47 protein-coding genes (1 of these 47 only partly in view) are annotated in these 57671 nt (G+C 37.1%); 15 read left to right on the top strand and 32 right to left on the bottom strand.

What is annotated here, in order from left to right:
- Positions 1-54: 54 nt before the first annotated feature.
- On the bottom strand, positions 55-573 hold the full coding sequence (locus ABN236_RS11330) for an Hcp family type VI secretion system effector (protein ID WP_036939804.1): 519 nt from the start codon (positions 571-573) through the stop codon (positions 55-57).
- Positions 574-1546: 973 nt separating this feature from the next.
- Between ABN236_RS11330 and ABN236_RS11325 the strand changes: the two genes are divergently transcribed.
- The 3 genes from ABN236_RS11325 (at position 1547) to ABN236_RS11315 (ending at position 4576) form a co-directional block, all read left to right on the top strand.
- Entirely contained in the window at positions 1547-2962 is a 1416-nt protein-coding gene (locus ABN236_RS11325) for an NAD(P)/FAD-dependent oxidoreductase (RefSeq protein WP_088494837.1), read from the top strand.
- A gap of 272 nt (positions 2963-3234) precedes the next feature.
- Positions 3235-3762, top strand: a complete 528-nt coding sequence (locus ABN236_RS11320) for a hypothetical protein (protein ID WP_270754808.1) — start codon at positions 3235-3237, stop codon at positions 3760-3762.
- A gap of 520 nt (positions 3763-4282) precedes the next feature.
- Positions 4283-4576 carry a helix-turn-helix domain-containing protein gene (locus ABN236_RS11315; protein ID WP_349474005.1) on the top strand — a complete coding sequence of 98 codons (294 nt, stop codon included), beginning with the start codon at positions 4283-4285 and terminating at the stop codon, positions 4574-4576.
- Between the two features lie 147 nt (positions 4577-4723).
- Here ABN236_RS11315 and ABN236_RS11310 read toward each other — a convergent pair whose 3' ends face one another.
- The 23 genes from ABN236_RS11310 to tssB form a co-directional block, all read right to left on the bottom strand.
- Positions 4724-5461, bottom strand: a complete 738-nt coding sequence (locus ABN236_RS11310) for an ankyrin repeat domain-containing protein (protein WP_194951016.1) — start codon at positions 5459-5461, stop codon at positions 4724-4726.
- A gap of 577 nt (positions 5462-6038) precedes the next feature.
- Complete coding sequence (locus ABN236_RS11305) at positions 6039-7424, bottom strand: VasL domain-containing protein (protein WP_349474004.1); 1386 nt, start codon at positions 7422-7424, stop codon at positions 6039-6041.
- Positions 7425-7506: 82 nt separating this feature from the next.
- On the bottom strand, positions 7507-7935 hold the full coding sequence (gene tssE / locus ABN236_RS11300) for a type VI secretion system baseplate subunit TssE (protein WP_088494841.1): 429 nt from the start codon (positions 7933-7935) through the stop codon (positions 7507-7509).
- 2 nt (positions 7936-7937) lie between these two features.
- Complete coding sequence (tssJ, locus tag ABN236_RS11295; protein WP_349474003.1) at positions 7938-8495, bottom strand: type VI secretion system lipoprotein TssJ; 558 nt, start codon at positions 8493-8495, stop codon at positions 7938-7940.
- Entirely contained in the window at positions 8476-9570 is a 1095-nt protein-coding gene (tssG, locus tag ABN236_RS11290; RefSeq protein ID WP_349474002.1) for a type VI secretion system baseplate subunit TssG, read from the bottom strand. Before tssG ends, tssJ begins: the two co-directional genes overlap by 20 nt.
- Positions 9534-11297 (bottom strand): type VI secretion system baseplate subunit TssF, encoded by a 1764-nt coding sequence (gene tssF, locus ABN236_RS11285; protein ID WP_349474001.1) that lies wholly within the window; start codon positions 11295-11297, stop codon positions 9534-9536. Before tssF ends, tssG begins: the two co-directional genes overlap by 37 nt.
- Positions 11298-11329: 32 nt before the next feature.
- The gene (tssA, locus tag ABN236_RS11280; RefSeq protein ID WP_349474000.1) at positions 11330-12952 is read right to left on the bottom strand and encodes a type VI secretion system protein TssA; all 1623 of its coding nucleotides are present in this window, start codon (positions 12950-12952) and stop codon (positions 11330-11332) included.
- Between the two features lie 45 nt (positions 12953-12997).
- The gene (locus tag ABN236_RS11275; RefSeq protein ID WP_349473999.1) at positions 12998-16321 is read right to left on the bottom strand and encodes an ImcF-related family protein; all 3324 of its coding nucleotides are present in this window, start codon (positions 16319-16321) and stop codon (positions 12998-13000) included.
- A complete protein-coding gene (locus ABN236_RS11270; RefSeq protein WP_349473998.1) occupies positions 16321-17718 on the bottom strand; it encodes a hypothetical protein in 1398 nt (465 codons plus the stop codon). The genes ABN236_RS11275 and ABN236_RS11270 overlap by 1 nt, the downstream gene beginning before the upstream one ends.
- Complete coding sequence (locus tag ABN236_RS11265) at positions 17719-17973, bottom strand: PAAR domain-containing protein (RefSeq protein WP_075674106.1); 255 nt, start codon at positions 17971-17973, stop codon at positions 17719-17721.
- A gap of 22 nt (positions 17974-17995) precedes the next feature.
- Positions 17996-20146 (bottom strand): T6SS effector phospholipase Tle3 domain-containing protein, encoded by a 2151-nt coding sequence (locus ABN236_RS11260; protein ID WP_349473997.1) that lies wholly within the window; start codon positions 20144-20146, stop codon positions 17996-17998.
- An 11-nt stretch (positions 20147-20157) separates the two neighbouring features.
- The gene (locus ABN236_RS11255) at positions 20158-20895 is read right to left on the bottom strand and encodes a T6SS immunity protein Tli3 family protein (protein WP_349473996.1); all 738 of its coding nucleotides are present in this window, start codon (positions 20893-20895) and stop codon (positions 20158-20160) included.
- A gap of 53 nt (positions 20896-20948) precedes the next feature.
- A complete protein-coding gene (locus ABN236_RS11250) occupies positions 20949-23132 on the bottom strand; it encodes a T6SS effector phospholipase Tle3 domain-containing protein (RefSeq protein WP_349473995.1) in 2184 nt (727 codons plus the stop codon).
- Between the two features lie 49 nt (positions 23133-23181).
- Positions 23182-23952, bottom strand: coding sequence for a T6SS immunity protein Tli3 family protein (locus tag ABN236_RS11245; RefSeq protein ID WP_349473994.1), 771 nt, complete (start codon positions 23950-23952; stop codon positions 23182-23184).
- 159 nt (positions 23953-24111) lie between these two features.
- On the bottom strand, positions 24112-24879 hold the full coding sequence (locus tag ABN236_RS11240) for a T6SS immunity protein Tli3 family protein (protein ID WP_349473993.1): 768 nt from the start codon (positions 24877-24879) through the stop codon (positions 24112-24114).
- Entirely contained in the window at positions 24879-27407 is a 2529-nt protein-coding gene (locus ABN236_RS11235) for a type VI secretion system Vgr family protein (protein WP_349473992.1), read from the bottom strand. The genes ABN236_RS11240 and ABN236_RS11235 overlap by 1 nt, the downstream gene beginning before the upstream one ends.
- Positions 27404-30115 carry a type VI secretion system ATPase TssH gene (tssH, locus tag ABN236_RS11230; protein ID WP_349473991.1) on the bottom strand — a complete coding sequence of 904 codons (2712 nt, stop codon included), beginning with the start codon at positions 30113-30115 and terminating at the stop codon, positions 27404-27406. The genes ABN236_RS11235 and tssH overlap by 4 nt, the downstream gene beginning before the upstream one ends.
- 218 nt (positions 30116-30333) lie before the next feature.
- Positions 30334-30825, bottom strand: a complete 492-nt coding sequence (locus ABN236_RS11225; RefSeq protein ID WP_023583757.1) for an Hcp family type VI secretion system effector — start codon at positions 30823-30825, stop codon at positions 30334-30336.
- Positions 30826-30847: 22 nt separating this feature from the next.
- Positions 30848-32566, bottom strand: a complete 1719-nt coding sequence (locus ABN236_RS11220) for an OmpA family protein (RefSeq protein WP_349473990.1) — start codon at positions 32564-32566, stop codon at positions 30848-30850.
- Positions 32566-33234 (bottom strand): type VI secretion system protein TssL, short form, encoded by a 669-nt coding sequence (tssL, locus tag ABN236_RS11215; protein WP_088494858.1) that lies wholly within the window; start codon positions 33232-33234, stop codon positions 32566-32568. The genes ABN236_RS11220 and tssL overlap by 1 nt, the downstream gene beginning before the upstream one ends.
- Positions 33231-34568 carry a type VI secretion system baseplate subunit TssK gene (gene tssK, locus ABN236_RS11210; protein WP_088494859.1) on the bottom strand — a complete coding sequence of 446 codons (1338 nt, stop codon included), beginning with the start codon at positions 34566-34568 and terminating at the stop codon, positions 33231-33233. The genes tssL and tssK overlap by 4 nt, the downstream gene beginning before the upstream one ends.
- Positions 34569-34580: 12 nt before the next feature.
- Positions 34581-36128: a type VI secretion system contractile sheath large subunit gene (tssC, locus tag ABN236_RS11205; protein ID WP_088494860.1), complete on the bottom strand. Its 1548-nt coding sequence runs from the start codon at positions 36126-36128 to the stop codon at positions 34581-34583.
- A gap of 23 nt (positions 36129-36151) precedes the next feature.
- Entirely contained in the window at positions 36152-36649 is a 498-nt protein-coding gene (tssB, locus tag ABN236_RS11200; protein WP_349473989.1) for a type VI secretion system contractile sheath small subunit, read from the bottom strand.
- Between the two features lie 974 nt (positions 36650-37623).
- Here tssB and ABN236_RS11195 point away from each other — a divergent pair.
- Positions 37624-37896, top strand: a complete 273-nt coding sequence (locus tag ABN236_RS11195) for a hypothetical protein (RefSeq protein ID WP_349473988.1) — start codon at positions 37624-37626, stop codon at positions 37894-37896.
- Between the two features lie 70 nt (positions 37897-37966).
- Here the strand turns inward: ABN236_RS11195 and ABN236_RS11190 are convergent, their stop codons facing one another.
- A complete protein-coding gene (locus ABN236_RS11190) occupies positions 37967-38599 on the bottom strand; it encodes a LexA family protein (RefSeq protein ID WP_349473987.1) in 633 nt (210 codons plus the stop codon).
- A 454-nt stretch (positions 38600-39053) separates the two neighbouring features.
- Here ABN236_RS11190 and ABN236_RS11185 point away from each other — a divergent pair, with 454 nt between their 5' ends.
- Positions 39054-40760: a phospholipase D-like domain-containing protein gene (locus tag ABN236_RS11185; RefSeq protein WP_349473986.1), complete on the top strand. Its 1707-nt coding sequence runs from the start codon at positions 39054-39056 to the stop codon at positions 40758-40760.
- Between the two features lie 86 nt (positions 40761-40846).
- Here the strand turns inward: ABN236_RS11185 and ABN236_RS11180 are convergent, their stop codons facing one another.
- From ABN236_RS11180 to ABN236_RS11150, 7 genes are all read right to left on the bottom strand, one after another.
- Complete coding sequence (locus ABN236_RS11180) at positions 40847-41428, bottom strand: DJ-1/PfpI family protein (RefSeq protein ID WP_088494865.1); 582 nt, start codon at positions 41426-41428, stop codon at positions 40847-40849.
- Positions 41429-41433: 5 nt separating this feature from the next.
- Positions 41434-42075, bottom strand: a complete 642-nt coding sequence (locus ABN236_RS11175) for a bifunctional 4-hydroxy-2-oxoglutarate aldolase/2-dehydro-3-deoxy-phosphogluconate aldolase (protein WP_349473985.1) — start codon at positions 42073-42075, stop codon at positions 41434-41436.
- Positions 42056-43027 carry a sugar kinase gene (locus tag ABN236_RS11170; RefSeq protein WP_349473984.1) on the bottom strand — a complete coding sequence of 324 codons (972 nt, stop codon included), beginning with the start codon at positions 43025-43027 and terminating at the stop codon, positions 42056-42058. The genes ABN236_RS11175 and ABN236_RS11170 overlap by 20 nt, the downstream gene beginning before the upstream one ends.
- Positions 43024-43878 carry a tagatose bisphosphate family class II aldolase gene (locus ABN236_RS11165; protein WP_088494868.1) on the bottom strand — a complete coding sequence of 285 codons (855 nt, stop codon included), beginning with the start codon at positions 43876-43878 and terminating at the stop codon, positions 43024-43026. The genes ABN236_RS11170 and ABN236_RS11165 overlap by 4 nt, the downstream gene beginning before the upstream one ends.
- Before the next feature lie 114 nt (positions 43879-43992).
- Positions 43993-45468, bottom strand: coding sequence for a DUF2264 domain-containing protein (locus ABN236_RS11160; RefSeq protein ID WP_349473983.1), 1476 nt, complete (start codon positions 45466-45468; stop codon positions 43993-43995).
- Between the two features lie 54 nt (positions 45469-45522).
- The gene (locus ABN236_RS11155) at positions 45523-47133 is read right to left on the bottom strand and encodes a sulfatase family protein (protein ID WP_349473982.1); all 1611 of its coding nucleotides are present in this window, start codon (positions 47131-47133) and stop codon (positions 45523-45525) included.
- A 40-nt stretch (positions 47134-47173) separates the two neighbouring features.
- Positions 47174-48409, bottom strand: a complete 1236-nt coding sequence (locus ABN236_RS11150) for an anaerobic sulfatase maturase (protein WP_349473981.1) — start codon at positions 48407-48409, stop codon at positions 47174-47176.
- A gap of 535 nt (positions 48410-48944) precedes the next feature.
- On the opposite strand from ABN236_RS11150, the gene agaR reads away from it, so the two are divergent.
- From agaR to kduD, 10 genes are all read left to right on the top strand, one after another.
- Positions 48945-49724, top strand: a complete 780-nt coding sequence (agaR, locus tag ABN236_RS11145; RefSeq protein WP_349473980.1) for a transcriptional repressor AgaR — start codon at positions 48945-48947, stop codon at positions 49722-49724.
- Between the two features lie 53 nt (positions 49725-49777).
- Positions 49778-51058 (top strand): tagatose-bisphosphate aldolase subunit KbaZ, encoded by a 1281-nt coding sequence (kbaZ, locus tag ABN236_RS11140; RefSeq protein ID WP_194950984.1) that lies wholly within the window; start codon positions 49778-49780, stop codon positions 51056-51058.
- Positions 51059-51070: 12 nt separating this feature from the next.
- Positions 51071-52261, top strand: a complete 1191-nt coding sequence (locus ABN236_RS11135) for an SIS domain-containing protein (protein WP_194950983.1) — start codon at positions 51071-51073, stop codon at positions 52259-52261.
- Positions 52262-52285: 24 nt separating this feature from the next.
- Complete coding sequence (gene agaV, locus ABN236_RS11130) at positions 52286-52780, top strand: PTS N-acetylgalactosamine transporter subunit IIB (protein WP_023581440.1); 495 nt, start codon at positions 52286-52288, stop codon at positions 52778-52780.
- A 47-nt stretch (positions 52781-52827) separates the two neighbouring features.
- Positions 52828-53595: a PTS N-acetylgalactosamine transporter subunit IIC gene (agaW, locus tag ABN236_RS11125; protein WP_088494875.1), complete on the top strand. Its 768-nt coding sequence runs from the start codon at positions 52828-52830 to the stop codon at positions 53593-53595.
- On the top strand, positions 53585-54475 hold the full coding sequence (locus ABN236_RS11120; protein WP_088494876.1) for a PTS system mannose/fructose/sorbose family transporter subunit IID: 891 nt from the start codon (positions 53585-53587) through the stop codon (positions 54473-54475). The genes agaW and ABN236_RS11120 overlap by 11 nt, the downstream gene beginning before the upstream one ends.
- 98 nt (positions 54476-54573) lie before the next feature.
- Positions 54574-55008 carry a PTS galactosamine/N-acetylgalactosamine transporter subunit IIA gene (gene agaF, locus ABN236_RS11115; protein WP_349473979.1) on the top strand — a complete coding sequence of 145 codons (435 nt, stop codon included), beginning with the start codon at positions 54574-54576 and terminating at the stop codon, positions 55006-55008.
- Positions 55005-56174, top strand: a complete 1170-nt coding sequence (gene nagA, locus ABN236_RS11110; RefSeq protein ID WP_088494878.1) for an N-acetylglucosamine-6-phosphate deacetylase — start codon at positions 55005-55007, stop codon at positions 56172-56174. The genes agaF and nagA overlap by 4 nt, the downstream gene beginning before the upstream one ends.
- Positions 56175-56217: 43 nt before the next feature.
- Positions 56218-57048, top strand: a complete 831-nt coding sequence (gene kduI / locus ABN236_RS11105) for a 5-dehydro-4-deoxy-D-glucuronate isomerase (RefSeq protein ID WP_098942140.1) — start codon at positions 56218-56220, stop codon at positions 57046-57048.
- Positions 57049-57127: 79 nt separating this feature from the next.
- Positions 57128-57671, top strand: partial view of a 2-dehydro-3-deoxy-D-gluconate 5-dehydrogenase KduD gene (gene kduD, locus ABN236_RS11100; RefSeq protein WP_098942141.1) — the 5' portion only. 212 nt of this gene lie beyond the right edge of the window; the window shows 544 of its 756 coding nt (coding positions 1-544); it begins with the start codon at positions 57128-57130; its stop codon lies beyond the right edge, outside the window.

Here is a 57671-nt window from a genome sequence, read left to right as displayed (position 1 = left end):
TAAGAAAATACAAAGAAACACCCACACACCTTGGTGTGCAGGTGAAAAGAAGGATTAACCTTCGAGAGGAGCGCGCCAGTCGTCAGAGCCAGACGTGCCTGCAACCGTGTGTTCCCAATCAATTTTGCGATAAGACAGGGAGACTTCGATCAGTTGTGTGAAGTCTGATTTTGCCGGATCTTGGCAGTGTGGCATTTGGCAATCGATGTTGACGATAGTCGCATCGGTTAATGTGGTGGTGAAGAAATGCTCTTGTTTCCCTTCAACCGAAGTGCGATACCATTTTAAGGTGGTTTTTGGCAGCATTTCGCCCGACGCTAATGCGTTATACAGCAGGGGAACGGCTTTGTTTAACGCCACCGTAAAACGGAATGGTTTATGGGCACGTTGACCTGAAGGCTGACCTGATTGTGGATCAGTCGGCACGGTGACTACGTGAGAAAATGCTTGCACCAGCATTTCGTCTTCGTGACCTTGAACATAAATATTACCGACGGATTCCGCGGTAAATGCGCCCGCAGTGATGTTACCTTGAGTTTTCCCTTCGATAGAGATATAGCATGGAGTTGGCATGGCAAGTCCTTAATTTACAGTGAGTAATCGTTTCTCAACAAAATCATTTTGTTGAAGTCCTTTCGATAAAAATCAGCCAGTGCGCACTGCGATTTGATAAGAGTAGCTTAAGTAATTTTGAAGGGAAGTAAAGAAAGGGGAGGAGAGAAAGGGCGTTGTATCCTCGTAGGATAAGTGACTTAGCGTAAAATAATTGTTCACACGATATTTACTGCTTTCGTTTATTATAATAAGCGTATTTACTTATACGATTCACTTTCGTAAATGTCCGAAATCTCGCTAAAGCCAGTCTGTTCTAATGTACATGGATTTTTAATATGTAACAAAATGTGTATTTTGTTTCAAATTGTAACAGCATTGATTTTAAAGGAAAAAATAGACTTGTTTTGTAAGAATAATCTAAAAAAGATTTATTTTGCTATTGGTTTAAAAATGAACACTTAAAATTTGGTTATGTATAGAGATAAATATAATCTTAAGTATGGTCATTTTAACTACCGCCTTATTTTCCTCTGAATCACCATCAAATAACCAGTCCATTGTTATGTTTCTTATTCTTATCTCCTTCTTATGTGCTCAATTTATTGTTTTAGTAACATTAGTGATTTTGTGGATTATTTGTTAATCAATTTATTTATCCCACTTGTTTATTTGTAACTTGAAGGCGTAATAACGTGATATTTAACAAGAGGGTTGTCGCGCTTTAATAGTGGAAAATTTTATATATTGATTAAAAAACCAAGAAAACAACTAGTTTGATATGCTTTCATTTTACTTAATGTGCTTAAATAATCGATAAAAAACAAAATGATAATTAATTCCCTTCTTTGTATAAGTAAATTAAATAGTACGGATTTTTAAGAAAAAAATAGATGAAAAGATTTACAAATACTTTACTAATAGTTTACAAATGAAATAAGATATCGTTATTGTTTTAATGCTAATAATTCATTGAGTAAAAGGAACGTGTAAAATGGCGATATCTAGAAGAAAATTTATCATTGGTGGAACAGTAGTGGCTGTCGCTGCTGGTGCTGGCATTTTGACACCAATGTTAACTCGCGAAGGGCGCTTTGTTCCGGGTACGCCAAGACATGGCTTTGTTGAAGGTACTGAAGGTGCTTTACCAAAACAAGCGGATGTTGTTGTTATTGGTGCGGGTATTCTTGGTATTATGACAGCGATTAACCTTGTAGAACGTGGTTTATCTGTTGTGATTGTTGAGAAAGGTAATATCGCTGGTGAGCAATCTTCAAGATTCTATGGTCAGGCGATTAGCTATAAAATGCCTGATGAAACGTTCTTATTACACCATTTGGGCAAACATCGCTGGCGTGAAATGAACGCAAAAGTAGGCGTTGACACTACTTATCGTACACAAGGTCGCGTTGAAGTTCCTCTTGATGAAGAAGATTTAGTTAACGTAAGAAAATGGATTGATGAAAGAAGTAAGAATGTTGGCTCAGATATTCCATTTAGAACCAAAATTATTGAAGGTGCTGAATTAAATCAACGTCTTCGTGGTGCGACAACAGATTGGAAAATTGCTGGCTTTGAAGAAGATTCTGGTAGCTTCGATCCTGAAGTAGCAACCTTCGTTATGGCTGAATACGCTAAAAAAATGGGCGTTCGAATTTACACTCAATGTGCGGCTCGTGGCTTAGAAACACAAGCAGGAGTGATTTCTGATGTTGTAACAGAGAAAGGTGCAATTAAAACTTCTCAAGTTGTTGTTGCTGGTGGTGTTTGGTCACGCCTATTTATGCAAAATCTCAATGTTGATGTACCAACACTGCCTGCATATCAGTCTCAACAGTTAATCAGTGGTTCACCAACAGCACCGGGTGGCAACGTTGCTTTACCGGGCGGTATTTTCTTCCGTGAACAAGCTGATGGTACTTACGCAACTTCTCCTCGTGTTATTGTGGCTCCAGTAGTGAAAGAATCTTTCACTTATGGTTATAAATATCTGCCATTATTAGCTCTACCTGATTTCCCTGTGCATATTTCTTTAAATGAACAATTAATCAATTCATTTATGCAATCAACACATTGGAACTTAGATGAAGTTTCTCCGTTTGAACAGTTTAGAAATATGACTGCACTGCCAGATTTACCTGAGTTAAATGCTTCATTAGAAAAATTAAAAGCAGAATTCCCTGCCTTTAAAGAATCAAAATTAATTGATCAATGGAGTGGTGCAATGGCTATCGCACCAGATGAGAATCCAATTATTTCAGAAGTTAAAGAGTACCCAGGTTTAGTGATTAATACAGCAACAGGTTGGGGTATGACAGAAAGCCCAGTATCAGCAGAATTAACAGCTGATTTATTACTTGGTAAAAAACCTGTTTTAGATCCAAAACCATTTAGTCTTTACAGATTCTAATCAATCTAGTTTAGAAAAAGCCTTCAAATTTGAAGGGCCGCCATAAAGTTGGGGTCGTTTATTAAGTAGCTAACAATGCCTGATTTCGATATTTAATCGGAATCAGGTTTTTTATTTTTATTAAATTATTATTTAAATAAAAGGTGTATTTTTGTACTTAGGATATATCTAATTCACGATTATGATTTATTTCTATTACATTAGTTGATAGAAAGAAAAATAAATTTATATTTATTTTTATAAGTAAGTCCTAATTTGATAGGTGAGAAATAATGAGAAAAACACATTTAGTAGGCATAATATTACTTTTTTCATCAACTGCATTTGCGACAGAAACCCAAGAAACAAGTGCAATAAAAGAGGGAGTAAAAGCCTTCACGTCTAATTTAACTATTGTAAGTAAAGATGCCTTATCTGGATTAAAGGATGGAATTGACGAAGGACGCCAATCTGGTAGCAGTGTAGACGGTGCAGTCATTATTTATGATAAAGATAATCTGAAAAAATACACAACAATTAGAACACTTTCTGTTGAGTCTACAGGTGAGAATAATTATTTAGTAACTCTTGCTGTTAAAAATAACTCTGATTCTCTTATCCGTTTAACAAACTTAAATGAAAAGAAAAATATTTATGCTATAGATGCTGATGATTTTGTAGCATATTTAGGTGATATTCAGGAAGATGTAAATATTCCAAGTAAGACAGCGACAAAATTGCGCTTAAATTTTAAAGATGCAGATGGTGAACCTGTAAAATTACGTTTTTATGATGAAGAAATTGAATTAAAGAAAAAATAAAATATTTGCGGTTTTATTTTAAACCGCAGATAGATGTCAGTATTAAATTTTATTTTTATAAAAAATTAAAGAGTAAAAGCATTATAAATGTTAAATTTACTTTATCTAATTAATAATCAATATATTCTTGTAACATTTATTATTTATTCATTAATAATAAATATGCCCGCATAAAAATCATTGATTATATCTATGGTTTTTAGAGTAAACTTCTCTTTTTCTATAAAATGACAACTAAAAACTAGCTAACTTATTGATATTTATTGATTGCATATTCGATATTTAATACTATGGTGTTATTCTAAATCTGACGTATATTAAAATTACATATAGAAATGTAAATTATTTTAAATTTAAAATATCGGAATAACCTTATTAACAGAGTTCGTGAAAGTAAGTACTGTTACTAGTGTTCAATAACAAATGGTTAAGTATTTTCAGTTTATGATTTGATCGTTTTTAAACTGTAATTCGGTGTTTTATCGATGTGATCATCTAATAAAAGAAGGAGAACAATGGGATGATTAACACCAAGGTTGGAAATAGGATAAAAATGATAAGAAGACAATTGAAAATAACAGAAAATGAGATGTCTGAAAAATTGGGAATAAGTCTGTTACATTATGCTCAATTAGAGGATGGACATTTAAAAATAGCTGTAGATCAACTAATTACTATTTCTTATATACTTGGTGTTACACCTCAAAGCCTTATCTTAGAGGCTAAAAAAACAGATTTTATGGTTTTTGAGGACAAGCAATCGATAACGCAGCCAAGTGAGATAGTTATATTTAGAAAAAAGAAAATCGTTTAAATGTCGTGTTGGAATATCATTTGTTGATATTGAGTTCTGATAAATATATTGAGTTATTTTTTAGTTGCTTTAATTAAAATTCTATTTCTCAAAACTCAATGACTAATAGCACAAAAGCCATCTTATTATAGGATGGCTTTTGTGTATTTAATGGCAGGATGTTGTACCTGTTATATGATTTATAGCCCCGTTTCTGATCAACAGTCTCTGCATATCTTTAAGATTGTTTTGGCAAGCATAGCTCAATGCACTGTGATTATAAGAGAATAATGATTTATCTTGTGTTGTAGTAACAAGATTAACATCTGCACCTTTAGAAATAAGGTATTTTACGGTTTCAAGACGATTATTGCTGGCTGCAATCATAATTAATGTTTCACCATCGCTTTCTACTCTTTGGTTATTGAGCTCGATATCGCTTCTCATTAGGTCGTGAATTTTTTTTACCACATTGACGTTATTTCCTAAGACTGCTGATTTAAAGACATTATAAACATCACCTCTATCCGTCGCCCAAAGGCTTGCACCTTGAGAGATGAGGTAATCTACCATCTCTTCATCACCAATAAACGCAGCCCATCCTAGTGCTGTTTGCTCTAAGCTTCCCGTGTCTTTTGCTTCAATATTTTGACCATTGGCGAGCATCTTTTTGACTTCATTTAAATCACCATGTTTTACAGCATCAAACCATAGTGCATTTCTGCCTGTACTTGGTGAAGTATAGAATACCCGATGTGGTAAACGTGATTTATTAGCCAACTCAATCATATCAGAATAATTTGATTTAAAAGATTGATACTCGGGTGGATTATTTTCATTAATAATCAATGCTTGTGCGCCAAAAGAAATCAATGACAATGAAATAACAAACATTTTTATATTCATTTAAACACCTTACAATCTAAATAATTAACAAAACTTATTACAATTAGTTTATTAAAAATTAATATTTATTAGTGTTGATAATTGAAACAGAATGTAATTAAGGTGTGTTTTAGTAATACGTATTTGTAATAAAGATAAATCTTATTAATTGATTTGTTTCTTTAGTGATTTAAAATACGTATTTTTACTTGTATTTTGTTGAATATAATGAGAATTATTCATTTTTAGTCATTATGTGATAATTTAATTGTGTCATGCACTGATGGTTTAATACTGTAATTTTATTATTATCTTCTTTTTTAGTTATTAATTTAAAAGCTATTTTGTAATAACTCGTTACTTTTTAATGAATATTTCTATCAGTATTAAAAATAGTGCAATTATGATTATTTTTAACTTTTCAATATTTAAATTAATGAGAGGTGAATTTGTCGATTTTATAGTTTTTTCCATTTATTGTTATTTCTGATTTTAATGTTGAATATTTATTTTTAATTATCAGTTCTTTATTTGATCTATAATTTTTTTTGCTTGATAAGCAGTGAAAGTTTTATTTAAACTAAAATTATTGTTTTCCTTATTTAGAACGTAATAACGAATATCGATTTAATAGTTGTTTAAAATGGTTATCTATTTGTTGATATTCATAGTCTGAAATTGCATTTTGTGTTGGTTGCTTTTCAAGTAAGCGTAACTCTTCCTCTAAAGGCTTAGCTTGGTTGAAATGTTGGCGAACTTTAAAAATGATCGATTTTAATTCAGAGCCTGTTATGTAATTTTTAGGATTACCATCAAAGCTATCTAGTCGTTGACTTAATCTATCGAGTTCAGCCATGCCTTTAGACCATTGATTGAGTTGTTCATCCGTGGTGGCATTTATTTTTAGATTATTTTTCCAAAGCTGCGTAAATGATAAAAGCTCTGGATTATCTTCATACTGCTCACTCAAATAACTGATTACTTCAAGTCCATAACTCTGTGCCCATGTGGGAGAAAGTAACGCGAGTTCATCTAAACGTTGTTGTATCACATCAATCTGCTCAGAATTGAGTGTTTTTGTTATATTTCTACCATTTGCAGTTTGTTGTTCAATAAGAGAGCCTGCGTGGGCATTAATGGTTGGAATATAAGGAAAAGCATCTGTTAGATTGTTATTTTTTAATTCAGATAACCAAAAATAGAATAGGATAACGAAAAACAAACTACTGGTTAGTGTGCCAATTAAAATCCCTCGCCATAGCTCCTGTCGATATGTCTTTTTTATGGGAGGTTGTAATGAGATGGAAGAGGATATATAGGTTTTGGGTGGTGTAATACCTTTATTAATGTTTTTGGGCGTAGGTGATGTAGATAAAGTCGTATCGATAATTTGTGGTGAGATCTTTTCTTCTTTATTGACCGTAGAGGATAATTCGAGAGCGTTAAAATTACTATCTAATGTGTCTGCATTCTCTAATTGCCGCGCTTGAGCAATAACTAAGTTCTCTAAATAATCAAATTGAACAAGATGTTTAATTTCTAAAATTTGAAGGTGATGATTGATATTCTTTAATAATTCTTCAATTTGATAAAGAATAGATAAGTCGGAATAGACAAAAGTTGTACCACGAATACCGGAGATTAACTGTTGGCTTAAGGATGAAAGAATATTGATACGAGTATGTGTTTGCACTGGCCATAATGTTTGCCAATATTGAGTCAATATATTATGAATAAGGTAAAGCCCTTCATTTAGACCATCAAGTCCAGCTTGGTGTTGACGACATATGACAAACCAAGAGGCGGTTTGAAGATCGACACCATTTTGATTAAATAAAGAGAGACACAATTCATGGACATACTGCCAATTAATATCTGGGCGAGCTGGATGAAATCGTTTATCAAGTTCTTCTTTAATAGCAAGAAATTGATTAAATACACGAGGATCACCTCCAATTGAAAGTGAATCTAAGTAAGAATTCATAGTTGCCTCAAGTTAATTTAAGGTCTCAATAATATAAAAATAAATCTAAATAAAGAAAAAATGAGAATAGAAAGAAATAACATCATGATAAATAAAATTGTTTTTTTAAATGATGGAGAAATATTCTTCCATCAGGTGAAAACTCAGTACCATAACGTATAAGCCCTCTTTCATGTAATTCAATATCTAAAGAATAACACAATTTTCCAAATTCATTTTCAGGTAATATACCTAGTGTTACTGATTTTATTCTAGGTTCATATTTTAGTAATGTTGTTGATAATATAGACATTACCTTATGTGAGCTTCCAGGTAGCCCTTGAATTATTTTGCTCATATCAGGTAAACCATAATCAGGCAGATGTTTTAATGTTCCTGCTCGTGAATTTAATATTCGACGAATATTATCCATAACAGAAAGAATAACCTGATCTTCTTCTGATATAGAATCAACAGGTAACCCACCTGAAAAATAACCCGTTAGCATTTCATAAAGAGATGGTTGTGGCATCGTTATTTTTTATCCAAAGGTTGTAATGTAAGTGTATTTTCAGCAAGTTCAATTTTACGTGCTTTATCAGGATCGAGTTCATTTTTAGGAATAACAATTCGCCAGTTATTTTTAGCTTCGTCAGGTGTGTGAAACATCGTGGCAATAGCGACAAATTCGGTTTCTTTCTCCATTGGCATATCTAAAGAAATAGATTCACCTGGTCGAATGCGTAAATCTTTTTGTGCTAATAAAGAGGATTTTAAAACATCGTTATTTTGATTAAATAGTGAGAGGTAATCACTATCATTAAAAGTATCTGCTGATTTTAGTTGGAATACTCGAACAATAACGGAAAGTGATGAACCATTATCATCGGTATTAAGTGCTTCTCTTGCAGTAAAATCTAAATGCAATATTTTGATTTGTTTATAAAAAATAGACTTAGTTAAAGAGACAGTACCATCACTGATGGTTTGAGTTAAACCGCAACCCGCGATTGCAAATGTTGCTATAAATAACAGTGCTAGTCGGTGGGCGCGAGAAAAAAGTATTTGTGATTTAAAATTGATAATTGCCATATTCATCACTTTTATAATGTTGAGTGCGAGGGGTTAGATATTGGTAAAAGCCAAGTCCAATGGTGATAAAAGATGCGGTTAGTGTTTCAATTTGGTTGTGAGGTCGCATGACGGCGGTTCTACCTAATTGCACACCTTGGTTTTTAGAGGTGCTCAATGTTGCATCAGGTAATAAGTTTCGAGGTAATGTTAAACGGAGCCGCGCATTAACTCTTGAGCCTAAATAAACACGAAGCAGTGCCATAAAGTCTTGATAAATACTGCCATCAGGTAACCAGCCTTTTGCTTCTTCCTTATTTTCAGTATGTAGTTTTATTAATACTTGGCTATTTACATCAATAGCATAGCGACCTAAAACAGGTTTATTTTCTAATGTTATCGGTTGTAAGCACGACATGATTGTGGGGGCATCTAGTGCAATTCTTCGAGGATCATGAGGCGCAATGCTGACTTTCGTCGATGGTGCTAATAATTTTACTAACGCGCTAATGCCTTCGGCTGTACGTGTTGGTAAACGCAAGATCCCTAACAGTGCTAAAAATCGAGATAGGGGGGATTGCACATGATTTGCACAGCCCGGAATACCTAAACCAATTAAGCCATAAAGATATTGTGATGTTTTATCTGATCCGCCTTCCCCAAAGGTGGCGGGATAAGAGTATTTGCGCCAGATCCGATAAAACTGAGTCGTCAGGCGATGGTTAAAGATATCTAAAAAATCAGTGAGTGAATCCGTACCATCTCGGTATTGTGCAATATCGTCAAGGTAAGATGTTGGAAGTGGTGATGTGATACCATAAAGCCCCAAAAAGGTAGTATGTAAGCTTGGTATTGTGCTTTTTCGGTATTTATCTAGAGGATCAGTTCCTTTGAGTTCTGTCGCAGGAAAGCCCATACCACGATGTGGTCGAAAGCGAATAGGATCGGTTTTTGGATCATGAGAACTTCCTAATTCAGGTAATTCGGGGCTGGTTTTTTCAAGTAATTGACAAAAACGATAGAAATTCACATAAGGTAATTTTTTGCCTAATGCCTGAATTAACGGGGCAGCTGTGGGTTGTGGCTTTCTTTCCATTGAATTCGTTTTCCTGTTGGCAAGATAATCAGTGTTAATTGATTAAAAAGATGAACATCGGCATAAAGTGCAAAAAAGCGGTTAAGCATTTCACCAAATAAATGAATATCACCTTCACCATTAAAACCATTGCTATCAATCGTGACTTCGATATCAATACCTCGTTGCAAAAAACCTTTTTCAAAGCGTTCAATTAAATGATGTTCAACATGAATAATGGCGTCGAGTTTTCGGTGGTTCATATCATCATCTCGCCAATCATAAAGTGCGAGAGTGCCTCGTAGTACTTCAGCATTATCCATCATGTTAAGAAAGCTTGAACCTAAATGACTCAACACTCGCCAGTGGAAACGATCTTCAGAAGGAGGATAAAGAGGAAGTGTTGGCTTACATAAATTACATATAGTGAGTGGGATTTGTAAGGTTTGTTCTGTTCTATCAAGTAAGGTACTTTGCAGTGCTTTGCGCGGTAATTGCCCATTAGTACCCGTGAGTTGCAATGAAAGGGTTTCTGTCTGAGTTGATAAATCAATCTCTTGTTTTTCTCCTCCTAATATAAGCCAAGTATCATGAAGCCCCGTAACACCACGCTTTACTCTGGTATGATAATAACGTTCAGGTGCATTATGTCGTAACATGCCTCCACGATGGCGAAAGCTGGTAAATGGTACATAAATCGCTTCATTTGTACGTTGAGAGCCATGTACGCTATCAACACTATAGATTTCAGTGTGTCCATCTTGAACACGACGCGGTCGTAATAAATATTCACTTTCTAATCCATTAACAGTGAGTGGATCAGCTTCTATATTGAAAAGGTTAATAACCGGCACACAATGTAAACGGATATTTTCTTCATTTAATGTAAGAGAGTTATCCCATAATGTATTGAGAACAAGATCTAATTCAAACTCAGATGTTTCTTCAGGAAAATGAATATCATCTAATCCATTAAGTGAAACAAACATAAACTTTTCACGGAAAGAAAAGTATTCAAGTAATAATTGATAACCACTAAATGTGGTATCTCCTTTAGGCCAAAGAGTGTCTGTATCCTGAAATCCTCCCGGTGAAAAATAGAGAGGGATTGCTATTCTATCTTTTGATTGAGGAAGTTTTAGATAAGTTTTTGCAACTTGTTTAGTTAATGCCAAATGCAGTGCATTGGTTGTCGGAATATCGCCAGATAAATAAAATGAGAGTTTATGAAGGCTAATTTCAGACCAATTAATCATTTCACTGCATTTAAATCTCAGTCGAATAATTGAGCGACCATCGGGCTCAGTCGTTAAATTTACAGCGACAATTTTTATTGGATTGAGCGTTAAATCTTGAGTTGTTCGATAATGACAAATCGTTTTTTTAGGACCAATAGGGCGAGAAAGAACCTCAAATTGAGCAGGGATCTTATCTGCTATTTTCATTTTTTGAATATCTGGAGCCAATTCAACAATTGATAGTGAAGGGATTGTTTGTAAATAGTGAGGCCATAATAAGCTGACAAGACCTTCTGTTAATTCAGGCAAATCATCATCAATTTTTTGTCTTAATTGCCCCATTGAGAAAGCAAAGCCTTCAAATAAGCGCTCAACAAAAGGATCGGGCGTACCTGCTTTATCTAAATCGAGCATCGCAGCTCTATCGGGGTGTGCTTGTGCAAACTCTTTTGCAGCTTCTCTAAGATAGCGCATTTCTGCATCAAAATAGCGAAGGGTTAAATCATCCATTAATTTGATACCTTGATTTGTCGAGTAAAAGATTAAGAATATAAAATCGCAGAGCGAACGGGATCGATAGCAGTTAATTCACTGAGTAACAGTTCCATTTGTTGTTCTATATGGGATTTATCTGAGGTGTTACGTTGGATTTTTGCTCGGTAAAGATGAAGTTGCCGTGCTTTCACTTCAAAAATATAGTTAGGCTCCCATTGTGTTAATGACATTGAAAGCGCTTTTTTATCGAGTTCTCGTAATAAGTTTAATGCCAGATCGTGACGAGCAAATTGTTCTGCTACTCGCGCCATAACGAGGTTTAATAACCATTTTTGTCTTGAAGTGCTGATATCAGGACGGTGTTGTAGCCATTTTAGTGCAACCTCTATACCTTCATTATCCGCTTGTGTGATAGCTTCAGTTTCTAATGCCAATATCGGTTCATCTTCAGATTGGTGAGAGTAACTATTTGATAACCCTTGCATGGCATCAAAGTTTTCTTCCATAACATGTTGTTTGATCCAACTTAATGTTACTTCATCGGCAAAGGGCGTACCGTCTTCCCATGATAAGTTCTCTAAATCAGGAAGGCGGATAAGGAACTGTTTTAAATCGTTTTTTATAATGTCAGACCATGCATTCCAAGGAGCAGGTGATTTACTGAGTGCTTGATAGAGATACCACTGTACATCTAACCAAAAATGGTTAACACCTTCTGCAAAAAGCTTATCAGCTTGTTCTGCAAGTTCACCCCAACTTTGTTGTAAATAAAGGCGTTTAAGTTGTGCTCTTGCATCCGTTCTTGGGGGAGAAAGGCGAGTACAACCTTGCTGATCTTGTGGGGGAAGTTGATGAAGCGTATCCCATCTCACTACTTTCATTAATCTATGCCCAGCTAACCAGCCGTTAGGTTGATTGCGTAAGTAGTTAGCAAGCATTTTAGATTGATCTAATAATTCGCGACCTGATTGTATTGTTTCTATTGGCGTGCTTTGTGATAAAGAAGAGGGCGTTGAAGACGAGTTATAAGCGGATTCATTTCTGCTGATATTTTGTGGTACTAATGAACTTGTGCCACCAGACTGAGCAAGGCGTTTTTCGAGTGCTTGATGTAATCCTGCAAGCTGCGGTCTTTCAGCTTCATTCCATGTTTCAAGCTCCGTTTCAATGGTGGCTAATAAGGCGATAATACGAGAAAACTCATGACGTTCGACTTCAGGATAAAGCGATAAGCTATCTAAAACACGTTGTCCTGATAACCACTCTAAAGCAGATTTTCTACTCGTGGCTCGGCTAGGTAATAGCGTGTCGTGATAGCGAATAAGTAACCCACTTAAAAGCCCTAAAGAATCGGCAAGCCCGTGTTCACCTTCTTTGTGTAAGCGTGCCCAAATATAATAAGTCACCACGCGCACATCTTTGCAGGAATTGAGCAGTAATTTTTCAGCAAGTAAACAAATCAGTTCAGTATCTGCGCCAGAGAGCTTATTGACTTCTTCTTTCATTCGCTCAAAGTCATCTTCATAACTGGGATCATCACCCACAGGTTGATTAGGGGTAATCGGTAATAACCAACGATCCCATAAAGCGATTTGTTGTTGAGCAAGTTGTTGCATTTTGTTTGTATCATCAGCAAAGCATGATGAAATTAAGGTATCCAATAAGGACATAGTGAGCGTATTTCCTTTTGAGATAATAGAGAATGTGATTTTTATTTAATCTAAAAAAATCTTTTCTGGTAAAACAAAATTGCGTAGTTGCAAGAGTGCGATTGGGCCATCGCCCATTTCAGTTCTTAAGGTATAGTTTAGGGACTGCCCGTTTAAGGTTTTCCAACTGACAGAGTAACTACTGGTGCTGCCGGCATAAGGGGCAATTTGGGCATCTTCCAATAAACGAATAATGCCCCAGACGCCACGATAATCACCATAAATACGTGTCCCTGTATTGGTGGTGATCCAACTGAGTGATGCGCCAGAGGCAACGGTATCAGCTGGCCAAACAAAGCGTTGCCATTGAGGTTGTTGGTTATCATAGATAAGAGATTGTTTATCTATCATTAGGTGGGTTTGCATAATGTCAGGTGATGTACCTGGACGTAACTCAAAATAAAGACGCGCTTCACCATTCGCAAAAACGACATCACCGAGATAGCTTAGTTTATCTAAGGCTTTTAAGAACTCAGGGTTAAAGGTCAAGCCTTGTGCATTCGTGGTATCGGGTACCCAGTGCGTACCTTCTTTATGTAAAACACCGTTAAGGTGAGTTTCAAGGAAGCGCTGAATACGACCATTATCAGGGCGTAGATATTGCGCCATTAAAGGTAATGAGATTTCACTTTGCGTATTTTTGAGTGGATAGCGACCACCAAACGCCATATTCCAGTCATTAACAACGGCATTTCGCCATTGAGTGTTGATACCTTGTGAAGTGGGCGCTAATAACTGTTGCCATGCTTGAGACATGGGCTGCACAAGCAATGTCTCACCAAAGCTATTCCATTCTTGCCCAAAGCTTGCCGCGATTAAGCTACCGTAATCTTGCGTTTCTGATAAATCGACGGTTTTTCCTTCAAAAACACTTCGAGCCAATGCTTGAGACATGGCTTGTGGATCGGGGGCATTAACAACTTGTTGAAGTTTTAAGCGAACTCGAGTTACGCGAGTGAGATAGGCTTGCAGGCTTAACGCATCACTGTTTTGCGTTGAAGATTGAGGATCGGTAAATGCCAGTATTGGCGCAAAAACAGGCTCTAGAGGGCCGGTAAATTCCGCTTTTTGACTAATAACCGGTTGTTGTTCTTTGTTTAATAAATCTTTGGCTGAGTTAACAAAGGAGTCCGCTAGTTTTTCTTGTTGGCGCCCCGTTTTACCTTGGTAAGAAAGTGTATTCATTAAGGCAATAATGGGGGATTGTCTGACATCGCTCATTAAGGTGAGTTGATCAATGGTATCGGAGAGACTTTGTGTTTCTCGCCACTGCAACCCATTGAGGAAACTTAACCAACTGCCTGAAAAATCATTAAAATAGCGTTCTGTGAGATTTTGCTGGAGTTTTTCAGGTGAGATATCAATATCGGTCTCTTTTTGTGTGTCACTTAACACCCAATCTATTTCTTCTCGTCTCTCATGAACCGCTTTTTTAATCGCCGGTTCAATCGATTCTTCCCATGCTTTACGTGTAAAAATACCGGGTACCGTCTCTGCTGAACTTAATAAGAAACTGACATCCGTATCACCGGTCATATCATCTAACGTCATATCCGCAAAGTTATGCTGTGCTTGTTGTAAGATTTTTTGGTACAGCGCAGACTCGCCATTACGTTGACCAATTTGGCGAATAAGAATAGTTCGGCTTCCGGCAACTAAAGTTCGATTAGGCTTGATTGTCCATTCATTGTGATAAGGCAATTGAGAGGCATAGAAGGTTAATAATTCAGTGCCTAATGTTTGCCATTCCCCTTCTTTTAATCCGTTATATTCGGGCCAAATACGTAATGCACTTTCAGTGAAGAATGTAGGATCAATACGGGAAGGATCACCCATCATCAAATAGGCTTTTAAGGCTTGATAAGCGGATTGAGCACCTTCACTTCGTTCTGCACTTTCTGGTGGGAACTGCATAAATGCGTGAAGATAATTTTCAAGATGTTGTTGTGTTGAATCGCGTAATAACGGCAACATGGATTGGCTATAAACTGGCCATAGATGGCTGAGCAATGCGTTATTACTGCTTAATCCAAATCGTAGCCAAAATGGAACAGAGGTTTTCTCACGATGACTTAATAAACCTAAGGTTTGTTGTAAGCCATATTGTGCCTGTAGGCGGGTAAATTCAGATTGATGATTGTCTGTTGCTAACTGCGCTTGTTGTTGGCTTTGGGTAATTAATTGGCGATTCATAAAGTAAGAAACTACCATGCCAACACCCCAGAGTGTCATGGCGGTTGCAACGGTATATTGCAAAATACGTTTGGAATTTAGACCTAAAGGCGAGGCTTTTAACTGATAGGGTAGTTGTGAATTTGCTGTAATTAACGCTTTCCAATGGGGATTTGATGTCCACTGATTATTCGTTGATGAAGTTGCAGACACATTCTCATCAATAGGTGTACTAAAGAGTACGCCAGCGAACGGCAACGAGCGATAACCCGATAAAAGCGGAGTCAAGTTATTGGCGAGTTTTTCACATCCTTCATGTTGAAGAAAACGCGCTAATGCTAGTAGGTAAGTGTGTGTTGGGTTATGCAAGACAGCGTGTGTGCCTTGTTCCACTAGTGCCGGTAAAAGCGTTTTTAAATCATTAGAAAGTATTTCAGATGTCGCTTTTAAAGGTGCTGAATAAAGGACTGTGGGGGCTTCATTTGTTGTTATTTCACCGTTATTACTGATATTCCAAAGCCAAATGGGGGCTTGCCAGCGTAATTGACGAAATAGCTGGTGGAAATAACGGCTAGCTGTGTCTGTATTGGTCGGATTTAAGTGATTAAATAAGGAATGACCAAGCGGTTGTTGCGATAAGTTATTTTCTGACACCCAAATAACCGCATCGAGCGGACGACGTCGGCGCAGTTGTTTTAAATCTTGAATTAAATTTTCATCAATACTTTGATGGATATCGCCACCATAGATAAGTAACGTCCCATTGTTTTCTTGCCAGATGTCCGCTGTTAGATTAGGAGCCAGTTTTTCGATAGAAGCTGAGGTGCCTATGAGGAGTTGGATTGATAATTTTGACTTGTAAGTAAATGAGTAATTTTCTTTTATATATTTATTCCAATCATTTACTCTGTCATTCTTTTTATTTATCTTATCTTTTTTATCATTATCTTCAATATCTATAATTATATTAGGTTTAAAGTAACGAGAAAGGAAAAAAAGCACTATTAAGGAGAAAATAACTGAACCAATCATTAAGTACGATTGAGTTGCTGTTATGGATGTTTTATTGAAAATAATAAATAAGAACACAATTGTAGCCAATGAAATTATTGAAATAATGACAAAGAGTGAAATATAGCGTGTTATTTTTGATTTCATTATAAATTCCATTTTTTGTTAAGCGTTTTTAAAAAATGAATTTTCCAGTAAAAAACAATATAAATTTTTTTAATTACACTAATTATTATGATAGTAAAAAGAAAGGAGGTTGACGTAATTATTATTCTTTCACTGTTAAATTCAGTTTGGTTAATTATGTTATTAAAAATGACAGAAGTAAGAGCAAAAAAACCAACCAGAAGCGTACCTAGTGGAAATGATGGTTTTGGTATGTTCAAGTAATGATTGTCAATGTGTGATTTTTGAACTCCTATTGTTTGGCAGTAATAGTTTTTATCTAATTTATAAAATAAAAACTGACTAGTATCTTTAAAATTTGATAAGTAAATAAGAGCTAATAAATGATATATAGATAATTCTTTATAATTATCTATATTTTCATTAAAAAAATAACCTTGAGTATAGGTTTCTAAGGATAACTGATAACTATTATCGCTTCTTAAAATTGACATGATGTTATTTGAATTTTCTTTTTCAATATCAATAAAATTAACTTGTTTTATATTTTTATTCTGTTGCTGTTGAATTATTGATATTGCTTTAATGTTTTCATCTATATTTTCTATTTTAAATGGCATTGGTTGAAAAAGTTTTAAAAATTCTTTTCCTTTACTAGAGGAAAGTATAATTAAACTTGAAAACTCATTTTTTTCATTAGTATTTAATGCATAGTAATTTATTGAGAAAATAAGTGTGATTGATTTTTTATTTTTAATTGCATTAAATTGATTGTTATAGTTTGGTTTGGCTTGAAAGATGATTTCATAATTACTTAGATAGCCATTTAGAAAAGATTTTATTTTATCTTTTATGAAGTCACTCTGTTCAAATAAACTATTTATTATAACAAAATACTTTTCTTTTTTACTGAGTTTTATATCTTTAATGCTATTTGTTAAGAGTTTTACAATATAAAAAAATCTTTCTTCACCAACAATATCTTCTCTTTCTAAATGTATTAATTTACTGCTTGGTTCTGCTTTTTCAAATGAACTTTCGTTATTGAAGTCAGAAATGATTGTTAAGTTGTGAGATATTATATTCGAATAGATTAAATATAATTTATCTTGTTTGGATTTGATCCATTTAGTCAATAAATCTGCTTGCCAAAAGCACCAGTAAATATATAGTGTTTTTTTTATCTCCCAAAATAAGACATAGATAGACACTAAAAATAATGTAAAAAGGAAAATAATTGAAGATAATATAAAACCATCGTTACTCGTTATATAGCTTTTAAAATCAATTTTTAACGAAAATTTTAAAATTAAAAAATAAACTGCATTTATAAATATTATAAAGCTGCTTAAAGTTAATAATGGGAATGGTTTATTTTCCCAAGGTGGCGGATTGTGAGGAGGTATCCAATTTTTCATTTATATTTCCATATCATTACAACTTGAATAAACAATAGCTCCACATTGTGTTTTACAACCATCAAACACAATTCCTTTACCATTCTCATTATAATGTGAACTACTTTCAATGATTTGATTATCCCCATGTAGAGGACATGAGACAATATCATAAAGAAGCGTAGCTTTTTTCCCATTAATAATAAGAGTAGAGCTCGATGATATTACGTGTCCTCCATGAGAGGTTGGATCACCTAATCGAATGATATTTTTCATTTTATTTTCTCTAAATAAATTATTAAATTTTTGATAAATCGGGATTGGATATTTCTTCTGGTATATCAGGAAGATCTAATTTTCCGGTTTTCACATATTCATCACCACCATTACTCAACCAGTCTGCTTGGCGACGTAATTCAGCCATCATTTCAGGATTATTAGCTTGAGAACAATGCCCAATAGGTAAATCGAAGGCTAAGATTCGATGTAGTAAATGAACATTTAGAGGTAAAGTACCGTGATCATTAGGGCGGCAAATATAATCTCTTATACGTATTCTCATTTCATCCATGGTTTCATATCTTTTTGATACATTTTTCTCATTGGGTGTAGCTAGAGGGTCTTTCCTTAATTTATTTTTTTCTTTATCGGTTAATTCAACTAAGATCCGATTCTCATAAGAGTATAAATATTTTAGATAATAATATTCTCTAGTAACAGGTTCATATTGGTTATTTTTATATATAACACCTCCAAATTTTTTAGGAGGCTCATCACTATCTAAAAAACCAACATCGAAATTTTTTTGCTCATAATCCTTTATAGGATTAGGAACTTCGGGTGCATTAATATTTAGAAACATATTTTTTTCAGGTTCAGGCCATACAAAACTATCTATTATGGCTGTTTTATTATCCCAAAATGGATAGCCATCTCTAAACTTTCCATTTTTATCTGTAAATACAGTAAAGGTACCATTTTGAGGGTCGGGTTTTTCTCCGCAAGGTGTATTGCGTGCTAACATGCGAACAAATAGAGTTTTACAAGAGGAGAATATAGGATGTGGCTGTGTTTGACCATGTTGTGTAATATTAGGAATAGCACTCCAACCAATTGATCCTAATGGAGATGAGCCCATGACTCTATCATGAGGATTACAATAAATATAAGTATTTCCATGATTATCTCGTTCTTGAACTGTGCCAGCATTCTCTATTTTTATACTATTAATCTTTTTTGATGGTGTTTCTACGTTTATTTTTCTACTTATCTCTGTATTAAAAGGTGTCCAATTTTTTTTCTGTTCAGTTAATCCAACAATTAAATTATTTTTATTGTTTTTGAGTTTGTTTTTATTTTCTGCAATTTTATCAATGATCTTTTTTAACGTTGCTATTCTTGTATCCCTATCAATGTTTTCACTTAAAGGATAAGAAAATGTATTTAATGTTTTATCTTCTATGGCATAAGGTGAGTTTAATACAAATAGTGCATCTGGAGCTTCAATTGCGCAAGCCGCTAGTGCAATCATTGTACCTTGGCTATGAGAAACTACAGTGACGGTGTCATCTTTATTGTTCTTTCTTATTTGTGCTATTAATTTGGCTAGCCGTCCTGCTGCATGAGCAAAATATTGTCGAGATGGCGAAGAAGTAAGTAAAGTATCTGTTTCAGGGTTAAATGCTTGAACATTAACTGGTATAGGAAATGGAGCAGGAAAAGGAATTGTTGCCCATAGCTTAGGCCAGCTACTAAAGCCATACTCACTCCATAAGCTTTTAAGGTGATTACAACCATTTTGGAATGGACCACCTTCCCATAAAAATGGACCTTTATCTTTTAATTTTTCATAAATAAATATTTTACGTTTTTTAAATGAGAGTGATTGGTACTCTTCAGCAATACGATATTTTTCTTTATCTTCTAATGTCCATTTATTTTGGTCGGCAGAGCTATATTCTGGATTAACTATTGCGTGTTTTAATTGATGGTAACTTTCGCCCGCTATATTTTTTAAAGGTATTTTATAGTCATCCCATTTATCATCATCTGAGCGATATCCCCAATGGAATCGAATAATTGGGGAATTACCTATTTTTTTTAAAATTCGAATAGGCTCTTCATAAGTATAATGGCTATCGTCAAGGTTATTTTTATCTAATACAAAAGTAGGTTGATAATACGTATTAGCTGTTAGTTTATAAGGTGTATTGGTTAAGTTTAATCTTTCATTTAATCCATTACATATATTTTCTTCCGCAGTGGAATACCATTCTCCTTCTGAATGAACACCATGAACAAGAATAATGATACTAGGTAAATTAGGTTTTACATGTATTTCACCACCAATATTTGTTGCATTAGTACAGGATTGCCAATAGTAAGAACCATCAAGACACATTTTCTCTTTTAACCAACGGGTAGTCTCTTTATTATCACTATTATTCATAAAATCTTCCTTTATTTTGATATAGGATAAATAGCTGGATCACTACAATCAAAACGAGTTTGTCCGGAGGGTGTTTTGAGCCCTTTAGGCGGATTTTTTTCTTCTCCCCAATTATCATGAACATAATTTAATTTAGTCGATGAAAAATAAAATACACGCCACCAAGGGGAATCAAGTTCATCCATTTGTTGTCTATAAGAAGACTTACCTAAATAGAAGCCATCTGATGTGACAATAATATCAAAATTAGCAGAGTAATATTCAGGATCATAAGTCGTAATACCAAAGCCGGCATTTGTAGGAGCAAATTTTTTTCCTCCATTTAATGTGACTAAAATAACATTGATGCATCCATATTTTGTTCCCACGCATTGACTATATCGGCTACTCAGTACGGAAGGAAAAGCGAAAGCATCATCTCTATCAGTTGACCAAATTAATCGACCTTTATAGCGGCAAGCTGACGAATCCAGAATTTTTTGATGAATACCTTTTTGTGTATTGTTGTAGTAAGTCATTCCTCCTCGTTTCTGGTTATATTGTTCTAGTGTAAAAAAACGATATTCATCAATACGATAAATAATACTGGGTGGTGCCAGATTTTTGGCTTCTTCAAGAATTGAATGTAGATGAATTAAATCATCTTCTAGCATTTTTATAGTGGCTTTTTCTTTTAATGATAAACAGCCAGAAAGTAAGGTAGTGCTAATAATAAAAATAAATGGTAATTTAAATAAATTAATTAACATGGTTTATCCTTATTAATTATTAGCTTATTTCAGGTTTTTAATTTAAGTGGAAATTATTTTTTATTTAAAGGATTTTTTATAATATCGGGCATCTCGAAAGGAGTTAATTCTCCACTTACCATATAATCATCTAAACCACTCTGCCAATCAGCAAACTTTCTTAATTTATTCATTTTTTCTGGAGATTTGCCTATTTCGCAATAACCAATCGGTAAATCATAAGCGACAACGCGCTTTAAAAAATTTTCATCTTTAGGTAATGAACTATGGTCAGTGCCTCGTTGTATATAAGTACGAAACCGGTCACGACTCTCTTTCAGTGTTTCGAACCGATGAGTATCATTTTTTTCACTTGCATGAAGATTAGGATCATCGCCACGTGCGTTTTTCTCTTCATCAGTTAAAGATACTTGGATCCGATCATAATCATAAAAATCAATTAAATAATAATAGTCAGAATCAATAGGTTGATTTTTTTTCGGATGAACTTGACCAAACCCATAGCCATATAATCCTTTATTTTCGCTTGCAGTTTTAAAATCAGTAATACCATTTGTATAAGTTTCATCAAATTCTAGCATTTCATTGCTTTGGATGGGGTTAGGCACTTCGGGACCATTAATATAAATTTTGGTATTCTTATCGGGTTTGGGCCATGCCAAATAATGCTTAGGCTCAGTATTATTTTCCCAAAAAGAAGTTCCATCACAATATCGGCTTTTGTGATCACAAAAAATAGTACTTTTATTGGCATCTGTCGGTGAATTTGGAGGGCCTCCACAAGGCATATTTCTACCTAATATACGGACATATAATGTACATTCTTCTTGGCTAGTAAAAAATGGTGAGAAAGAATATTGTTTTGTTTCGCAATTAAATATATTAGGAATACCATTCCAGCCAATACTACGAAGGGGACCCGCTCCCATCACACGATCATGAGGATTACAATAAATATAGGTTCTTCCATGGTTATCTCTTTCTTGAATAAAATTATTTTCAGTTAATTTAAGTGAGCAGTCTTGTGAGGTCGCATTGTTATCATTTACTTTTCGAATTTTATCTTTAGGTGACCAACTTTTTCCCTCCTCATTTAGCCCCACAACAAGACCTTTATATCCACAGGGATGATTTTTAAGCTTATCTTTATTTTCAGCGACCTTATTAATAATGGCCTGAAGGGTAGCTTCTCGTTGTTCAGCACTAATTTGTTCACTAAGAGGATAAGAGACAGCATTTAAGCTGTAATCATGTAAAGCATAAGGAGAATTTAACACAAAAAGTGCATCTGGTGCTTCAATGGCAGCAGCGGCTAAGGCAATCATGGTGCCTTGGCTATGGGAAATCACACTGATAGTATCGTGAGGATTATACTCTCGGATCATTGCGATCAATTTCGACAGTCTTTCCACGGCATGAGCATAGTAATTGCGTGGAGGACTGTCTGTTAATAATCGATCTGATTCAGGATTAAACCATTGTAAATCAATAAAAGCTGCTACACTTCCAGAGAAACCGTATTTGCTCCATAAGCTGAATAACTGATTAGTCCCATTTTGAAAAGGGCCACCATTCCAATAGAAAGGACCATATCTTTGAGATAATTTTTGAGAAATAAATAAACTTTTTTCTTTAGCGCTAGTTAGTGGAAAGTATGGGTCATAATGATCTGTTTTGGGTACAGATAAGGCAGAGTATTCTTGATAACTTGCTTTAATAAAATCCTCTTCTTCTGAATTTTTATCATCATCTGGTTTTGTTATAATATTTTTTTTTAATCGAAGGTGACTATCTCCTTTTTTATTTTTTAATGGAATATTGTATTTTCCTATTTCATTATCATTAGCACGGTATCCCCAATAAAAACGAATAATGGGGGAGTTATGTAATTTTTTTATTTCGTGTGAGTTATGCTGAATATTATAGCGACTATTTTCAATATTGTTTTTATTAGCTTTAAATTCATTTTTATAATATTCATTAGGTATTAATTTAAATTCCTCAGGGAGATTTAATCGTTTATTGAGTCCTTCACATAAATATTCTTCGGCATCCTCATACCATTCCCCTTCAGAGTTAACTCCATGAACAAAAATAATAATACCGGGTAAATGAGGTTTAACATGAATTTCTCCACCGATATCAGAAGCATGAGTGCTTGATTTCCATTCTTGGGTACCATCAAGGCATTCTTTGGGTTTTAACCACCGGGTCGTTTTTGTATTATCTTGGTTCATCACGTTTATCTTTTAAATAGAATAGAGAAGGGTGAGTATTAAAATAAATTTATTTTACTAACTGATAATCCACGCCATAGTCACCTAACTTTGACATCGGGGAAATAGAGGGATCACTGCAATCAAATTGAGTTTGTCCTGAAGGAGTTTTTATTTCTGGATTGGGCGCTTCTTTAACAAATGATTTCCACGTTTTATTTTCTACTTCTTCAAAAGTAGGATAAGGTTCTTTTTCCCAATATAAATTGGTTAAAGGGTCTTCTTGTGGAGAATTACTATAACTTCTGCCTATATAATAATGGGTATCAGTGACTACAAGGGTAAATTTTCTTGCTTCATTAACGGGATTAAGTGTTTTACTACCCATTGGTGCAACAAGTGGAACAAACTTTCCTTTGAAATAGAGTAAAATCGAGCTTTGGCAGGCATCTCGACGTCCTGCACAGCCTTCCCAATTACTATCCACAGCAGGAAAAGCAATATAGTCATCCTGTGTAGCCGCCCAAATTAGTCGTCCACGAAAGTTACATGCCGAACCGTTATACACTTTAAAGTGAGCTTGAGTTTGTGTGTTGTTATAAAACGTATAGCCTTCGCGTTTTTCATTAAATTCTTCGAGGGTAAAAAATCGATGGTCGTCAATACGATAAATAACCACTGGAGGCTTAAATGTTTTTCGTAACTCTTCTAATTGACGTTGCTGTTCAATCTTATCTTGTTCCGCTTTAATTGCGGCTTTTTCTTTTAATGATAAACAGCCAGAAAGTAAGGTGGTGCTAATAATAACAATAAAAGGTAATTTTAATAATTTAACGAACATGGCTTATCCTTATTAATCATTATGCTGTTTTTATTTTACCATTATTTTTGTGTGGGTTAGTTAAGGTACTTTTTGTTTTTTAACAAATGGAGGGTGTTTTTTGGGCACATTTTTACCTTTTGTTTTTTCAATGAATAATAAGAATATAAAAAAGAAACTCTATTTTTTAATTCTATAATCTCGCCCATAGTCACCTAACTTTGACATTGGGGAAATAGAGGGATCACTGCAATCAAATTGAGTTTGTCCTGAAGGAGTTTTCATTTCTAGATTGGGAGCTTCTAATGTATGGGGTTTCGATGTATTATTTTCCACTTCTTCGAGTGTTGGGTAAGGGTACTTATCCCAGGATAAGTTACTTAATGATTCTTTCTGAGGAGAAGAACTGTAGCTTTTTCCAATATAAAAATGGGTATCTGTCACCACAAGGGTAAATTTTCTCATTTCATTAACGGGATTAAGTGTTTTATTACCCACCGGAGTAATTAGTGGAACCAGCTCACCTCTATAATAGCGTAAAATCGAGCTTTGGCAGGCATCTCGACGTCCTGCGCAGCCTTCCCAATTACTATCCACAGCAGGAAAAGCAATATAGTCATCCTGTGTAGCCGCCCAAATTAGTCGTCCACGAAAGTTACATGCCGAACCGTTATACACTTTAAAGTGAGCTTGAGTTTGTGTGTTGTTATAAAACGTATAGCCTTCGCGTTTTTCATTAAATTCTTCGAGGGTAAAAAAGCGATGGTCATCAATACGGTAAATAACCACCGGGGATTTAAATGTTTTTCGTAATTCCTCTAATTGGCGCTGTTGTTCAATTTTATCTTGTTCCGCTTTAATCGCGGCTTTTTCTTTTAATGATAAACAGCCAGAAAGAGTCGATGTAGACAAGAGTAAAATAAAAAAATAGGATAACTTGTATCGCATTATTCATTTTCTCCATAAGGTAATAATTTAATTAGAATATCGTTTATTGCATTAGAATTTATACGAGTTGTTTTACCTTCGGAGTCAGAAATGCCTTTTATAATTTCGCCACTAGGTAATGTAATTTGATAACGCTGATTAGCAATCGGTTCTCCCGAAAGAGGGTTTTTAATAACGAACCATTCACTAAATTCTTCTGGTGAAAAAGATTTCATGGCACTTTCTACACTTTGTGGACCTAATTTTTGAATGCCATTATTTTTAATTAATAACTTTCCAGGTCCTCCAATTTCCACATCACCATCTTTAATTCGTATATATCCACCACCACAAGATAAGAGTAGTTCCTCTTGAGCTGATAACACCATTTTTTTACCACTACTTATTATTGAATCTTGTGTAGACCATGTTGATAGCCGACCATCTTGTGCTTGAATTTCAATGTCACCAGTTTTGGTGAAAATTTTTGCTCCCATTCTGGAAAAGAAACTCATCATTTCGCCAGCTGCTAACGTGAATTTTTTAAATGCACCAATATCAACTTGTTGGTTTGCTGTTAGAGTGAGATTTTCTTCAGCCGATAGTTGTAAATTATCGCCACTGGTTAGTGCTATTCCGTCAGGGGCAGTGGCTAAGAGCACTGATTTTTTTAATTGGATTAATTTTTTCTCTAGGCTTTCTTGCTGTTGCCGGATATTAGAAGCGAGAGCACTAGCATGTTCTGCACTTTTGGTTAAGGTTTGCATTTCTATTAATGCAGCAGTGAGTTGTGACTGAGCCTCCTCCATTGCCAGCACTTCACCACCTGCTTTGGCTTGATTATCTGCACTAATAAACAATCCTTTACCTGCTCTTATTGCTCCCCAACTATCAGTGCGTAACTCAAAACCTTCACCACGTTTATCACGATTGGCATCGACAATATGACCTAAATTTAATTGAGATTTACCCCCATATTCGGTACTGAGTTTAATATGCTCTTCACCGCGTTTATCTTCCATTCGCAGCTTATTATTTGCAGGAGTACGAATAACATTACGTGTATTGTTTCTATCCGTTACATGATCGGGATGACGCGAATCATGCAATGCATGGGCGATATAAGGTCGGTCTGGGTCGCCCTCATGAAAGGCGATAGCGACTTCAGTACCTTGAATTAACGGAAAATGCATCCCATAGGTATCACCTGCATAAGGTTTTGCCAAACGTACTGGCATACTTTCATAACCCATGGGTTTTTCATCACGGTCAGCATCAAATTTTACCCAATAAAAACCGTGTTCATTTTGGTGGGCGTAAATATCGTTATCTTTTGCACTAGTAATACGCGCAGTCAGTGTGCCTGTAATAATTGGACGAGGTTTAACAACTGGACGCCAGCACAGTGTTTCACTGTAAGGAATGGCATTAAACCGTACTTGTAGTGCTTTTTCTCGACCACCACTAAAGCGTAGGCGAGTGATTAAAATCGGTGATTGAAACACAGACGGTAATGATGAAGGTATTGCGTTATCAGTGATAGAAAGCACTTGAAGCGGTGATAAAAAGTCGGCATTACTTTCGCCTTTTAAGCGAGTTTGTCGAGTAAGAAAACGTTCATGATCGAGTCTTGCCCAAAAGTTAGCAGTTTCTGCTTCAGGTGTGAGTTTATCGCCACGAGTAAGATGTCTTGCTTGGTAATGATAAACTTCACCATAGTGGATTTCATCACCTTCACCACGTGTCATATCAGCAACCGCAGATAATAATGTGTCTTGCGCTTGTCGATGGTTATAGTCTTTTGTTAATACATTTTGTTCGACCACTTGATGGTGTAATGATAATCCCCACACACTTTCTTGGTGGTTATCGCTCATACCGGAAGGGCTATTGAGTGGTAATGTTTTATCAAAGATATAAGCACTTTGGCGATCGGCAAAATGGATAACTTCAGTTTGTGTTTGGTCTTGCAAATAGAATGAGTAAAAAATACCGACTTCACTTAATAGTCGTTCTATAAATTGACGATCACTTTCATTGTATTGATTAATTTGCTCGCGTTTGGGATATTCATTTTTAAGTGTAAATTCAAACTCCCAATCTTTAAAATTATGCTCACGTAAAATTTGGCTTACAACATCAGGCACAGATTGATTGAGGAAAAATCGATGAGAGCGGATTTGATGACGTAATAATGCAAAGACAGGCTCAATAACAAGTTGATAACGCGCTTCATCCACAGATCCAGATAAACGCCGAAATTGTGTGATAACACCATGAACTTGTTTGGTGAGGGGCTCTTGTGTTGCCAAATCGGTAATACTGTTAATTGGCGGTGTAAAAGATAAGGTTGCACTACGACGCAAGAGTTGTTGTGGCTGTAAATCTTGAGCTTGGCAAGTAAAGGTAATTTGATAATGGTAGGTATCACTTATTGCTTCGCGTCCTGTGAAGTGTTCTACATCAAATAAAACATCACATCCTTGTACATTAAGATGATAGCGATTTTGTCCAATCAGTGTATTTTTTACGAGATCAATTATGCTCATTCTTCAATCCCCTGTTGTTTATCTAATACCTGTTTTTTTGTTGGCAACTCATCACTAAAACTCAATGTAATACCTTCTTCTTCATTAAAACCTAAAATGACATATTGTGATTTTTCAGCATTGGCTTGGCGTAGAAGAAGTTGCTGGCTAAGAATAGGGAGAATTTGTTGATTAAGCAGGCTATCGATATTTCTCGCACCTGTATCTGGTAATAAACAGGCATCTACAATGGTGTCGTAGAGAGTTTCTTCGACAATACCTGTTAATCGATAGTGAGTGTAAAGTCGCTTGATCACATTTTTTAATTTCATCTCAACAATAATGCGTAGTGCCGTTGCATCAAGAGGACGGTAAATTAATGTTTGGAAACGAGCCAGTAGTGCGGGTTGAAAATGGTCACGTAAAATAGGGCGCAGTGTCTCTTGTAAATCGCTATCTGTACTTAATGGTGACTCTTCCAGTTGTTGCATTAAATAATCACTGCCTAAATTTGCGGTCATTAAAATAACGGTATTACGAAAATCAATTTCACGACCTTCACCATCACGCATAAAGCCTCTATCAAATACTTGATAGAAAAGATTGAGAACATCGCGATGTGCTTTTTCAACTTCATCTAATAACACAATGCTATAAGGGCGTTTTCTTACTGCTTCGGTTAATACACCACCTTGACCGTATCCAACATAACCTGGAGGTGAGCCTTTTAATTGGCTGACTGTATGTGCTTCTTGATATTCAGACATATTGATAGTGATTAGGGATTTTTGACCGCCAAACAGACATTCTGCCAGCGCAATGGCTGATTCTGTTTTACCTACACCACTTGGACCCACTAATAAAAATACGCCTTGAGGGCCGTTTTCAGACACTAATCCTGTTCTAGATGCACGCAGACGTTGTGCTAAAGCGAGTAAAGCACTGTCTTGTCCAACAACGTATTTTGATAAGTTACTTTCTAGCTCTAACAAGCCGATTTGTTCATCTTTAAGAAGGCTTGAAAGTGGAACACCTGTCCAATCAGCAATAACCGTTGCCACTGTGCGAATGTCTACATCAGGGTTTAAAAGTGGTGCTTCTTGTTGTAATTGTGAGAGTTGTTGCTGTAGCTGTGCTGATGTTGCGGTATTTTCGGGATCTTGTCTGCTTTCAATTAGCTGATAGATAATCTCTTTTTCTTGCTCAAAACGCTGTTCTAAGGCTTCAAGTTGAAGTGCTAATTGGGCATCTTGAGAAGATAAATCAGATAACTTGGTTTGATTGGTTAAATTACCAATAGTGATGTCATCAAGTATCGCTTTTTGTTCTAGTTCAAGCGCATAGCGCTTGGCTTTAATGCGAGTAAGTTCTTCAGGTAAGGTATCTAAACTCATTCGAATACGCGCACTGGCAGTATCAAGTAAATCCACCGCTTTATCAGGAAGTTGGCGACCCGTTAAATAACGACGAGATAAGGTGACGGCTGCTTTTACTGCATCATCAGTGATGTGTACACCATGATATTTGGCATAACGAGATTTTAATCCTCGTAACATTAAAAAGGCTTTTTCATCATCAGGCTCGTCAACTTTAACGATTTGAAAACGACGTTCTAATGCAGCATCACGTTCAAAATATTGTTTGTATTCTGACCAAGTAGTTGCCGCGATAGTTCGTAATTCACCACGAGCCAATGCGGGTTTTAATAAGTTAGCGGCATCGGCACCACCGGCTTGATTACCTGCACCAATAATTGTATGCGCTTCATCGATAAAAAGTAGAATTGGTGTGGGTGATTGTTGAACGGCATCGATAACGTTTTTTAAACGCTGTTCAAATTCACCTTTTACTCCCGCCCCCGCTTGTAATAGACCTAAATCCAGAGTGCGTAATGAGGTAGTTTGTAAACCGATAGGAACATTTTTTTCAGCAATACGTAATGCTAATCCTTCAACAAGTGCGGTTTTACCTACACCAGGCTCTCCAACAAGAATAGGGTTATTTTTACGACGACGAGAGAGAATATCGACCATTTGACGAATTTCGTCATCTCGACCAAATACAGGATCAATTTCACCCAGCCGTGCTTTTTCTGTCACATCAAGAGTGAATTTATTTAATACTACTTGTAATGCATCACTAAGAGTGTGGCCAATAATGGCGTTATCTGTCGTTGAGGATGGAGTATTGGTTTCATTATGTTGAGTAAGAGGGGCTTCAGGTAAATGATTGTGTGAAGCTAACTGTTGAATTTCTGGTCTTTCATCAGATTGGGCATCAAGTAGAGGTCTTAATCGTTGTAGTTGTGTCTCACCTAATGTCATTAAAGGCCAAAGTGCATCAAGTGGAACTAATGCTGGTTGTTTAGTCATCGTATGCAATAAGTGCACACTGCGGATTTGTTCGATATCTTCATCAAGAGAAGCAATGACCCATGCATTTTTAATTAATTCTAATAAGGGTTTGGATAATTGAGGTCGGCTACGTACAGAGCGGGGCAATTTATCAATCGCATCAAGTAAGCTTTGCCAAAGTGCAGATAAATCCCATTCGTAGCGACGTGCTAATACAGTGATATCACTTTCACCAAGTTCTAGAATTTTTAATAGCCAGTGTTCAATAGTTACTTCTGCGTGGGCACGGGTTTGGCATAATGAGGCAGCCGCTTCTAGCGCTTTTGCACAATAAGGATTTAACCGACGCAATAGCATGACAGATTGATTTTCCATGTTCTCTCCCAGTAATGAAGTCCCTATTGAGGGAATTTAGGTACGCTACCGCCCTTAGCCGTAGACCGAGGCTCATAAGGTCGTATTCGTTGTGCTTTAAATAGTGGTCTTGCTATACCTTGAACTATTTAGAGTATTTATTTGTTAAATTTTGAGTTATAACGCTTTACAATAATTGGTAGTTAAAACAGGCGGTTAACCGCCTGTTTGTTTCGGTTTTACGCAGTAGCGCGTTCATTCCATGAGTCTGAATGAATGATATTTCCGTCTTTGTAAGTCCAAGTGATTTTTTCGTAACGCAATTCAACTTCTTCAAGGTGATTGTGTTTTTCTTTAGTAGGATCTTTGATGTTGTGCATCTTAGGAGCCACTTTGACTACCTTGACGTTTTCAAGTGTAGTGTTGAAATATTCAACTTCTTGGCCTGCATCATCGATGCGATACCACTTAAACTCTGCTTTTTTCAATGTCTGCCCAGTTGTAACCGCCTTGTATAAATACGGGCTGGATGCATCAATTTCTTTTACGAAGATAAATGGAGTATGGATACGTGTACCGGTTAATTTGCCAGTATTGTTATCTGTTGGAATGTACAAGTTGTGATCTTGAGCGACGACTTCGATACTGCCTTCACGATCTTGAACATTAACAGAACCTTTGATGTCCGCATTACCGTCATCTTTTAACCAGAGGTATACAGGAATAGCCATAATTACATCTCCTTTCTAAGGTTTAGTTGCCACCATCCTTCAGTGGCGTAAGGTCATCAGCTAATACCTGACAAGCATCGGCTTGAGGTATCAGGCGAATTTCAACTCGACGATTACGAGCCCGACCATCGAGTGTTGAGTTGTCTGCAACAGGCTGATGCTGACCATATCCTTGCACTGCAAAGCAAGATGGTGCGATATCACTGGTTTTGATCATCCAATCACGCACGGCTTCAGCTCGTTTAAGAGAAAGTTTTTGGTTTAAATCAGGATTACCGGTGTTGTCGGTGTACCCTGAAATGACAATTAACCAACCTGGTTTGGCTTTTATATTGATAAGTGCATCAACAAGTACTTTGGTGGCCTCATTTTTTAATTCGTATTGACCAGATGCGAAGAGGGCAAGGCTATCTAACGTCACCATTTCAGGAACTTCTTGCACAATGATAGGAGCTGGTGGTAGTGGTGGAGCCCATGAACTAAGCAAGGTGTGCAAATAAGGTAAGATGTTATTGCCTTGATATAACGCTAAAGAGTAGCGAGCAGGAATACCTTCTCGTTGCCAATGAGAGAGAAACGTTGCATCTGAAAGTAACTGTTGATAAGCCACTTTTTTAGGTTCTAGATTCTCATCAGTAATACTTTTAAAGTGCTTGATATCATGACTGTTATCGTAAATTAATTGCTTGTTATGATGGTAGCTACCAGAGAGAGCACCAATAAGAAATAACCCGCAAATTACGCCAACAATACCAAAGGTAGTTTCTATTTTTAGTAAATTGACATCGTGAGAGAGTTTATTAATCACAATGTCCGGTAGTGGTAATTCGTCGCTGTTATTTGATGTTTGGGCAATAGTCGGAGATAACGTAGTTTTGTGGTGAATAAATTGAGCCCAGCTGTTATCTGAAATAGTAGGTACGGTCGTAAATTGCATTGTCCAAGCAACAGGAATAAGGCTTGGAGCACCAGATTGAGCAACAGTAAGCAAAGGAATAAATTCACTTTTTAACCAAGCAAGTAATTGATCAAGCCAAAGTGCCATAGTGAGCTGGTTTTCGGTTTGTTCAGTATTTTGTGATAACCATGTTGAAACCGGTTGTGTTGCTAGATTGTCAGAGATAACCAGTAACTCTGGTTGGTCACTTAAATAGGTTATCCACGGTGTAGTATCATCAAAATGTGAATTGAGGTAATTAACAGGGGAATTAAGATAAAGCGTCACCCAAAAAGGTAATGTTTTACCTGCTTTTTTATTGCTTTCATGAATAGCGCGACGCCAATTAAGTGTTTCTTGAGTCACTTCTTCTTGTTGTAATTGTTGTTCAGGTAATAAGGCGTATAACAGTGACAATTGGCGTAATTGTAAGGGAGCAATATCAACAATATGTTGAGTGATGTTGATCAAATCGATAGGAGAAGAGGCACAAATATACCAACCTTTAGCTGTCTCTCGATAGGTTTGATTTTCATGAAAAAGAGCTTGTGATTGACCACAAACAATAATAACTGCACCTTGATAGTTATCAGGAGGAAGCTGGCTTATAAGCGCATCTTTAAGGTAAGGAGCACTTTTTTGTTGACGGAAAAACCAAACACATAAAGTCAGTGTGACGATACAAATAAATGCCGTCAGAAAAAAGGAGATTTCTTTACCAAAAGACCAAAATCCCCAAAGTAACCACAATAATAAGCTTGCTGAAAACAATGTAATACATTGTTTTATCCTGTTTTTTTGCATCACTTTCCTTGAATTACCCATTGTTGAAGTAAATTTTCTAATGACACAGAAAAGCCCCACCACAGCATTGCAATTACCACAATTCCCCCAAACCAACCTAGCCAATAAATATGGCGCCGATTCATTCGATGCTTGGGTTTCATCACTAAAGGTAAATCACTTGATAGTGCATAGGCGGGAAGTTGAGTATTAAGTAACTCAATAATTTGTTCTCGTTCGGGCGCATTGGTTTGGCGATATTTACCAACAAAACCCAGAGTGATCACACGGTGAAAACAGATAAGTACATCATTGTTGGGTGCGGGTTCATTTAATAGATCACGTAACCTATCCCACAGTTTGTCGCCAGCTTCTAACGTATTGAAATACTTAGCTTGTAATGGAGATTGTATCCACTGTAAGTAACCATCATCGCGCTCAGTTCGGTTCATCACGCTTTCATCAATTAAAGCGCACTGTGCATAAAGCATGTTTTCAATGGCGGATTGGGAATAGCCTTTTTCTACGAGCTGTTGGCGTGTTTTATCAATATGTTCACAGACGCGCCGATAGAACGCTTTACCATCAGTAATTTCGGCACCTTGGCGTAGCTGACATACCATTAACCAAGTATCAGCAAAAAGCATATCAATCATGTTATTTTTAGCTGTTCTTGTATTCGTTATCATGAGCGAAGCACCGCAAAAAGTTCGAGTTGAATTTCACCTAATGTTCCCGGTACATAAAAGGCACAGTGACCTGATCCCAACATGGCTTGACCTGCTGGGTTATTAAGCTCAAGGGCAAAATAGTGATTTTCTAAACGCAGTGGGATAGCGGCAGGAACGTGCGTTAAAGGTTGTAATGGAATACCGTTAAGTGCCACGTTAACGACACTGGCAACATCGTCATTACTACCTGCTTTACAAAGCAATGGAAATTGAGTGATCAATAAATGAGCTGGCAACGCAGAACGCACTGAAAGATAGAAGTCAGCGTCTTCGCGTAGACGAGGATCATGCAATTCACCACGCCAGAAAGGTCCTTCTTTATCAAGGGCAATACTAATTACACGTGAAGGTAAACTCGCTTCTAATAGGGTATTAAGTAAGCTAAATAAAGGTGGAAAAACCTGTTCAGGGAATGAGTGTTGATAAAGAGGAATATCACCATTTTCATGATCGAGTGAAAATGTTAGTAGCGCACCCGCTAAACGTACTAATTCACGATAAAGAAGTTCAGGGTGGCGCCCCATTGATGATAGTAATTCGCTTAATACTGGTTCAGCGCTATTAATCGCATTTAGTAGCCAAAAAAGCGAGACATCAGCAACCGCAAAATCTGCCATTTGCTCATTATTTTCGCGACGCATAGTCATTAGGCGACGGCGCTTTGCGACTAAGCGATGCATGAATTCTGAAAACAACATGGTTAATTCAGGGCTTGCACTACAACTTAATAATGGGGGAATAAAATGCTTATCTATTTCCCATGCACCTTGTGCATTGCGAATTAATCGAGCAACAGGGCAAGTCATATATGCGCTATTTTCTTCATGGGCATAACGCAAAGTAATACTATGTCGTAATACAGCGATGTCTGTTTGTTCTTGCCCAATCAAATCTTGGACTTTCATCCACTCTTGATAGAACTGCTGTGGTCTATCAGAGCGCCCCTCTTGCATAAGATTACCACCATTGGCTTGCAATAAAGGTAAGGCAAGAACGATATCAAGCGTTTGATGTTGAGAGTAATGGCTGAGTTCATTGACTGGCGGTAAATTGTCAGCCAGCGTTGTATCAATGAGGGTGCCATCAGGAAAACGAACGATGAGTTTTTGTGCGCTAAGGCGTGAAATAGTTAAAGCACTTTCATCAAATTCAGCACAAATCACGCCCCATGTTGATGCAATCGTCATATTGGCGATGGTGCTAATGAGATAGCTATCCCATCTTGCTTGTTGTTGAAATTGCTGAGGAGCCAAAAAGGCCCCATCACTCCAGAGGGGGCGGTATATTTTCATCCGTGCTTCACCTTATGCTTTCGCTTTTGGCATTTGAGATACTAACGAGAGATCCACATCCATTCCTTCCACTTGGAAGTGCGGAACAGCGTACAGTTTCACTCTGAAAAATCCTGGATTATCTTCAATATCTTCTACAACGACTTTGGCGTCGCGAAGTGGGTGAGAGGCTTGTAAATCATCACTTGGATCAGTCATTTCAGTAACTAAACCACGAACCCAATTATTTAATTCGAGCTCTAATAAACGGCGATCTTTAGTAGTACCGATATTTTCACGCTGAATTAATTTCAGATAATGAGCAATTCGTGAAAGCAGGAAGATATAAGGTAAACGCGCATTAATACGGCTATTAGCTGTCGCATCAGCGGTATCATAAATAGCGGGTTTTTGTGCTGAATTTGCAGAGAAGAAACAAGAGTAATCACGGTTTTTATAGTAAGACAAAGGAATAAAACCGAGGTTGGCAAATTCGAACTCTCGTGTTTCAGGGATCATGACTTCGGATGGAATTTTGACCTGACTTCCTGTTCCTAAATCATAAAGATGAATAGGTAAATCTTTTACCGCACCGCCAGCCTGAGGACCGCGGATTTGTACACACCAACCATTATTAATAAAGCTTTTAACCATATTGGCAGCAAAAGCAAAGGTCGCATTTGTCCACAAATATTTCTCATGGTCTGGGCCTTTTACTTCTTCAATATAGTTAAAACTGCGTACAGGAACCGTTTCTGGGCCATAAGGAAGACGACCTAAAACGCGAGGCATTGTTAAACCAATATAGCGGGCATCGTCAGAATCGCGGAAAGATTTCCATTTGATATATTCAGCGCGGTCAAAGTAGTTGCTGATGTCTTTAATGGCAGCGACTTCTTCCATAGAGTCTTTACCAAAAAATGCAGGGCCAACTGAGCCAACAAATGGCATATGAGCAGATGCTGATATTTTTGCAATATTGCGTAACAGTGCAATATCTTGAGGGCTACGATCAAACTCATAATTAGAGATGATTGCTGCAATAGGTTCACCACCAGGGGTGTCGTACTCTTCAATATAAGTGTGGTGATAAAGACCACTTTGAATCGTTTCTGGACAATCTTCGAAATCTTGTCGTAAATCGTTTTTGGCAACATCCAGAAGTTCAATTTTTACATTTTGACGAAAATCAGTGCGATCAACTAAGAATTTTAATCCACGCCATGCTGATTCAATTTTTTGAAATTCCTCGTGATGCATGACTTCATCAAGTTGTTCACTAATTTGTCTGTCTAAATCAGCGATATGATGATCGAGTAGATTTCTATCTAAGCGTTCAACTTTTTGACCTGAAGATTTCAATCGGTCGAGAAAAACTTGAACAGCAACAGTAACGCGCTCATTTGCTGTTGTATCTGCCAGAGCACTATTGTCTTGGAAGATATTAATATCACTCACCTGAGAAACGGGTGTGAGGTTGATTTTCTCAAAGAGAGAGGCGTAAACACCGCTATTGGCGGGCTCATCAAGTACAGTTGTTGTACTTTTTGAAATACTTTCGCTATTAACTGACATAAGCATAATCCTGTAATGATAAAACCCAATTAGTCTTTTTTCGGTGCGAGTTGAGATAACTCTTCGCGTAATTCATCACTTAATGCAGGATCTTTAAGGATATTTTCGAGTTCACGGCGAAAAGTGATGTTATCAAGGAGGTTAGATTTCAAATCACGTAAGAGATTACGCATTGCCAGCATGGCGCGTAGCTGAGGAATTTGGCGAGCAACTTGTTCTGGTTCAAAGTCTGTCATCTCTTTAAATGACAGATTGATGCTTTCCTCACTACCATCGTTAGCTAATGTGTTTTTTACAGTAAGGCTGACGGAAGGGGAAAATTCAGTAAGAACGCTGTTGAAGTTATTTTTATTAATGTTGACCTTTTCTCTTTCTGAAAGAACGCGTTTATCCTTTCCGTTGCTGTAATCACCGATAGCCAATAGTTTTAAAGGCAACTCAACTTTTTTCTGTGCTCCACCTGTATGTAAGTCGAGTTTTATATTTACCCGCGCTTTAGGAACTTCATTTTGAAAACTATCTGACATAATAAAATCCTTGTATTAAACGAATAAAGGATCTCTTGATAGTGGGAATATTAAGTAATTTCACTACCAAGAAATTTACCTTAAGGCGTACCTCCTTATATTAAACAAAATTAAATAAATCAATTTATCTTAACGTTTTTAAGAGATATCTCTAAAATTAAAATGTAATAAAAAGAAAATACATAAGAATATATGGATGAATATTTCAAGTTGACGCCATAATTTGATGTTTATTTTATATATTATTTTTATATTTAATGATTTATTTCTATGTTGAATTATTTTAGTTGTTTTAATTAGTATATATACATAGTAAATGCTCTTATTGATAACATTAATTATAGTAATCTAGCGTTATTATATTAAGGTGCTGAATAGCAAAAAATGGAGATGAATAAATAGAGGTGAAGTGAGTAAATAAAAATAAGCGTAAGTAGATACGTTTTATTAATCTTAGCTATTAACACCTATATTCCTAGGTATAAAAATAATGAGGGTATAAATAAATTTGTATTATTCTAATTGTTAAAATGTAATGGCTACCATTTTATAATATTCCTATTTCAAGTATTTATTCGTAATAACTGATGATTATTTTATAAGTATCAAGTCAAAAAAAGGTGGACTTAACTTTATTGGAACCTCTTTTTTGACTTTTATTGTTCTGGTTTCTTATTTCTGTTTAATGAAAAAAAATGAAAAGTGATTTAGTAAATAAAAATGAGAGAATTAAAAAGATAGTCATAAAAAGATTGTATGGTCTTTTTGTGACTAATTTATTGATTGGGTTGTCGATATTAAATGAAACGAAATAAGTGTTAATGGTCTTTTTTTGATTTATGAGTATTTAATTTTAAAGTTTGAAGACAGTATGGCACAATCTTTTACCCCATTCGTATATCTTCACCTTACCCAGTAATTTTGATAAATATAATAGCTTAGTGTTGGTAGACCTTTAAAAACAACCAGTAATATTGCTGTTAAATACCTTAAAGATTCTTGCAAATACAATTTACATTTTTGAAGCTGAGGGAATAACTCCAGCTAGCGAAGCATTAAGACGCCAAGGTGTACTACTGAATAATTTAACTGGGCAAAATGCGGCACAAGGCATAGATGTTCAGGTATTAATTAATAATGAAACAAAACCATTAGGAAGTGATAACTACGTGTATGTTGATAATGATACTCAATGGGATTCACGATTATTTATCGCTAAATCCATGGCTAAAATACTAAACAGATAAAACTGTTTTTTTAAGATAAACCCCAATAATAGAACCAATTATTATTGGGGGTACTTTTTGGGAATAATAGTTATCGTTTACGACGATAAATACGATGTTCAATCATCGTACCGATGATCATTAATGGCGTATTTTTGCTACTAAGTGTTGGATAATCACTATTTAATGGTACGAGTTCAAAATGTTCATTGCCATTTGCATCAATGCAAGTGGGTCTGTATTTCTTAAATGTTGCCTCTCTTTCATTATTAGCAGCAACGATAAATTCACCTGGATGTGGTTTTATTTCAGGATCGACAATGATTACATCTCCTGATTTAAAATCAGGTTCCATTGAGTCTCCTTCAATTTTTAAAGCAAAAGCATCTTGTGAGAGTTCTTGGTCTGTCAGAATATACTCAAATTCACCATCACAGCCTGTAATAGGAACGCTATGAGCTAAATTTCCGGCTTGAACATAGCTTATTAATGGTAATTTTCTCGTGTTAATATCATGAATAGGTTGAATATTATCACCCATCATTAACCAACCTGCATCGCACTCTAAAGCCCTTGCAATGCTAATAATATTACGAGGCTTTTTTGTTGAGCCATCTTCTATTGAAGCCCATGACTGTTGCCTGATTCCAGCTTTTTCTGCGGCTTCAGACTGAGTAAGCCCTAAGGCATCTCTTCTGGATTTAACTCTATTTGCAAGACTCATGTTTCCTCCTGCTAAAAATAATACAGGTAAAACTGTATTTGACAAACAGATAAACCTGTTATTTAATACAGCTATACCTGTTAAATAACATGTCTAAAAAAGACTAAGACAATAAATGATAAATTATAAGGAAGTGTTTATAGACTAATAAATATCTATTTTAATGATTCTACAATTTAACAATAACAATTATTTATTATCAGTGCTCTATTCTAAATAGGAATGGTTTTATTGTTTTTAATATTTAAAATATAAGTTTGTAGATTATTTATTTTTAATGATTAGAGAGGTGAGTATTAGGCAATAGGCAATCAAGGTTATACCAATTTATTATAAATCTGATAAACAGTTTTTATGAAAATAAAAATATTTTTGTTGGGTTAATTAAGGATCTTATTATTTAAATTCTTATTTAAATAATAAGTCTGTACTGTTTATAAAATAAAGGAATATTATGAAACTTATTGATGGATTAAAAACAGAATTAAAAGGTTTCTTCAATGAAACATCTGAAAATAACTATGTGAAGATTTTTGACACTCCTCATGTATGGGGAATGCCATTTGGTAAAGAAATTATGCCAAAAGCGATAGAGCGCGAGGCTGAGTTTGAACAGGCTATTACATCTATCTTAGATAAAATGCTGTATCGCTGTGATATTTCATCGCTTAATGCTCCTGATGAGGAGTGGCGTAAAATTATTCTTGCTGCAATTGATAAATCTTTTTCAGAAAAGAAAGGACGTAAAGAACGTACGCAAATTCGATTTCTCTTTGCACAAACACCAACGGTTTTATTAAATGGTGTGAAATATTATTTTAGTGGAACTCCTGAATATCTGGCATTGAAAAAAGATCTTATTGAATTGATTAAAGAGCGTGGGAAATATTGGGAATGTATTCCTGATATTTGGATTGGTCGCTTTTATCGTATTATTGATGGCTTAAAAGTCTCTTTAGAAAAAAAAGTACTACCAGAAGATTTTATTTCTGAATTAGATACACGAATGACATGGAATCATACAAAGATTATTGCTGTTGATGGTAGCGAAGCCTTTGTTGGTGGTCATAATTTAAATATGGATCTTTTTAAAAGCTATCCACCGGTTCATGATGTTTCAGTTAAAGTTATTGGTGAGTCTGCACTTCATTCACAGTTATTTTTAAATAATATGTGGGATGTGGGTAAAGATTTAATTACAAAAGAATATTTTGATAGTAAAAAAAATGAGTGGGTTGCTAAAAAAGCAAGTTATCATATTGCTGATCCATTAACGAAAAAAAGTATTCTAAAAGAAATTAAAAAAATAAATGAAGAAAATTTAGCTAAATCACCAGATGAAGGCTTTTTTAAAACAGACCGTATTTTCTCAGTAGGAAAATATTGGGAAGGGCCGGATATGCGAGTTGATTATAAGAAAGGTTCCGAGAAAATGAAGGAATATCTTATAAAAAATGCTAAGAAAAAAATTCGCATGTCTCAGCAAGATGTTGTAAGTGCATGGAAGAAAAAGTGGAAAGATCACCCTGTCTGTCATTGGATTATTGAAGCATTATTAAAAAATCCAGAGTTAGAGGTTGAAATTGTGGTTTCACCATTAGACGCAGCTGCGGGTGCCAATGGTGACCAATATTCATTTGGGTCTGGTGCGCAAAGAACATTTGAATTATTTAAATATTATCTGACTCATGATATTGAGACAGATACTGTTATTCCTGATCCTGATAAAGTTCGTGAATCAGCACTACGTCGTATTAAAATTGCGCCATTCTTTTTCACCGATAAAGTACCAAAAGCACTACAAACAGAAGGTAAAACCTATAAATGGCCTGATGCAGATGAATCATCTTATACAGCCACACTAAAAGAAGCGCCACTGAAAGAAGATCCACCAAAGCAAGGTGATATTGGACACCCGTTCTGGTCATTAGTTAATGCGAGTGGCATTTATCCTAAAGTCGCTCCAGCACCCGGAAATCACGCAAAAGTGACTATTATTGACGATGAATTGTATATCGTTGGCTCAGATAATATGTACCCAGGATATTTATCAGAATTTAACTATCTTGTTGAAGGCGAAGAAGCAGTAAGTACTTTTATTAAAGAGTATTGGGATAAGTTGTGGCATTACTCCGAGCCTCATGCATTTAAGCATAAATAATTTCGGTATATTGATTTATCGTTATTTAAAATGAAAATATAAAGGGGAGTTAATCCCCTTTATATCGTTAATAATAATTAATTTAACTATTTTAGATAACCTAACGGCCAGTGTTTGAAATAAATATGATTCGCTTGCCAGTCTACTTTTTCTGTATTGTCGCTTAATAAATGGCGAGCCACCGTAAAGGCAAATTCAAAACTCACACCTAATCCTTTTGCACTGATAAATTTACCATCTACAACGACATCTTGATCAAGATAATGACCATCGTCATATTTATCTGCCAATTTATCGCCTGTGCTGTAATTACGACCTTCAAGAAGATGGTGGGCCGCTAATACTTTTGCTCCAGAAGAGCATAGCGCACAAATATATTTATCTTCGGCAATATGGCGTTTGATAAATTGAATAACTTGCTCGTTAGCGCATAAACGATCGGTACCTTTAGGGCCTCCCGGCATCATTATTGCGTCATAACTGTGAGTCAGTTTTTCAGTTAATAGAAAATCAGCACTGATTTTAGTTTCAAAATACGTATTTAATACCAAAGTATCCATGCAAGAAAGTACATCGACATGAATATCAAGACGGCGCATGATATCAATAAAAACAACAGCTTCACCTTCTTCAAATCCATCAGCTAATAAAACGGCAACCTGTTTCATTTTATTTATCCCTTATGTGTTTTTAGTAATGAGTGGATACTTTGAATATGATTAACAATGGTTTCTTTATCTTGTTTATCAATCGTATCAGCTGTGGCAATCCAACTTCCTCCGCAAGCAACAACTTGTGGAATAGCAAGGTAATCACTCACGTTATTTAAACTAATTCCACCCGTTGGCATAAATTGGGCTTGAGCATAAGGTGCAGCTAATGCTTTGAGCATTTTTACACCGCCAGAGGCTTCTGCGGGGAAAAATTTAAGTAAGGTTAAACCTTTTTCAAGAGCAACTTCGATTTGGCTTGGATTGTTAATTCCCGGCACAATATCAATGCCGTTATTCAGACAATAATCGACCGTACTTGGGTTATAACCCGGAGAGATAACGAAGCTTGCTCCAGCTTCTTTTGCCATATCAGCTTGCTGTGCGGTTAATACCGTTCCTGCACATAAAATGAGTTCAGGAAAATGTTCATGCATTAGCTTAATCGCTTTAACTGCCGCAGGAGTACGAAAGGTAATTTCGGCAACAGGTAGTTGATTTTGGGTTAAAATTTCACCCAGCCAGATTGCATCTTCAGCGCGATTAATTTGGATCACGGGGATCACTTTCAGTGATGAAAGAGTATCAACAATTGACTGTGTCATGGTTATCCTTGATTAGTGTGTAGAATGAATCAGTAATTTCATGAGGAATGATGGCGCCATGGTGTTGGATGACGAACCCTGCTAAGGTGTTTCCCCATAAACAGCAGGTTGGTAAGCTGTGATTTTGTAGCCAAGCGGCAATAAACGCGGCATTAAAAGAGTCACCCGCAGCGGTGGTATCAACAACAGAACCAATGGGTTTGGGAGAAACATAGCCCGTATCTATGCCATCAGACCAGAAAGCGCCATGAGCACCGAGTTTGACAATCACGTTTTGATTGCCCCATTGATGAAGACGCTGTGCTATGTCTTGTTCTGTCAAAATAGGTTGTTGCCAAAGCATTTGTTCATCATCACCCGTGACTAAAGCGATATCACTAAGTCTATACAGCTTCTCAAACCACTCTTGTGCATGAGGTATTGAATCCCATAAGCGAGGTCGATAGTTTGAATCCACAATTAAGGTGATCCCACGTTGTTTAAGGTGAGTTAATTGCGTGAGTAAAGCTTCTTTCCCTTCTGGCGTTAAAATAGCAAGAGAAATTCCACTAAGATAAATCACACTATTATCAGAAAGTGCATTGAGATGTGCTGCAAAGCGGCTATCAGTCGCAATATAACGTGCCGCTGCATCATTACGCCAATAGTGGAAACTACGCTCACCACAAGCATCAATTTCAATGGCATATAAGCCAGGAAGTTTTTCGGGAAGAGTAATAACAGATTGGCAGTTAATACCTTCTTCTTCCCATGCTTTTTGCATTAAGGCACTGTAAGTATCAGTGCCTAAACCGGTAATATAGCGAGGATGTAATGAAGGGATTAGTCGTGATAAATATAGTGCTGTATTTAACGTATCACCGCCAAAACGTTGTTGTTGCGGTAAAAAAGGTTGACCACTAAGCTCTATCATACATTCGCCAATAATGGCGACAGTTTTGTTTGTCTTCACAGTTTCCCATCACTTTTACAGACACGAATTTTATCTGCAACTACAGCTTTCATTGCAGCTTTGCCCGGCACAAGGTAATGACGAGGATCACTTGCATCAGGGTTATCTAAGAAGTACTGCTTGATTGCGTTAGAGAAAGCTATTTTTAGTTCGGTTGCGACGTTAACTTTGCAAATACCTAAATCGATACAACGGCGTACATCTGCATCAGGAATACCGGATGCACCATGAAGTACTAAAGGGATGTCTGTTTTTTGACGAATAATTTCTAAGCGATCAAAGTCGAGATGAGGTTCATGTTTGTACATGCCATGTGCTGTACCAATTGCAACAGCTAATGAGTCAATTCCTGTTGCTTTGATAAATTGTACCGCTGAATCAGGATCGGTGAATAGGGCATCTTTTGTATCAACGATAAGATCATCTTCCTGTCCTCCAAGACGACCTAATTCAGCTTCTACTGTGCAATCCCAATGATGGCAGAAATTGACCACTTCTTTAACGATGCGAATATTTTCTTCGAAATGAAAATGAGAGGCATCGATCATCGCGGATCGCACACCTGAAATGACTTTATGACAGATATCAGGAATATCTTCATGGTGATCTAAATGTAGAGCAACAGGGATACGATATTGTTCTGCGGCCTGCTGACAAATAGAGATCAAATAATCACTACCTGCATAAGCAAACGTGCTTGGTGTACCAGCTAAGATAACAGGTGATGCCATCTCAGCTGCCGTTTCCATCACAACTTGAATGGTTTCCAAGTTATGAATATTAAAAGCAGGCACAGCATAATTTTCACGCTGTGCTTTATTGAGCATATTACGAGTAGAAACCAGATACATGTTTGCCTCTCATCTTTCGTTTAATTACGAATTATAATAAACGAAAGAAATAGAAAGGTAAAAGATCTAAATCACATTTTTATTTCCTTCGCACTGAAAGTAAATGAAAGGCAACTAGAAAAAATGTGCCATTTTAGAGCTATAACTGGTGATCCCTTTGCGTAATAAGTTGTTTTTCGGTCGTCTTGACTGTCCTATCACGGTTTCAGCGACTTTTTGTGCTAAGGTCTGTTTTTCCAAACGACGAGTTAATGGTGTTTGTTTCTCCGTATAATCTTCACAAAAAATGACACTCACTTCTTGTGTTGCTTTCACTCCAGTTACTAAAGCTTGAATAGATGGAATTTCGAAACGAAAGTTATCTTTTTCGATAGGCAAAGGTAGTGAAGGCGTTTGCCATAAATTGATACGGTCAGCGCAATAAAGCGCGATAATTACGGCGCGTAATGACCAAAAACTACTGGCAGGACCACTGTAGTTATCAACTAAACGAGGATCATGAGTAAATAAACCTTGAGTTGGAGCACCATTTTTTAATGCACCTTGAGATACAAAATAACGCAAGCTGCTTTCAAAGGCGCGTTTTGCCTCACCTACTTTTACTGAAGGACAGTGTAAATCGACACCAGCTAATAATGGAGTAGAAACCGCAAGGCGATAGCAGGCGCTACGACCAAAGAAAGGAATACCTTTTGGCGTCATAAAATAAAGGTAGTGTTGATTAAAGGTATTAAGTGATTGAGTAATAAATGTCGTATCAAATTGAGGGTCAATTTGCGCTAACCAATACAATGAATAGTAAAATCCCCATGCATTGTAGTAATCATAATTACCGTTTGCACCATCACGAAACCATCCATCACCAACATAAAACTCTTTTAATCTTTCATAGCGCCAATGGGCAATCGTGTCTTTTCCTGTGAGTGCTTTAATCACAAATTGGACGGTAAGAGGGAAGAAATGCCAGTTATTATCGACAATCTTGCAGTGATTAACTTGTTCGAACCAAGCAATAATTTGTTGTTGTGTTGCGGGCGTTAATGTATCCCACACCCATTCGCGGCTTATCCAAAGAGTAAGCGCTAAATCAGATGCTTCACAAATTCTCTGATCGTAATCTTCGAGTTTTCCCCAATACCCTTTATGAAGTGGATCAGTGCCATGAATAAAGCTTTGTTTGATCATTAAAGGTAAGTTGAAAGGTTGCTGATTTAATCCCATCAGCGTACTTTTTTTGCTACTAACAGTCCATGCAGCAAGTAGAGGAAGTACTCTACTAACACCTTCAAGAGCATCAGTTCTTGCTGTTTGTTGCCCCGGGCTTCCGGGATAATAAGCATGAGAGTAACCCCAGACTTGGTAATGATGAAAAGCCTGTGTGACATATTGTGTCAGCATTTCGCATAAAGAAAAAAGTGACTGATTCTCATCATTAAAAAAGTCAGTAATCGTTTTATCATAGCGACGATAAGCTGATTTTCTGACCAATCGTCGAATAATATTTTCCTTAAATAAGCGTTGGTAGATTTCTACGTTTGGGTGCTCATAAGGGAGTTTAGGACGTGCTGAAGATGCAATTTCAATAGCCATTTTCGTATCTCAGAAAAAAGACGCATCCTTGCGAAACAAAACGGAAGTTGAATATTAAGGTTTTGCAGAATCCACTAGTATTTGATAGTGGTCTTGTCCCCAAAGAACAGGCTTTGGCTTATCCTTGATCCACTGGTAATACGCATTTTTTAGTTCTGTTACTTTTTGTGGATTTTGTTTGGCAAGATCGATTGATTCAGCCGGATCATTTTTATCGTTAAAAAGTTGAGGCTGATTTTTTCCATCATCATAAAAATAGAGTGCCCATTCGCCGTCACGTACAGCCCAAGCACCTTTAGACAGTTTTTCTAAATTAGGGTTAGTGGGGGGAGTCTTACGTTGATAGGTTATCCATTGATGATATCCGTGCCAAAACTCTTGGTTTTCTTCGCTATAATGTTTAGTGCCAGGACCCGCCCAATATAGATAATTGTGAGGTGATTGTGTTGTTTCACCTTTAAGTAAAGGCATGATGTTTTTCCCTTCAACTTTTAGATTGTCGGGAATAGCAATGCCTGCTGTTTGTAATGCCGTCGGTAAAATATCAAGTGCAGAGATCATCTCATCACTTTTCATTCCGGCTGGAATAGTACCGGGCTGATAGGCAATAAAAGGCACTCTAACGCCACCATTAAACATTTGCCCCTTAAAGCCTCTATCCATTGCATTCATTGGCATTGGCGATTCATTAACTGCGCCATTATCCGATAAGAAAAAGATCACTGTGTTTTCTAACTCACCGTTTTCTTTTAACTTTGCAATAATTTGACCGATCCCTTCATCGGCTGCATTTAAGGCAGCAAAGTATTTGTCTGCTTCAACATTGCCAGTATCAAACTTCTCCATATATTTAGCGGGTGAGGCTTGTTCTAACGGAATATGAGGAACGCTATAGGAGAGATTAATAAAGAAAGGTTTATCTTTATGTTCATCGATAAATTTTAATGTTTCATCTGTTAAAAGATGTGTGGTATAGCCCGGAGCTGGAACATTGACACCATTACGCCAAAATGCAGGTGAGTTCCATAAAGCTACGCCCGATGCATAATAACTAAAGTCATAATCGAAACCACGCTCATGAGGAGCATAACCTGCTTCTGGCGTTGAAATCATATTGTCGTGATAATCGCGAGTTTGCTTACTTTCATTAATTTTCGGTTTGCGAATAACTTTTGCGTTATGCCATTTACCGATACTGGCGGTGGCATAGCCATTTTCTTGGAAAAGTGAAGGTAATAGTTTGATATCTTGGGGAATACCTAAAATGGCATCGTCATTACTGTAAGTACCAAAGCTTGCTGGAGAACGCCCAGTAAAGATACCCGCTCGGGAAGGACCGCAAACAGGATGGGCAACAAAGGCATTGGTCATTTTAGCGCCATTTGTTGCCATTTCACTGACATTGGGCATAGCAATGCGCGCCGCTTCTACCATTTTATTGATATCGCCTTCATAACGTGGCGGTGTGGGTCTTTGCGCTAACGCATCAACATCTAAGGTATCCAGCACAAAATCAAGTTGTCCTGTACCTAAATCATCCATCACTATTAATAAAATATTTGGCTTTTCAGGCGTGCCACCTGCATTAGCTGAGATTGGAATGCTTAAACATGATGTAGCAATTAGCCCCGCTAGTAGGCTTTTTTTAACAGAAAGTAAGGTCACGGATTGTCTCCAGAATAAACAAGATAAAATAAAAGAGGGGTTACTTTAGGTAGTTTCTTTTCATTGCAGGAAGCGCATCACTAGCAAGACCTCCCCGTGAAATGGCTTGCTGCATTAGTTGCATACCTATCGCTGTATGATGAAATATTTGTTTATAAGAGCGGCACAGGTAGTTATGGCGATGTTTTTCACCTTCAATAGCAATAATGCGATGTTTAGGGCAACCGCCATAACATAAGCTTTGTACTTCACATTGCTTGCAGAGGCTGGTTTGTTTGTCATATTTATTTTGACCAAAGCGCTGTTGCTGTTTTGAAGTGGCTAAATGAGCAAGGCTATTTTGATGGATATTGCCTAAATTATTGGCGGGATAAACATAGTGATCGCAAGAATAAACATCACCATTGGCTTCAATGATCAATGCCTGACCACAGGTTTTAGATTGAATGCATGTTGATGCAGGATATCCCATCCATGTGCCTAACAAACTATCAAATAAACGAATGTATATTTTTCCAATATCGCCTTGGCGTATCCATTCATTAAACACTTCAGTCATAAATTGTCCGTAGCCTTCAGCAGGAACGGAAAATGGCGCTAATTGTGCATTGGGACCCGGAGCGTAATGACCTCCGTGAGTATGAGGAAAGCGTCTATCAACTTCGACAATTGGGATAAATTGAAAGAAGGTTGAGCCTAATGCTTTTAAGGCTTGATAGGTTTCTTTTCCTTTATTCCAATTTTGGTCATTAACGACAGTGAGTGTATTAAATTCAACGCCATACTCGTTAAGTAGGTTAATTGCCCGTTTTACTCTTTCAAAAGTAGGGCTTCCATTAACCGAAATGCGATATTTATCATGAACAGCCTCAATACCATCAATTGAAACGCCTAATAGAAAGTGGTTATCGGCAAAGAATTGTGCCCATTGGCGATTAATGGCGATTGCATTGGTTTGTACACTATTTGTAATCGTTTTGCCGTTAGCAAATTGCTTTTGGTATTTGACGACTTGTTCAAAGAAAGCTAGCCCTGCAAGCGTTGGCTCACCACCTTGCCATGAAAAATCAACCTGATCGCCACCGTGTGATTGAATATAATCTTTAATATAACGACGCAGCACACCATCAGGCATGACTATATGACCAGCCTCTTTTTCTTCATCTTGAAAAATATTTTCTTTTTCCAGATAAAAGCAGTATTCACACTTAATATTACAGTGGTAGCTTGTAGGTTTTGCCATCATATGAAAATAAGCAGGTTGATTTAATGCCATTAGTCATTTCCTGAGTTTCTTTTTTATCCTGTTACATTACGTAAAATTTATCAAAACAAAAGAGATTAAAATCACAAATACGAAATATCGAAAGTAATTGAAAGTTATTTTCGAAAGATTAAAGTATGAATTTTCGATTTCAATACTTTCGGTTTGATACTATTTCAGGATTTATTGACCATTTGAGCTATTTATCTTGATTTGTTTTTCGAAAATAAATGAATGCAGTGAAGTTTTACTCTGTATTTTCTGAGGTGTGGTTGTATTAAATCTATATTATTGTGTTTTATATAGCGATATATGGTGTAATCATAAGTATAGCGTTGCGTTATATCATTTTATTTATTGGAAACTGGTGGCCTCAAGGCTATTATTGAAGCTACACGAAAATAATCGTAAGCAATCGATGGTGATTCGAAACTTTGTGAAAGAGATCAAAAGTTTTGTTTTTTTGCATTGTCGGTAAAAATTGGCGTAGTAAACTACATTCGAAACCAATCGAAAGAAAGTCTTTTGGTTTCGTAAGGAGACGAAAGTGAAAGCGGCAGTTGAGAGGCGTATGGAAATCCTCGATATGGTAAACCAACAAGGTAAAGCCAGAGTCGAAGATCTCGCTGAATTATTCAAAGTCTCAAGTGTCACTATCCGCAGCGATCTAAGTTTTCTTGAGAAAAATGGTTATATCGTTCGTTCTCATGGTGCAGCAATTCCTAATACAGGATTTATTGCCGAATTGAGTATCCACGAAAAACGTGGGCAAAACGCGGGCATAAAAACATTAATCGGGAAAGCTGCCGCAACGCTGATAAAGGATGGAGACACCGTCATTCTTGACTCGGGGACAACTACTCGCGAAATCGCGACAAATTTAAAGTCGCGCGAAAATGTAGTGGTCATGACTAACGGTCTGGATGTCGCAATGGAGTTAGCAAATACCTCAGGTGTGGAAGTATTAATGACCGGTGGTGTATTGCGAAAAAGTGCGTTGTCTTTTTCAGGCTCACAAGCTGAAAATAGTCTTAGAAATTACCGGTTTGATAAGGTTTTTCTAGGCGTTGACGGATTCGATTTACGCGTTGGTATCACCACACACAATGAACAGGAAGCTAGTCTTAACCGTTTAATGTGTGATATCTCAGAAACGATTATTGCGGTTGCAGATTCTACGAAATTCAGTAAACGCAGCTGTCATATGATCAGAGAATTTGGTGATATCGATATATTAGTGACCGATTCAGGTATTCCTGAAGAATATATTCAGGAACTGAAAGAGCACAAAATCGAAGTGATTATCGTCAACGATAAGGCATCGTAATTTGCTAACTCCATTAGCAACACCGCCGGTGTTGATTATGGAGTTAGTATTTAATGCATCCTTTAGAAAAGATTGTTCAGCAACACAAATCAGGCAAACAGAATGGTATTTATTCTGTTTGTTCTGCCCACCCTTTAGTAATAGAAGCAGCTCTATTACAAGCGCTGGATAATGATTCCTTTCTGCTAATTGAGGCGACCTCTAATCAGGTTGATCAGTTTGGTGGTTATACGGGAATGACTCCCGCTGACTTCTACCAATATGTCATTGAACAAGCTGAAAATGTGGGTTTTCCTATCGAGAAACTTATTCTTGGTGGTGACCATTTAGGGCCTAATCGTTGGCAACATCTTAACGCTGAAGAAGCGATGGCAAATGCAGATGTGTTGATTGCACATTATGTTGCCGCAGGTTTTAAAAAAATTCATCTCGATTGCAGTATGTCTTGTGCTGATGATCCAATTCCTTTAACGGATGAAATTGTGGCATCTCGTGCAGCACGTCTTGCTGTGATTGCAGAAAACACGGCAAAAGAGACATTCGGTACAAGTGATATTGTTTATGTTGTTGGTACAGAAGTTCCCGTTCCGGGCGGTGCTGCTGAAGAACTTGATACTGTTGAAGTAACTTCACCTGATGCTGCACGAAAAACATTAGAGTGCCATCGCCAAGCTTTTCAAAATGTGGGTATTGGTGATTGTTGGGAACGCGTGATTGGTTTGGTTGTTCAACCTGGCGTTGAATTTGATCATACGGGGATCATTGATTATCAACAAGAAGAAGCACAAGCATTAAGCCAAGTGGTAAATGATTATTCTCATCTTGTTTTCGAAGCCCACTCTACAGATTATCAAACTAAAGAAGCTTATAAACAGTTAGTTCATGATCACTTTGCCATTTTAAAAGTAGGGCCTGCATTAACTTTTGCAATGCGTGAAGGTTTATACGCACTTTGCTCTATTGAAGAAACATTATTCCCTCAAGAACAGTGCTCTAAATTACGTGAAAAAATGGAGCAACTGATGTGTCGTGAACCGGGCTTTTGGCAAAAGTACTATCATGGTGATGAGCGTCAACAAGCCTTTGCTAGAGTGTATAGTTTTAGTGATCGTATTCGCTATTACTGGCCTGATGCTGAGATTAATGCCGCCATCGACACATTAATGGATAACTTATCTATTAAACCTATTCCATTACCGTTACTAAGCCAATATCTGCCTTATCAATTTACCCAATTTAGAGAAGGCATGATTGACGGATCGCCTGAATCTTTTGTTATTGCGAAAATTCGTGATGTGTTATCGGTTTATGCCGATGCGTGCTATGTCCATTAATTGAGGGAAACCATGGAATATTTAAGTTATCAGACCGCTCAATTAGAGCAACTGAATGCATTTTGGACTGCGAAAGAAATTGAGCAACAACCAGAATGCTGGAAGAAAACATGGCAATCAGTAAAAGAAAAACGTGCTGATATTGAAGCCTTTTTAAATAAAGCGCTGGCAGTGCCTCATGCACGAATTATTTTAACTGGCGCGGGTACGTCTGCATTTGCTGGGAAAGCATTGGCTCCTATTTTAAGTGGCCATACAAAACGTCGCGTTGATGCGATTGCAACAACCGATTTAGTGGCTGATCCACAAGAATATTTAGCAGAAGACATTCCTACTTTATTGATTTCTTTTGCACGTTCAGGCAATAGCCCTGAAAGTGTGGCTGCATTAGATGTTGCGACTGAATGCTTATCACAGTGTTATCACTTGGTGCTGACATGTAATGCAAATGGCAAGCTTTATGAGTATTGCCAAAATAACAGCAGTGCATTGGCATTGTTGATGCCTGAAGAATCAAACGATCGTTCTTTAGCGATGACCTCTAGTTTTTCATCCATGATGATGGCTGCGGTAACCATCTTTTTAGGTGATAACGTTTTTAGTGACTCTATTGCTCCGTTTTTTAGTCACTATAAAGCGCAGTTTAATAAAGCAAATCAAATTATTAGGGATAAATACGCCGGGAAGTTTAAACGAGTTATTTATCTTGGAAGTGGTGGATTACAAGGCTTAGCACAGGAAGCTGCGTTGAAAATGTTAGAGCTTACTGCGGGTAAAGTGGTTGCTAGTTTTGATACTCCACTAGGCTTTCGACATGGACCTAAGTCTATCGTAAATAAAGAAACTTTAGTGGTGATGTTTTTCTCGAATGATCCTTATACACGTCAATATGAGACTGACTTATTACGAGAGGTTATTCACGATAATGCATCAGGCAAGGTGATCGCGATCACCGCACGAAATGATAACGCTTTCTCACCAGAGAGTTTTGTTTATATTCCTGCGTTAGAGAACTGTTCTGATGTGGCGCTATTGTTCCCTTACTTGATGTTGGCGCAATCATTCGCATTTCACAGTTCCATTGCACTAGGGAATACGCCTGATAACCCGTCTCCGACAGGAGAAATCAACCGTGTTGTACAAGGCGTCACAATTTATCCGTTCTCACACAAAAAAGACGACACACAGTCTGCTTTAAATTAATAAAATATAATAAGAGAGCTAATCATGAACACACCGAATATTGTCTGGACCCGCATTGATGAACGTTTACTCCATGGTCAAATCCGCATTACATGGGGTAAACATACAGAAGCAAACCTGATTTTAGTGGCTAATGATGATGCAGCAGAAGGCCCTAATGCCGCATTTATGCAAGCAGGAATGAAAGCGTCAGCGGGTGGTGAATACGCTGTTCGTTTCTTCTCTATTCAAAAAACTATTGATGTTATTAGTAAAGCATCTCCTCGTCAGAAAATTTTTGTTCTGTGTAATAACCCAAAAGATGTTGCCCGTTTAGTGGAAGGCGGCGTGCCCATTACTCATTGTAATGTTGGCAATATGCATTTTCATGAAGGGAAACGTCAAATTGCGAAAACCGTATCAGTCAATGATGCCGACATTGAAGCGTTTAAAAGCCTCGTCGCAAATGGGGTCACTTGCACAATCCAAAACACTCCCGATCAGACACCTGTTGATGTGCTAGCGCTCGCATCAGCCTGATAATTTCCTGAACAAAAAACCTGCATTAGCAGGTTTGAGGATTATTTATGATTTTTGAAGCTTCTTTAGTGGCTTTATGGGCCTTTTTTTGCGGTATAGATAAGTATGACGTTGCATTAAATATTCACAGACCACTCATTACTGGACCCGTTGTTGGTCTGATTATGGGGGATATGCAGGTTGGATTAATTGCAGGTGCAACGTTAGAACTCGCATGGTTAGGATTGGTTCCTAACGCTGGTGCTCAGCCACCAGATGTGACTTTAGGTACGATTGCTGCCGTTGCTTTTGCGGTAATGACAAATCAATCACCTGAAGTTGCCATGGGAATTGGTATGCCTATTGCGGTGCTAATGCAAATGCTCGTGATTGGTTTCTTTGCTATGACTGCTTTCACAATGGGGAAAGCGGATAGATATGCGGAAAGAGCTGATGCAGCCGGAGTTTCTCGGCTACTTATTATCACAATTACGGTACGTTCATTACTCTATGCTTTAGTTGCCTTTGTGACGGTCTACTTTGGTGAACATGCGGCTCAATGGATTGATGATAATACCCCGAAAGTGTTGCTTGAAGGCTTAGGCATCGGAGCGAAAATGGTTCCTGCTATTGGTTTCGCAATGTTGTTGAAAATCATGTGGTCAAAAGAAGTCGCTGGTGTGTTCTTCATTGGTTTCGTGATGACAACCTATCTAAAACTCCCAATTATGGCAGTCGCGATTTTAGGCGCATCAGCTGCTGCGCTCTACTTCTTCTTTAGTGGTAACAACAAAAATACAAGTCAGCAGAATGAGGATTTCGAAGATGGTATCTGATAATAGCACCGCATTGAAAACGCAGGATAAAACAGAAACGGGTTCTTTGATTGATGGCATTGATGAGTATCAAGATACCACCGTCAGAAAAGTTATCACTAAAGGCGACCTTTGGAAGTGTGCATTCCGTGGTTTATTTATGGAAGGTAACTTTAACTTTGAACGTATGCAAGGTGGTGGATTTGCCTTCTCGATTATCCCAGCATTAAAGAAGATCCATGGGAACAATAAGCGTGACTATGCAACATCACTGAAAAACCATCTGCAATTTTTTAATGCCAGTCCTAAGCTGTTTACCTTTTTATTGGGTACAGCCGTTGCAATGGAAGAAAACAAAGAAAAACCATCGACTGTTAACGTGATGAAAGTTGCGGGAATGGGACCAACAGGGGGCATTGGTGATGCTATCGACCATATGACCCTGATGCCACTGACATTAGCATTGGGCGCATCTATTGCTATGGAAGGTTCGATTGCGGGGCCTTTTGTTTTCTTCTTCTTATATCAAATTGTTCACTTTTTAGTGTATTTCGGGCTGATGTTTATGGGCTATCGCGCAGGAACCGCTGCGATGGTCAATATGAGTGATGCCACCGAAAAGCTAGCTAAAGCTGCCAATATTATGGGTATCTTTGTCATTGGGGCGCTCTCCGCGACCTTTATCAAGGTGCAAACCACCGCCTCGTTAGAGCTGGGAGGAAAGGTGGTTGAATTGCAAAGCGCGCTCTTTGACAAAATCATGCCGAATTTACTACCTCTGTGCTTGGTTTTCCTGATGTACAAAATGGTGAAAAGCACCGGTTTTTGGGGTAAGCCTCCGGTATTGATTTTCTCAACTCTTGCATTTGGCGTTGTCGGTCACGTATTAGGATTCTTATAACAGAGAACCTTTACCACTGTCGTTATTGTCAATCGAAATACATATTAACTTGCTATAAACGGGCAGGAGAGGTTTCTGCTGCCCGCAAGGAGTCACTCATGATAGGTCTTATTGTTTCAGGACATCTTAATTTTGCCTCTGGTATGGCATCAGCCGTAAAAGCGATTGCCGGTGAACAAGAAGATATCGCATTTATCGATTTTGTTGAGTCAATTTCTCCTGATGAACTTGAAGAAAAAATGCGTGAAGCGATTAACTCAATGTCATGTCAGCAATATCTATTTTTAACAGATTTACCCGGTGGAACCCCTTGTAATCGTGCAATGGCAATTATGATGCAAAATCCTGCTGTTGAAGTATTAGCGGGTGTGAATCTACCAATGATTGTTAATGCAGCTTTCGAACGAGAAGGGTGTTCAACATCAGAGTTAGTGCAAACATTACGCGAAATAGGGCAAGACAGTATTCAAGATATTCGTGAGCAATTGGCACAAATAAACAGCAATGATGTTGAAGAAGAAGACGGTTTATGAGTCAGCAATATGCCATTTTAGCCGACCGAACCTTTACACCAGAAGGTATTCGTTATCTTTGCTATGTCCGTGTTAAAGGCGATGTTATTGAATCAATCACCACGCAAGCGCCAACAGATTGCCCCATTATTCGTCTAAAAGGGAAATCGTTACTACCCGGTTTTGTGGATATTCATATTCATGGTCGTGAAGGTGCTGACGTAATGGATGCGACTCAAGAAGGGTTACAAACCATAGCTGATGCGTTAGTGAAAACAGGTGTAGTTGCATGGGTTGGTACAACAGTAACAGCACCAATGGATGATATTCGCCAAGCATTATCACAAGTACGTACATTTTTATCGAAGCCACAAACTTCGGGTGCATTGTTACTTGGGAGCTTTTTAGAAGGGCCTTATTTTACTGAGCGTCATAGAGGCTCTCATCCTGTGAAATATCTAAAAGCACCAACAATATCAGAGCTAGAAACATTGCTTGAAAGTGCGGGTAACACATTATTGCGTGTCGCTGTTGCGCCGGAAGCACAAGGTTCGATGGAGGCGATTGATTGGTTGGTCAATCGAGGCATTAAACCTAGTGTGGCGCATACAGCGGCAACTTATGAACAAACATCAGATGCATTTTTACATGGTGCTGATTGTGGGGTGCATTTGTATAACGGAATGACGGGACTTCATCATCGTGAACCGGGATGTTGTGGTGCCGTGTTGTATCACAATGTATTGGCGGAATTGATTGCAGATGGCATTCATGTTCACCCCGTTATGATGCAATTAGCGTATCGCATGAAAGGTTATCAACAACTCGCTTTAATTACAGATTGCATGCGTGCTGGGGGATTACCTGACGGTGATTACACGCTGGGCGCTCAAACAGTTAGCGTCTCCCAAGGTCAGGCAAAAACAGCAGATGGCTCTTTGGCTGGGAGTACATGTAGCTTAGACAGTGCATTAAGAAATATGGTGCAACGAGCACATGTTCCTGAATGGGAAGCAGTACAAATGGCGAGTGCGATCCCAGCCGAGTATCTCGGTATCGGCGATAAGTTGGGTTATATCAAAGCAGGGCGACAAGCCAGCTTTGCTGTGGTGGATGAATGTTTTCATCTCACCGATACATTCATCAGAGGAAATCATATTTACTCTGTATCCGGGGAAAATGTATAGCTTTTTTAGTTATGCACCCATCAGTAAAAATGAGGTATTTATAATGGAAATTCGTCAGCCAATTCATAGTGAACATGCTAAAAGGCTTGATACAGAAGGACTTCGCAAGGAGTTCCTGATTGAAAACCTATTCTGTGAAGGGGAAATGAATCTCACTTATAGCCATATAGATCGTATTATTGTTGGCGGTATTGTTCCTACAACACAGCCTTTAGCATTAATGGCGGGTAAAGCGTTAGGCGTTGATTTTTTTCTAGAACGACGTGAGTTAGGAGCCATTAATATTGGCGGTGCTGGTAAAGTGGTTGTTGATGGTGATGTCTTTGACATTGGTCCTCGTGAAGCGATTTATATCGGAATGGGCGCTAAAAGTGTCGAATTTACTAGTGACAGTGTAGAAACACCGGCACGTTTTTATATGAATTGCGCGCCAGCTCATCATACTTACCCAACTCGCAAAATAACGCAGCAACAAGCATCACCAGAAAAAATTGGGAATGCAGAAAACTGTAACGTTCGTACTATTTATAAATTCTTACACCCTTCAGTTCTGCCAACATGCCAATTATCTATGGGTATGACGGTTCTTGAACCGGGTAGCTTATGGAATACCATGCCTTGCCATACTCATGAACGCCGTATGGAAGTGTATCTCTATTTTGATATGAAAGATGACAATGTGGTTTTCCATTATATGGGAGAGCCAACGGAAACGCGTCATTTGGTTGTTCGTAACGAGCAAGCGGTGATAAGCCCTAGTTGGTCAATTCACTCAGGTGTGGGCTCAGCATCTTATACCTTTATCTGGGGAATGGTTGGTGAAAATCAGGTTTTCCACGATATGGATCACGTAGCAATGAAAGATCTGAAATAACCACGAATAGTCACATTTTTCTTCTTATCCTACATATAAAAAGATGTGGCTATAAAGCCACATCCTAGAGGTTATTGTTATGAATTTATTCGATTTAAATGGCAAGGTTGCTATTGTCACTGGTTGTAATACCGGGCTAGGTCAAGGCATGGCTATTGGTTTAGCCAAAGCGGGTGCAGATATTGTGGGAGTTGGAATTCAAGATGCGCCAGAAACTCGCCAACAAGTAGAGGCATTGGGGCGTCGTTTTCATTACATTACGCAAAATTTAATGAAACAAGATGGATTACAAGCGCTGGTGGATGAAGCAATTTCTGTCATGGGGCGCATTGATATTTTAGTAAATAATGCCGGTATTATTCGTCGAGAAGATCTTTTGGAGTTTGGTGAAAAAGATTGGGACGATGTGATTGATATTAATCAGAAAACACTATTCTTTTTATCCCAAAAAGTGGCTCGCCAATTTGTGAAACAAGGAGAGGGGGGCAAAATAATTAACATTGCTTCTATGCTCTCTTATCAAGGGGGTATTCGTGTGCCTTCTTACACTGCAAGTAAATCTGCAGTAATGGGATTAACTCGTGCATTGGCGACTGAACTCTCTCAGTACAATATCAATGTAA

This window comes from Proteus sp. fly-1013 (assembly GCF_040140245.1).
In the GTDB taxonomy this organism is placed as follows: Bacteria; Pseudomonadota; Gammaproteobacteria; order Enterobacterales; family Enterobacteriaceae; genus Proteus; species Proteus mirabilis_B.
The sequence above is the reverse complement of the archived record's forward strand: the minus strand, read 5'-3'. Positions and strand labels throughout refer to the sequence as shown.

Bases quoted from the DNA above. Each gene is read 5' to 3' on its own strand.
- ABN236_RS11120 (WP_088494876.1), top strand. From the start codon at position 53,585: ATGGTATCTGATAATAGCACCGCATTGAAAACGCAGGATAAAACAGAA.
- tssL (WP_088494858.1), bottom strand. From the start codon at position 33,234: ATGATAACGAATACAAGAACAGCTAAAAATAACATGATTGATATGCTT.
- ABN236_RS11260 (WP_349473997.1), bottom strand. From the start codon at position 20,146: ATGAATAATAGTGATAATAAAGAGACTACCCGTTGGTTAAAAGAGAAA.
- agaW (WP_088494875.1), top strand. From the start codon at position 52,828: ATGATTTTTGAAGCTTCTTTAGTGGCTTTATGGGCCTTTTTTTGCGGT.
- tssC (WP_088494860.1), bottom strand. From the start codon at position 36,128: ATGCTTATGTCAGTTAATAGCGAAAGTATTTCAAAAAGTACAACAACT.
- tssE (WP_088494841.1), bottom strand. From the start codon at position 7,935: ATGCCACAACCATCTCTTTATGAAATGCTAACGGGTTATTTTTCAGGT.
- tssG (WP_349474002.1), bottom strand. From the start codon at position 9,570: ATGGAAAGAAAGCCACAACCCACAGCTGCCCCGTTAATTCAGGCATTA.
- ABN236_RS11330 (WP_036939804.1), bottom strand. From the start codon at position 573: ATGCCAACTCCATGCTATATCTCTATCGAAGGGAAAACTCAAGGTAAC.
- ABN236_RS11240 (WP_349473993.1), bottom strand. From the start codon at position 24,879: ATGCGATACAAGTTATCCTATTTTTTTATTTTACTCTTGTCTACATCG.
- tssH (WP_349473991.1), bottom strand. From the start codon at position 30,115: ATGGAAAATCAATCTGTCATGCTATTGCGTCGGTTAAATCCTTATTGT.
- ABN236_RS11305 (WP_349474004.1), bottom strand. From the start codon at position 7,424: ATGAATTCTTACTTAGATTCACTTTCAATTGGAGGTGATCCTCGTGTA.
- agaV (WP_023581440.1), top strand. From the start codon at position 52,286: ATGAACACACCGAATATTGTCTGGACCCGCATTGATGAACGTTTACTC.
- tssJ (WP_349474003.1), bottom strand. From the start codon at position 8,495: ATGGCAATTATCAATTTTAAATCACAAATACTTTTTTCTCGCGCCCAC.
- ABN236_RS11270 (WP_349473998.1), bottom strand. From the start codon at position 17,718: ATGAAAAATTGGATACCTCCTCACAATCCGCCACCTTGGGAAAATAAA.
- kbaZ (WP_194950984.1), top strand. From the start codon at position 49,778: ATGCATCCTTTAGAAAAGATTGTTCAGCAACACAAATCAGGCAAACAG.
- tssF (WP_349474001.1), bottom strand. From the start codon at position 11,297: ATGGATGATTTAACCCTTCGCTATTTTGATGCAGAAATGCGCTATCTT.
- ABN236_RS11220 (WP_349473990.1), bottom strand. From the start codon at position 32,566: ATGCAAAAAAACAGGATAAAACAATGTATTACATTGTTTTCAGCAAGC.
- ABN236_RS11320 (WP_270754808.1), top strand. From the start codon at position 3,235: ATGAGAAAAACACATTTAGTAGGCATAATATTACTTTTTTCATCAACT.
- ABN236_RS11250 (WP_349473995.1), bottom strand. From the start codon at position 23,132: ATGAACCAAGATAATACAAAAACGACCCGGTGGTTAAAACCCAAAGAA.
- tssA (WP_349474000.1), bottom strand. From the start codon at position 12,952: ATGTCCTTATTGGATACCTTAATTTCATCATGCTTTGCTGATGATACA.
- ABN236_RS11265 (WP_075674106.1), bottom strand. From the start codon at position 17,973: ATGAAAAATATCATTCGATTAGGTGATCCAACCTCTCATGGAGGACAC.
- ABN236_RS11275 (WP_349473999.1), bottom strand. From the start codon at position 16,321: ATGAAATCAAAAATAACACGCTATATTTCACTCTTTGTCATTATTTCA.
- tssK (WP_088494859.1), bottom strand. From the start codon at position 34,568: ATGAAAATATACCGCCCCCTCTGGAGTGATGGGGCCTTTTTGGCTCCT.
- ABN236_RS11310 (WP_194951016.1), bottom strand. From the start codon at position 5,461: ATGAATATAAAAATGTTTGTTATTTCATTGTCATTGATTTCTTTTGGC.
- kduI (WP_098942140.1), top strand. From the start codon at position 56,218: ATGGAAATTCGTCAGCCAATTCATAGTGAACATGCTAAAAGGCTTGAT.
- ABN236_RS11325 (WP_088494837.1), top strand. From the start codon at position 1,547: ATGGCGATATCTAGAAGAAAATTTATCATTGGTGGAACAGTAGTGGCT.
- ABN236_RS11190 (WP_349473987.1), bottom strand. From the start codon at position 38,599: ATGAGTCTTGCAAATAGAGTTAAATCCAGAAGAGATGCCTTAGGGCTT.
- ABN236_RS11235 (WP_349473992.1), bottom strand. From the start codon at position 27,407: ATGAGCATAATTGATCTCGTAAAAAATACACTGATTGGACAAAATCGC.
- nagA (WP_088494878.1), top strand. From the start codon at position 55,005: ATGAGTCAGCAATATGCCATTTTAGCCGACCGAACCTTTACACCAGAA.
- agaF (WP_349473979.1), top strand. From the start codon at position 54,574: ATGATAGGTCTTATTGTTTCAGGACATCTTAATTTTGCCTCTGGTATG.
- ABN236_RS11315 (WP_349474005.1), top strand. From the start codon at position 4,283: ATGATTAACACCAAGGTTGGAAATAGGATAAAAATGATAAGAAGACAA.
- ABN236_RS11225 (WP_023583757.1), bottom strand. From the start codon at position 30,825: ATGGCTATTCCTGTATACCTCTGGTTAAAAGATGACGGTAATGCGGAC.
- ABN236_RS11150 (WP_349473981.1), bottom strand. From the start codon at position 48,409: ATGGCATTAAATCAACCTGCTTATTTTCATATGATGGCAAAACCTACA.
- ABN236_RS11245 (WP_349473994.1), bottom strand. From the start codon at position 23,952: ATGTTCGTTAAATTATTAAAATTACCTTTTATTGTTATTATTAGCACC.
- tssB (WP_349473989.1), bottom strand. From the start codon at position 36,649: ATGTCAGATAGTTTTCAAAATGAAGTTCCTAAAGCGCGGGTAAATATA.
- ABN236_RS11135 (WP_194950983.1), top strand. From the start codon at position 51,071: ATGGAATATTTAAGTTATCAGACCGCTCAATTAGAGCAACTGAATGCA.
- ABN236_RS11255 (WP_349473996.1), bottom strand. From the start codon at position 20,895: ATGTTAATTAATTTATTTAAATTACCATTTATTTTTATTATTAGCACT.
- ABN236_RS11185 (WP_349473986.1), top strand. From the start codon at position 39,054: ATGAAACTTATTGATGGATTAAAAACAGAATTAAAAGGTTTCTTCAAT.
- ABN236_RS11180 (WP_088494865.1), bottom strand. From the start codon at position 41,428: ATGAAACAGGTTGCCGTTTTATTAGCTGATGGATTTGAAGAAGGTGAA.
- ABN236_RS11160 (WP_349473983.1), bottom strand. From the start codon at position 45,468: ATGGCTATTGAAATTGCATCTTCAGCACGTCCTAAACTCCCTTATGAG.
- ABN236_RS11165 (WP_088494868.1), bottom strand. From the start codon at position 43,878: ATGTATCTGGTTTCTACTCGTAATATGCTCAATAAAGCACAGCGTGAA.
- ABN236_RS11175 (WP_349473985.1), bottom strand. From the start codon at position 42,075: ATGACACAGTCAATTGTTGATACTCTTTCATCACTGAAAGTGATCCCC.